This window comes from Streptomyces sp. NPDC006643, from assembly GCF_042870175.1.
Lineage (GTDB): Bacteria > Actinomycetota > Actinomycetes > Streptomycetales > Streptomycetaceae > Streptomyces.
Map to the genome: position 1 here is coordinate 115,344 of NZ_JBIAHA010000013.1, position 57,671 is coordinate 173,014.

Consider the following 57,671-nt stretch of genomic DNA (forward strand, 5'->3'; position numbering starts at 1 on the left):
CCAGCAACTCGGCGCCAAGTACGAGAACTTCGGCATGGGACCGATCCCCGGCGCCAAGGCGACCCTCTTCGGCGGCAACAACTACATGATCAAGAAGGGCAGTTCGCCCGACAAGATCAAGGCCGCCATCGCCTGGCAGAACTTCAAGTTCCTCACCCCGGGCAAGGGCCAGTTCGAGTGGGAGCGCAGCAAGGCGGACAAGCTCCCCGTCGGACTGCCGCAGCCGAACTTCTGGCTCGGTGAGTCCAAGGCCACCGACGACGCGCAGCGCAGCGAGCACGCCACGATGCCGGTCGAGAACTTCAAGCCCTTCATGGACAACCCCGTCAAGGGCAAGGCCGAGCCGCCGAAGGCGCAGGAGATCTACAAGATCCTCGACGTCGCGATGTCGGGCGTGCTGACCAACGAGGACGCGGACGTCGACAAGCTGCTCACGACCGCCGAGCAGCAGGTCAACCAAGTCCTGGCGACGCAGTAACGGACGCGCGGGACCGGGTCACGCGGACCCGGTCCCGCCCCGGCCGTGAGTCAACGAGTCTGCGTACCGGCACCGAGGAGAGAGCATGTCGGCCCCCACCCTGTCCAAGAGCGAGGCGAAAGAGCCGAGCCCCGGACGACGCCCCGGCTCCGCCCGGACGGACTCCGCCCGCGAGGAGTTCCTGCGGTCCGTACGCCGCAATCTCTCGGCGCACGGGTTCCTGATCGGAGCCGTGCTCTGCTTCTCGTTCTTCTCCTGGTATCCGATGGTCAGGGAATTCATCCTGGCCTTCCAGAAGAACGAGAACGGAGAGACCACCTGGGCCGGCTGGTCCAACCTCACGTACATCTTCAACGATCCGGCGTTCTGGCAGGCGTGGCGCAACACGCTGCTCTTCACCGCGCTCGCGCTGCTGCTGGGATTCATCGTCCCGTTCGTCATCGCCGTCGTGATCAACGAATTCCGGCACGGCCAGGGATATCTGCGGCTGCTCGTCTATCTCCCCGTCATGCTGCCGCCGGTCGCCTCCGTACTGCTGTTCAAGTACTTCTACGACCCCGGATACGGCCTGTTCAACCGTATCCTGGAAGTCTTCGGGCTCCCGGCCCAACAGTGGCTCCAGGACACCGACACGGCCATGATCTCCGTGGTCATCGCGGCGACCTGGATGAACATGGGCGGCGCGACCCTGATCTATCTCGCCGCGCTCCAGGGTATTCCCGGTGAGCTGTACGAGGCGGCCGAACTCGACGGCGCGGGAATATTCCGCAAGATCTGGCACGTCACCATCCCGCAGACCAAACTCATTCTCTCGCTGATGCTGCTCATGCAGATCATCGCGACGATGCAGGTATTCACCGAACCGTTCCTGCTCACCAACGGGGCCGGTCCCGAGGGGTCGACGACGACGGTCGTCTATCTCATCTACCAGTACGCGTTCAACTTCAACAACTACGGCAGCGCGGCGGCACTCGGACTCGTTCTGCTCGTACTCCTCGCGGGCTTCTCCGCGGTGTACGTGCGCCTCAGCCGCAGCAGCGAAGACTAGGAGGGGAGAGAAGGCATGACAGCGAACACGCTCATACCGCGGCGCAAGCGGGCCGCCACCGTCGAAGTCGCCCGCCCGCGGACCCTGATCTCACCGGCCCAGCTGGGCAGATCCCGCGGCAGGACGCTCTACTGGGTCGTCTTCGCCCTGGTGGTCCTTCTCTTCACCCTGGTCTTCCTCGGGCCGCTCTACTGGATGGTCACCGGCGGTCTCAAGACCACCCAGGAAGTGGTGCAGAGCCCCCCGACGGCCTTCCCCACCTCCCTGCATCCGGAGAACTACGAGCAGGCCTGGAAGGTGATGGACCTGGCCAAGCTGCTCTTCAACACCCTGTACTACGCGTTCGGCGCGCTCGCCTTCCAGCTGATCTTCGACGTGGCCGCCGCCTACTCGCTCTCCAAGCTGCGGCCGATCTTCGGCAAGGCCATCCTCGGCCTGATGCTGATGACGCTGATGATCCCGGCGACCGTCCTCGTCGTGCCCCAGTACCTGACGGTGCTCGACGTACCGATCGTCGAACGGAATCTGCTCAACTCGCCCTGGGCGATCTGGCTGCCGTCCGTGACCAACGCCTTCAACATCTTCCTGCTCAAGAGATTCTTCGACTCGATCCCCCGGGAGCTGCTGGACGCGGCGGCCATCGACGGGGCATCGGCGACGCGCACCCTGAGATCCGTGGTGCTGCCGATCTCCCGGCCGATTCTGGGAGTCGTGTCGATCTTCGCGGTCGTGGGCGTCTGGAAGGACTTCCTCTGGCCGATGCTGACCCTGCCCGATCCGAGCAAACAGACGCTGAACGTGGGCATCTACTCGCTCGCCAGCGGTGTGCCGGAGAACGTCCTGATCGCCGCGCTCACCATCGCGTCCGTCCCGACGCTGCTCATCTTCCTGCTCTTCCAGCGCAACATCATGAGCGGTCTGACCGCGGGCGGCCTGAAGGGCTGATCGTCCTCTCCGCCCCCGTCCGGCCCACTCCCCAAGCGCTCCGCCGCCGGCTCACCCATCCAGCGCCCCGTCGACCGGGGGCCGGCGGCGGAGTCCCCACCTGCCCGAAAGGACCGTCACGTGGCAGCCAACCAGCCGGCCGAGGCCACCGTCGAATGGTGGCGCGACGCCGCCATCTACCAGGTCTATGTACGCAGCTTCGCCGACGGCGACGGCGACGGCACCGGCGATCTCGCCGGCGTGCGGTCCAGGCTGCCGTATCTCGTGGAACTGGGCGTGGACGCACTGTGGTTCACCCCCTGGTATCTCTCGCCGCTCGCCGACGGCGGATACGACGTGGCCGACTACCGGACCATCGACCCGGCCTTCGGCACCCTCGCCGAGGCCGAGAAACTGATCGCCGAGGCCCGTGAACTGGGTCTTCGTACGATCGTCGACGTCGTGCCCAACCATGTCTCCGACCAGCACGTCTGGTTCAAGGCGGCTCTCGCGGCCGGACCGGGCAGCCCCGAGCGGGAGCTGTTCCACTTCCGCCGGGGGCGCGGGCCGGACGGCGAACTCCCCCCGAACAACTGGGTGTCCGAGTTCGGCGGCGTCCCCTGGACCCGGCTGGAGGATGGCGACTGGTATCTGCATCTGTTCGCCACCGGGCAGCCCGACCTCAACTGGGCCCACCCGGCGGTCCGCCGCGAGCACGAGGACGTGCTGCGTTTCTGGTTCGACCGGGGCGTGTCGGGCGTACGGATCGACTCGGCCGTCCTGCCTGCGAAGGACCCGGCCCTGCCCGACTTCACACCGGGCACCGACCCCCACCCCTTCGTGGACCGCGACGAACTCCACGACATCTACCGCTCCTGGCGCGCCATCGCCGACGAGTACGGCGGCATCTTCGTCGGCGAGGTCTGGCTTCCCGACGCCGAGCGCTTCGCCCGCTATCTGCGCCCCGACGAACTGCACACCGCCTTCAACCTCAGCTTCATGTCCTGCCCCTGGGACGCGGACCTGCTGCGGACCGCCATCGACGACACGCTCGCCGAGCACGCGCCGGTCGGCGCCCCCGCCACCTGGGTGCTCGCCAACCACGACGTCACCCGCACCGTGACCCGTTACGGGCGCGAGGACACCGGCTTCGACTTCGCGGCCAAGGCGTTCGGCACCCCGACCGATCTGGAGCTGGGCACCGGACGGGCCCGCGCCGCCGCGCTGCTCTCGCTGGCGCTGCCCGGCGCCGTGTACGTCTACCAGGGCGAGGAACTGGGCCTGCCCGAGGCCGACATCCCGCGTGAGCGCATCGAGGACCCGATGCACTTCCGGTCCGGCGGTACGGATCCGGGCCGGGACGGGTGCCGCGTACCGCTGCCCTGGACGGCCGACGCGCCGTACGCCGGCTTCGGGGGAGACACCGAGCCGTGGCTGCCGCAGCCGGAGTCCTGGGCGAAGTACGCCGCGGACCTCCAGACCGGCGACCCGGGGTCGATGCTCACCCTGTACCGGGAGGCGCTGCGGCTGCGCCGTACGGAGCCCGGATTCGCCGTCGTCCGGGCGCCTGGGGACGCGGCCGAGGCGCCGCTGACCTGGCTGCCGTCCGGTCCCGGCGTGCTGTCCTTCACCCGTACCGACGGCCTGATCTGCGTCGTCAACCTCGCCGGGCCCCCCACGGAACTGCCCGGCCACACAAGCGTTCTGCTGACCAGCGGCCCCCTGGACGACGAGGGGAGGCTGCCGCAGGACACCGCGGCCTGGCTGCGGAGCTGACCTCCGCGGCCGAACCGCCCGCCCCGGCACGGGGCGGGCGGAAGGCGTAGGCCCACCTGCCATCCCTCCGCCCCACAGGAAGGTGCAGGACCCGCACATGAAACTGCATGTCAGGAACATGACCACCGGGCGCGCGATGCTGTCGATCGCCACCGCCGTGTCCGTCGCGGCCACCGGACTCGCCCTCGTCGCCCCCACGGCGACGGCCGGGCCCACGGAGACGGCCGACGCCCCCAGGGCGGCCGGCGCGGCCCTCCCGTTCACCTCCGTCGAGGCGGAGAGCGCCACCACGAACGGATCGGCCGTCGGCCCCGACCACACCCAGGGCACGCTCGCCTCGGAGTCCTCCGGCCGGCGCGCCGTCCAACTGGCGGCCGGCCAGAGCGTGGAGTTCACGCTCCCTGTGGCCGCGAACGCCGTCAACCTCGCGTACAGCGTCCCCGACGGCCAGTCCGGCACCCTCGCCGTCTACATCGACGGGGTGAAGACCGACACGACGCTCGCCGTCACGTCGAAGTACTCGTACGTCGACACCCCCTGGATCGCCGGTTCCAAGACGCACCATCTCCTCGGCAACACCCGCGCGCTGCTCGGGCGGGATCTGCCCGCCGGCGCGAAGGTGAAGTTCGAGGCGAGCGTCCCGACCGCGATCGACGTCGCCGACTTCGAGCAGGTCGCCGGGCCCGCCGGAGCCCCGTCCGGCGCGGTCTCCGTCGTCGACAAGGGCGCCGACCCCAGCGGCCAGGGGGATTCGACGCAGGCGTTCCGCGAGGCCGTCGCCGCCGCGAAGGGCGGCGTCGTCTGGATCCCGCCGGGCGAGTACAAGCTCACCCAGTCGCTCAGCGGCGTGGACGACGTTGAGCTGCGGGGCGCGGGCAACTGGCACTCCGTGGTGCGCAGTTCGCGGTTCATCGACCAGTCGAACGCCCCGACCGGCAACGTGGGGCTGCACGACTTCGCCGTCATCGGCGAGGTCACCGAGCGCGTCGACAGCAATCCGGACAACTTCGTCAACGGCTCACTCGGCCCGAACTCAAGCGTCTCCGGGATGTGGCTCCAGCACCTCAAGGTCGGTCTCTGGCTGACCGGCAACAACGACAACCTCGTCGTGGAGAAGAACCGCATCCTCGACATGACGGCCGACGGGCTCAACCTGAACGGCACGGCCAACGGCGTACAGGTGCGGGAGAACTTCCTGCGCAACACCGGCGACGACTCGCTCGCCATGTGGTCGCTGAACACCACCAACAGTTCAAGCACCTTCGCCAACAACACCATCTCGCAGCCCAACCTGGCCAACGGCATCGCGATCTACGGTGGCCGCGACATCACCGTCAAGGACAATCTGGTTCTCGACACCAACGCCCTCGGCAGCGGTATCGCGATCTCCAACCAGAAGTTCATGGACCCGTTCTTCCCGCTGGCCGGCACGATCACGGTCTCGGGGAACACCCTCGTACGCACCGGCGCGATGAACCCCAACTGGCAGCACCCGATGGGCGCCCTGCGGGTCGACTCGTACGACAGCGCCATCGAGGCGAACGTCAACATCACCGGCACCACCGTCACCGACAGCCCCTACAGCGTCTTCGAGTTCGTCTCCGGCGGCGGCACGGGCAAGGCCGTCCGCAATGTGACCGTCGACGGCGCCACGGTCGACGGCGTCGGGACGGTCGTGGTCCAGGCCGAGACACCCGGAGCGGTCACCTTCAAGGGCGTCACGGCGACGGATGTGGGTGTCGCCGGTACGTACAACTGCCCGTACCCGGCGGGCAGTGGCACCTTCGAGATCACCGACGGCGGGGGCAACTCCGGCTGGGACACCACCTGGGACGACTGCGCGACCTGGCCCGAGCCGGTCCGGTAGGCGCGACCGGCCCTCGGATCGCCGGACAGGCTCGATGCTCTGTCCTCGATCGCCGGACGGCTCGTCGAGCCGTCCGGCGATCGAGGCGACCCGGCCTCCAAACCTCGGCCCCGCACGGCCAATTACGATGGGCCCATGGGTGTCAACATCATGCTCGTCATCGGGGTGGAAGAGCTGGCGGACGAGGCGGAGGCCGTGTCCGTCGCGAACGCGCTCACCGATCTGGTCCGTGAGGAGGGCTTCGAGGAGCATGAGCTCGGCGTGCGGTGGGGCGTCGAGGACGGCAAGCACTGGGTCGCCGGTCAGACCGACCATCCCGTCGGCATGACTCGCTTCTACGCGTGGCGTCCGCGCTTCGAAGTCACCCTCCAGGAGCGGGTCCACGCGGTCGCGCCCTCGGCCAAGGCGGGATTCTCCTGGTGGAATCGGGACGAACTGGCCGCCCGAAGAGAGCGTTCGAGCTGACACGGGGGATCGGAACGTGGCCGACAGGCAGATCCCGGTGGTCGTCCTCGCGGGCTTCCTCGGCTCGGGCAAGACGACCCTGCTCAACCATCTCCTGCGCCGAAGGGCCGGCAACCGTGTCGCGGTCGTCGTCAACGACTTCGGGGCCGTCGAGATCGACGCCATGACCGTCGCGGGCCAGGTCGGCTCCACGGTCTCCCTCGGCAACGGCTGTCTGTGCTGCGCCGTCGACGCGAGCGAGCTCGACGGCTATCTGGAGCGGCTCAGCCGCCCCGCCGCGCGGATCGACCTCATCGTCATCGAGGCGAGCGGCCTCGCCGAGCCGCAGGAAATCGTCCGGATGATCCTCGCCGGCGACAGTCCGCGCACCGTGTACGGAGGGCTCGTCGAGGTCGTGGACGCGGCCGAGTTCGACGCCACCCGCGAACGGCACCCCGAGACCGACCGGCATCTCGCCGTCGCCGACCTCGTCGTTCTGAACAAGACCGACCGGGTGACTCCCGCCGAGCACGAACGCGTCCGCACGGTGATCGGGACGCTCGCCCCAGGAGCGGCGGTGGTCTCCGCGTCGTACGGGAGGATCGACCCGGGGCTGCTCTTCGACCCGGCCACCCGCCCCGCCGAGGACGAGAAGATCCGCCAGCTCTCCTTCGAGGACCTGCGCGACGACGAGGCCGACGACGGGGTTGGGGACGGGGACGGGGACGGGGACCAGGAGCACGCGCACCATCCGCACACCGCGTACGAGAGCCTGTCGTACGACGAACCGGCCGCCATGCACCCGCGCCGGCTCATGACCTTCCTCGACTCACGGCCGGAAGGGCTCTACCGCGTCAAGGGATTCGTGGACTTCGGCGCGGCCGACCCCGGCAACCGCTACGCCGTACACGCCGTCGGCCGCTTCCTGCGGTTCTACCCCGAGCCCTGGCCACGCGGCGCCGAGCGCCGTACACAGCTCGTACTCATCGGCTCCGGCATCGACCGCGACGCCCTGGAGAAGGAGCTGACGCTCTGCGCCGTCACCGAGGCCGACGTGGGGACCGCTGCCGACAGTGGTGACGGCTCCGCCATGTGGGGCGTCCTGCGCTACGTACGGTCCGAGCCGGCGGCCGAGGAGGCCGCCGACCCGATCTGAGCGCCCGCGCCGTACGTCAGCTGGCCGGACCGGCCAGTACGGCGACGACCGACGGCGGCGGCGTGCCCGAGCCGTCCCTGCGCGGATCCGGCTCCGGCAGCTTCGCCGGTGACCCGTTCTTCAGCGCGGCCCGCGCCGGGGCCGCACCCGCCCAGGCGAGGATCAGCAGGTCCTCGCCCTTCAGGAACCGCTGGCAGCGCACCCCGCCGGTGGCCCGCCCCTTGCGCGGATACTGGTCGAACGGCGTCAGCTTCGCCGTCGTCTCCGAGTCGTCCAGCGTGCCGTGGGAGCCCGCGACCGTGTAGACCACCCCGTCGCCCGCCGGGTCGACCGCCGTGAAGGAGATCACCGAGGCGCCCTCGGTCAGCTTGATGCCGGCCATGCCTCCGGCGGGCCGGCCCTGCGGCCTGACCTGCGAGGCCTGGTAGCGCAACAGTTGGGCGTCGGAGGTGATGAACACCAGATCCTCCTCGCCCGTGCGCAGCTCGGCCGCGCCCACCACCCGGTCACCCTCCTTGAGGCTGATGACCTCCAACTCGTCCTTGTTGGACGGATAGTCGGGGACGACCCGCTTCACGACACCCTGGAGCGTGCCCAGCGCCAGGCCCGGCGACGACTCGTCCAGCGTCGTCAGACACACCAGCTCCTCGTCCGGCTCCAGCGTCAGGAACTCCGCGAGCGGCGCGCCGCCCGACAGATTCGGCGCCGACGCCGTGTCGGGCAGTTGCGGCAGGTCGATGACGGAGATCCGCAGCAGCCGTCCGGTCGAGGTGACCGCCCCGACCTCGCCGCGCGCCGTCGCCGGCACGGCCGAGACGATCACGTCGTGCTTCACCCGCTTGCCGTCGCCGCTGCCCAGCGGCCCGCCGTTGGCCGTACGCGCCAGCAGCCCGGTGGAGGACATCAGCACCCGGCACGGGTCGTCCGCCACCTCCAGCGGCACAGCAGCGACCGGCGAACTGCCCGACTCCAGCAGCACCGTGCGCCGGTCCGTGCCGAACTTCTTCGCCACTGTGGCCAGTTCGCCGGAGACGAGCTTGCGCAGCTCGGCGTCCGACTCCAGGATCCCGGTCAGCTCGTCGATCTCGCCGTTGAGCCGGTCGCGCTCGCTCTCCAGCTCGATCCGGTCGAACCGGGTGAGCCGGCGCAGCGGCGTGTCCAGGATGTACTGCGTCTGGATGTCGCTCAGCGAGAAGCGCTCGATCAGCCGCTCCTTGGCCTGCGCCGAGTTGTCGCTCGACCGGATGAGGCGGATGACCTCGTCGATGTCGATGAGCGCGACGAGCAGCCCCTCGACCAGATGCAGCCGGTCGCGCCGCTTGGTCCTGCGGAACTCGCTGCGCCGGCGCACGACGTTGAAGCGGTGGTCGAGATAGACCTCCAGCAGCTCCTTGAGCCCCAGCGTCAGCGGCTGACCGTCCACCAGCGCCACGTTGTTGATGCCGAAGGTCTCCTCCATCGGCGTCAGCTTGTACAGCTGCTCCAGCACCGCCTCGGGGACGAAGCCGTTCTTGATCTCGATGACCAGACGCAGCCCGTGCGCGCGGTCCGTGAGGTCCTTGACGTCGGCGATGCCCATCAGCTTCTTCGCCGAGACCAGGTCCTTGATCTTGGCGATCACCTTCTCCGGGCCGACGGTGAAGGGCAGTTCGGTGACGACGAGGCCCTTGCGGCGCGCGGTGACGTCCTCCACGGTGACCGTGGCGCGGATCTTGAACGTCCCGCGCCCGTTCGCGTACGCGTCCTTGATGCCTTGCAGGCCCACGATCCGGCCACCGGTGGGCAGATCGGGCCCCGGCACGTACCGCATCAGGGTGTCCAGGTCGGCGCCTGGGTGCTTGATCAGATGCCGGGCGGCGGCGATGACTTCACCCAGATTGTGCGGCGCCATGTTCGTCGCCATGCCGACAGCGATTCCGGAGGCGCCGTTGACCAGCAGATTCGGATACGCGGCGGGCAGCGTGACCGGTTCTTGCTCCTGGCCGTCGTAATTCGACTGGAAATCGACGGTGTCCTCGTCGATCGACTCCGTCATGAGTGACGTGGCGTCGGCCATCCGGCACTCCGTGTACCGCATGGCGGCAGGCGGGTCGTCGTTGCCGAGAGAACCGAAGTTGCCGTGCCCGTCGACCAGCGGCAGCCGCATCGAGAAGGGCTGCGCCATCCGGACGAGGGCGTCGTAGATCGACGCGTCCCCGTGCGGGTGCAACTTGCCCATCACCTCGCCGACGACGCGGGCGCACTTCACATAGCCGCGGTCGGGGCGCAGGCCCATCTCGTTCATCTGGTAAACGATGCGGCGGTGCACCGGCTTCATGCCGTCCCTGGCGTCGGGCAGGGCACGGGAGTAGATCACCGAGTACGCGTACTCAAGGAAGGAGCCCTGCATTTCATCGACCACGTCGATGTCGAGGATCTTCTCCTCGAAGTCCTCCGGCGGCGGGGTCTTCGTGCTGCGGCGGGCCATCGCTGCTGCGGCTCCTTCACAGGTCTGTGCGGTTCTGGACGGACAACGTGCGGACAACTTGAGTAACTGACGCGGACCATTGTGGACCGCCGCACCGACAACGCCGACCTCGACCCGTCGTTGAACGGCCCGAGGCGCCGTTTCCGGAGCCGGGGAGGAACCGATGGCGAGTCCTCGCCGCCTCGTCCGGCACGGGAACTTCGCCAGGCGTCGGCACGCTTGCATACAGTGGCAGGACTTCTCCATATCGCGATCGAAGGGACGTACATGCCCATGGGTCACACGGCCACAGCGCAGGCCGGTTCCGGCGGCCTGACAGCGACCGAGCACCGGCTCGCCAACGGACTGCGCGTGGTGCTCTCCGAGGACCACCTGACCCCGGTCGCCGCGGTCTGCCTCTGGTACGACGTCGGCTCACGCCACGAGGTCAAGGGCCGTACGGGCCTCGCACACCTCTTCGAGCACCTGATGTTCCAGGGCTCGAAGCAGGTCAAGGGCAACGGTCACTTCGAACTGGTGCAGGGCGCCGGCGGCTCGCTCAACGGCACCACCAGCTTCGAGCGCACCAACTACTTCGAGACCATGCCCACCCACCAGCTGGAGCTCGCCCTCTGGCTGGAGGCCGACCGGATGGGCTCGCTGCTCTCCTCCCTGGACGACGAGGGGATGGAGAATCAGCGCGACGTCGTGAAGAACGAACGCCGCCAGCGTTATGACAACGTGCCCTACGGCACCGCCTTCGAGCGGCTGACCGCGCTCTCCTACCCCGAGGGCCACCCCTACCACCACACCCCGATCGGCTCGATGGCCGACCTGGACGCGGCGACCCTCGACGACGCGCGCCAGTTCTTCCGTACGTACTACGCGCCGAACAACGCGGTGCTCTCGGTCGTCGGCGACATCGACCCCGAGCAGACCCTCGCCTGGGTCGAGAAGTACTTCGGCTCGATCCCCGGCCACGACGGCAAGCAGCCGCCGCGCGACGGCTCGCTGCCCGACACCATCGGCGGGCAGCTCCGCGAGGAGATCCACGAGGACGTCCCGGCGCGCGCGCTGATGGCCGCCTACCGGCTGCCGCAGGACGGCACCCGCGAGGCCGACGCCGCCGACCTGGCGCTCACCGTCCTCGGCGGCGGCGAGTCCTCGCGGCTCCACAACCGCCTGGTGCGCCGTGACCGTACGGCCGTCGCCGCCGGATTCGGACTGCTGCGCCTGGCCGGCGCCCCCTCGCTCGGCTGGCTGGACGTCAAGACGTCCGGCGGCGTCGAGGTGCCGCAGATCGAGGCCGCGGTCGACGAGGAACTGGCCCGGTTCGCGGCCGAGGGCCCCACGGCCGAGGAAATGGAGCGCGCCCAGGCCCAGTTGGAGCGCGAATGGCTCGACCGGCTCGGCACGGTCGCGGGCCGCGCGGACGAACTGTGCCGGTACGCGGTGCTGTTCGGCGACCCGCAGCTGGCGCTGACCGCCGTCCAGCGGGTGCTGGACGTCACGGCCGACGAGGTGCGCGAGGTGGCCGCGGCCCGACTGCGCCCGGACAACAGGGCGGTGCTGGTCTACGAGCCGACGACCGCCGACGACGAGGACGCCGCCTCCGACGAGATCACCGACGAGCACGAGGGGGCGGACCAGTGAGCGACGCTGCCGTGACCATGGAGTTCCACCCGCAGCCCACGGCCGGCGAGGCCAGGCCCTGGGCGTTCCCCGCGCCCGAGCGCGGCGCGCTGCCCAACGGCCTGACGGTGCTGCGCTGCCACCGCCCCGGCCAGCAGGTGGTGGCCGTCGAGATCTCCCTCGCCGCACCGCTGGAGGCCGAGCCCGAGGGCTTGGACGGTGTCGCGACGATCATGGCCCGCGCGCTGTCCGAGGGCACCGACAAGCACACCGCCGAGGAGTTCGCCGCCGAGCTGGAGCGCTGCGGCGCCACGCTCGACGCGCACGCCGACCACCCCGGCGTCCGGGTCTCCCTGGAGGTCCCGGTCTCCCGGCTGCCCAAGGCGCTCGGCCTGCTCGCCGACGCCCTGCGCGCGCCGCTGTTCTCGGACAGCGAGGTCGGCAGGCTCGTCACGAACCGGCTGGACGAGATCCCGCACGAGCAGGCCAACCCGGCCCGCCGCGCGGCCAAGCAGCTGTCCAAGGAGCTGTTCCCGGTCACCTCGCGCATGTCGCGCCCGCGCCAGGGCACCGAGGAGACCGTCGGACGGATCGACGCCAAGGGTGTCCGCGCGTTCTACGACGCGCATGTCCGCCCCGCCACCGCCACCGCGGTGATCGTCGGCGACCTCACCGGCGTCGACGTCGACGCCCTGCTCGCCGAGACCCTCGGCGACTGGACGGGCGACACCTCCGAGCCGCGCCCCGTGCCGCCGGTCACCGCGGACGACACCGGCCGTGTGGTGATCGTCGACCGGCCCGGAGCCGTACAGACCCAGCTCCTGATCGGCCGCGTCGGCCCCGACCGGCACGACCGGGTCTGGCCGGCCCAGGTGCTCGGCACGTACTGCCTGGGCGGCACGCTCACCTCCCGGCTCGACCGGGTGCTGCGCGAGGAGAAGGGCTACACGTACGGCGTGCGGGCCTTCGCGCAGGTGCTGCGCTCCGACCCGCAGGGCACGGGTGCCTCCATGCTCGCCATCAGCGGCTCCGTCGACACCGAGTCGACCGGGCCCGCGCTGGACGACCTGTGGAAGGTGCTGCGTACGCTCGCGGCCGAAGGGCTGACGGACGCCGAGCGTGAGACGGCCGTGCAGAATCTGGTCGGCGTCGCGCCGCTGAAGTACGAGACGGCCGCGTCCGTCGCTGACACCCTCGCCGACCAGGTCGAGCAGCACCTCCCGGACGACTTCCAGGCCCGGCTGTACGAGCGGCTGGCCGAGACCGGCACGGTCGAGTCGACGGCCGCCGTCGTCAGCGCGTTCCCCGTCGACCGGCTGGTCACGGTGCTCGTCGGGGACGCGTCGGTGATCCGGGAGCCCATCGAGGCCCTGAACATCGGCGAGGTGAAGGTCGTCACCGGCTGAGGCCGACGGCGCCTGTACGGCAGCTCCGCGCGGCGGACAAAGGGAACCCCGGTGATGAAACTGTCACCGGGGTTCCCCGCTATGTCCGCATTCATCAGGAGGTTGCCCGAATGCTCTGTGGCGTGCGCTACAAAACGGCCTGTCCGTTTGGTGATTGAAAGATGACCCCTTTAGCGTCGGTCCGGCTGTTCGCCAGAGCCCGCCGCGACCGCGGCACCGAACAGCCATCGCCGAGTCCCCGTCAGGCGCGAGCCTGGGGAGCCGGGGACCCACTCTCGTGTCCCTGGGGTGAATCGGGGGCCTTCGCGCACACCGCGGAGGAGCCCGTAGGAGACCTTCCTGCTCCGAACCCGTCAGCTAACCCGGTAGGCGAGAAGGAAGGAAAGGACCAGCCACTTCATGGCGTTCACCCGTGCCACCGGGAAGCACCGTGCCCCGAGCCGACTGACGCGCCGCGGCGCGAACCTCGCCGGAGTCGCGACTCTCACAGCGGCCGGTGTCATCGGCACCCTCGGATCCCCGGCGCTCGCCGCCGACACGGAGGCGGCCGTCGCACCGGACACCGCCCCCGCCGCCCCGGCCCCCGCCATCGTCATCGACGACTCGCTCGCCGCGACGATCGACGCCCAGGCCGACGCGCAGCACCTGGCCGCCCGGAAGGCCGCGGCGGCGAAGGCACAGGCGAAGGCGGAGGCCAAGGCCGCCGCCCGCGCCAAGGCCGAGGCGAAGCGCAAGGCGGAGGCCCGCGCCAAGGAGGCACGCGAGGCCGAGGAGCGCGCGGCACGGGCCGCGGAGCGCGAGCGCCTCGGCTCCTTCCAGCTCCCGGTCGCGGGCTCACCGGTCACCACCGGTTACCGGACGGGCGGCTCGCTCTGGTCCTCCGGCAGCCACTCCGGCGTCGACTTCCGCGCGGCGTCCGGCACTTCGGTCGTGGCTGTCGGCGCGGGCACCGTCGTCGAGGCCGGCTGGGGCGGCGCGTACGGCAACAACGTCGTGATCCGTATGAACGACGGCACGTACACCCAGTACGGCCACCTCTCCTCGATCGGCGTCTCCGTCGGCCAGGGCGTCACGCCGGGCGCACCGATCGGCCTCTCGGGCTCGACCGGCAACTCGACCGGCCCGCACCTGCACTTCGAGGCGCGCACGAGCGAGGAGTACGGCTCCGACATCGACCCGGTCGCGTATCTGCGCGGGCACGGGGTGGCTGTCTAGGGCGGGTCCGGGAAGTAGCGTCGTCCGCCCGCAGGGCGGGGCGCGCGGCGGCTGGTGCGGTGCGTCGCAAGGCGGAGGATCGGCCTCGTACCGGGCGTACTCGGCCGACTCCGACAACGCCGCGAGGCGCCGTGCCAGGCGCCGCGGGCCAGGCGGGACTTTGCGGACCCGCCCTAGGGCGGGTCCGGCGGGTGTCCGCGTACGACGAAGGCCCCGGCGGCGGTCCCGCCGGGGCCTTCGTCGTGCGTACGCGGTGCCTCAGACGGTCTCGGGAAGCTCGTCCAGGCCCTCCGCGACCAGCTTCGCCAGCCGGTCAAGCGCGACCTCGGCGCCGTCCGCGTCGGAGAACAGGACGACCTCGTCGCCGCCCTGCGCGCCCAGTCCCAGCACGGCGAGCATCGACGCCGCGTTGACCGGGCTGCCGTCCGCCTTGGCGATCGTCACCGGAACGCCGGAGGCCGTGGCGGCGCGGACGAAGATGGAGGCGGGACGGGCGTGCAGGCCCTCGGCCCAGCCGACGTTGACGCGGCGCTCAGCCATGGTGTTGCCCTTCAATGTCACAGTTGTTGTCTAGACCAGTGTCTCATGTGCCCCGTAACGGACCGGTGCGGCACCCCCCAGCCTGCCCCGGCCGGGCAGCCGACGCTACCGGTGTGCGCGCCGTAGGCTCTCCCCATGACGCCGCCGTCGCAGCACGCGTACCCCGCTCACTGGGAAGCAGACGTGGTCCTGCGCGACGGGGGCACCGCGCGCGTGCGGCCCATCACCACCGATGACGCCGAGCGGCTGGTCAGCTTCTACGAACAGGTCTCGGACGAGTCGAAGTACTACCGCTTCTTCGCGCCCTACCCCCGGCTCTCCGACAAGGACGTCTACCGGTTCACCCACCACGACTACGTGGACCGGGTGGGCCTCGCGGTGACCGTCGGCGGCGAGTTCGTCGCCACCGTCCGCTACGACCGCATCGACAGCCGGGGCATGCCCGCGTCGGCGCCGGCCGACGAGGCGGAGGTCGCGTTCCTCGTCCAGGACGCGCACCAGGGGCGCGGGATCGCCTCCGCGCTCCTCGAACACATCGCCGCGGTGGCCCGCGAGCGCGGGATCAGGCGCTTCGCGGCGGAGGTGCTGCCCGCCAACAACAAGATGATCAAGGTGTTCCGGGACGCCGGGTTCACCCAGAAACGCAACTTCGAGGACGGCTCGGTCCGTCTCGTCCTCGACCTCGAACCGACCGCCGAGTCGCTCGCCGTCCAGCGGGGCCGCGAACAGCGCGCCGAGGCGCGCTCCGTGCAGCGGCTCCTCGGTCCGTCGTCCGTGGCCGTCGTCGGCGCCGGCCGCACGGCGGGCGGCGTGGGCCGCGCCGTCCTGCGCAACCTTCTGGACGGCGGCTTCACGGGCCGTACGTACGCGGTGAACCTGGCCCTGCCCCCGGAACTCGCCGAGATCGACGGCGTCCCGGCCGTCCGCTCCCTCGCGGAGATCGAGGAGCCCGTCGACCTCGCGGTCGTCGCCGTCCCCGCCGAGCGGGTGCCCGACGTCGTCGCCGACTGCGGCGAACACGGCGTCCAGGGCCTGGTGGTGCTGTCCGCCGGATACGCCGAGAGCGGGCCCGCCGGGCGGGAGCGGCAGCGCGAACTGGTGCGGCAGGCCCGGTCGTACGGGATGCGGGTCATCGGCCCCAACGCGTTCGGCGTCATCAACACCGCGCCACCGGTCCGGCTCAACGCCTCCCTCGCGCCCGAGCCGCCCGACCGGGGACGGATCGGCCTCTTCACCCAGTCGGGCGCGATCGGCATCGCGCTGCTCGCGGGACTGGTACGGCGCGGCGCGGGACTGTCCACGTTCATCTCGGCGGGCAACCGCGCGGACGTCTCCGGCAACGACTTCCTCCAGTACTGGCACGACGACCCGGACACCGACGTCGTGCTGCTGTACCTCGAATCGATCGGCAACCCGCGGAAGTTCACGCGTCTGGCGCGGCGTACGGGGGCGGTCAAGCCGGTCGTCGTCGCGAAAGGCGCGCGGCACAGCGGCAGCGCGCCGCCGGGGCACGCGGTGCCGGTCACCCGCATCCCGGACGCGACGGTCTCCGCGCTGCTCAGCCAGGCCGGGGTGATCCGCGTGGACACCGTCACGGAACTGGTGGACGCCGGTCTCCTGCTCTCGACCCAGCCCCTCCCGGCGGGCCCGCACGTGGCGATCCTCGGCAACTCCGAGTCGCTCGGCCTCCTCACGTACGACGCCTGCCTGACGGAGGGCCTGCGCCCGCTGCCCCCGCTCGACCTCACGACGGCGGCCCGCCCGGAGGACTTCCGTACGGCGCTGGCGACGGCGCTGGCGGACCCCGGCTGCGACGCGGTCGTGGTCACGGCGATCCCCTGGGTGAACGAGAACGGCACGAGGGAATCGGGCGACGGCGAGGTCCTGGCGACGGCGCTGCGCGAGGCGGCCTCGGCGTCCCCGGCCAAACCGGTGGCGGTGGTCCACGTCGAGATCGGCGGCCTGGCGAAGGCACTCTCGGCGGCGACGACGACGGCCCCGCCCCGGGACGAGCCACCGGGCCCGCCCGGCCCCGTCCCCGCTGCTCCGCACCGTACGACGCCGCCCGCGCCGCCCGCGCCGAGCGACTCCGGGGGCCCGAACTCGTCGCCGCAGCCTGCCGCCCCCGCGCCTGCCGCCCCCGCGCCTGACGGCCCGGCTGCCGGTGCCGGCGCCGAGGGTCCGGGCGCGGGTGGTGACACCGAGGTCTCGGCCGATCGGCCCGCGCCCGTGCCGGCATCCGGCGCCACCCCCGACCTCGCCCGCGGTGCCGGCGAGCGCGGCCCGGTGTCCGGGGTTGCCACCCCCGCCCCCGGCGGTCCGCACACATCGCCCAGCGTCGGCCCCGGCCCCGCATCGGCCGCCACCCCCACCCCCGGCCGGATCCCCGCCTACCCCGCCGCCGAGCGTGCCGTGCGGGCGCTTGGGCAGGCCGTTACCTATGCGCAGTGGCGGCGGCAGGCCGCCGAGCCCGGGAAGGTGCCCGAGTACGACGACATCGACGAGAGCGGAGCCGCCGCCCTCATCGACCGGCTGCTCGGCGACGCGCCGGCCGACCCGCGCGGCGCGGCCCTCGGGGACGACGACACCCGCGAGCTGCTCGGGCGGTACGGGATCGCCGTACGGCCCACCCTGCCCGCGCCCGGACCCGACGGCGCCGTCGAGGCCGCCGCGCGGCTCGGCTACCCCGTCGCGCTCAAGACCACCGCGCCGCATCTGCGCCACCGGGCCGACCTCGGCGGCGTACGGCTCGATCTCGCCGACGAGGCGCAGCTGCGGTCGGCGTACCGCGAGCTGACCGACCTCCTCGGTGAGCCCGCCGAGCTGCGGCCCGTCGTCCAGGCGATGGCACCGCGCGGGGTGGACACCGTCGTGCGCGCCGTCATCGACCCGGCCGCCGGCGCCGTGCTGTCGTTCGGGCTGGCGGGCGTGGCCTCCGAACTGCTGGGCGATCTGGCGCACCGGCTCGTCCCCGTCACCGACCGCGAGGCCGCCGAACTGCTCCGGTCCATCCGCACCGCGCCCCTCCTCTTCGGCTGGCGCGGCTCCGCGCCCGTCGACACCGCCGCCCTCGAAGAGCTGCTGCTCCGGGTGTCCCGGCTCGTCGACGACCACCCGGAGATCGTCTCCGTGGCGCTCGAACCGGTGGTGGTCGCCGCGCGGGGTCTCTCCGTGCTCGGCGCGAGCGTCCGGCTCGCCCCGCCGCCGTCCCGCGACGACCTCGGCCCCCGCCGCCTGCCCAGCTACTGACGGGGTCCGTACGGTCCTGGCCATACATCCCGCCACCGTAGGATGGGGTCCATGGCGAAGACCGGTACGACGACCCAGGGGCTGCGCACGGCTATCGAGCGCAGTGGCTACTACCCGGCTCTCGTGGCCGAAGCGGTGGAGGCCGCTGTCGGTGGCGAGCCGATCGCCTCGTATCTGGTCCATCAGGAGACGACGTTCGACTCCAACGAGGTCCGCCGGCATGTCACCGTCCTCGTCCTCACCGCCCGCCGCTTCATCGTCAGCCACACCGACGAGCAGGCCGCCGACACCAGTTCGCCGACGCCGTACGCCACCACCTCCACCGAGTCCGTCAAGCTGGACCGGATCTCGTCCGTCGTGGTCAGCCGTGTCGTCGCGAATCCCGAGTCGTACACCCCCGGCACGCTGCCCCGCGAAGTCGTCCTGACCATCGGCTGGGGCGCGGTCGCCCGTATCGATCTGGAGCCCGCCGCCTGCGGCGACCCCAACTGCGAGGCCGACCACGGCTACACCGGCAACTCCACCGCCGACGACCTCAGCCTGCGCGTCAGCGAGGCGGGTGACGGGCCCGACACCGTACGGCAGACGCTCGTCTTCGCCCAGTCGCTCTCGGAAGCCACCACGGCCGCCGCGTCGTCGACCGGCCGTTGATGGCCGCCGGCCGCGCCGCCCAGCCCGCCGCCTGGCAGGACCCGGTCCCGCTCGCGCTGGACACCGCGCCCGTCCCCGAGTACGGCGGCGGCTCGCTCGCCGATCTGCTGCCCACGCTCGTCACCGGCCAGGGTGTCACCGTCCCGGGCGGCGTCATCCCCGAACTCACCCCCGCCGACCGCAACTGCGTCTTCCTGATCGACGGCCTCGGCTGGCAGCAGATCAAGGACCACCCCGACGAGGCCCCGTATCTGACGTCGCTGCTGGCCACGTCGCGCGGCGGCACCGGCCGGCCGATCACCGTCGGTTTCCCGGCCACCACCGCGACCTCCCTCGCCTCGTTCGGTACGGGCCTGCCGCCGTGCGCCCACGGCCTGCCCGGCTACACCGTGCGCGACCCCGCGACCGGCGCGCTGATGAACCAGCTCCGCTGGCGCCCCTGGACCGACCCGCACGTGTGGCAGCCGCATCCCACCTGCTTCCAACTCGCCGACGCCGCCGGGATCCACACCGCGCAGGTCTCGTCCCCGGTCTTCGAACGCACACCGCTCACCGACATCGCGCTGAGCGGCGGCACCTTCCACGGCCGTCTCTCCGGCGAGGAGCGCATGGACCTCGCCGCCGCCCAACTGGCCGCGGGGGACCGGTCGCTGGTCTACACGTACTACAGCGAGGTCGACGGCAAGGGCCACAAGTTCGGCATGGACTCCGACGCCTGGCGCGGCCAGCTCATGTATGTGGACCGGCTCGCCCAGCGCCTCGCCGAGCAACTGCCGCCGCGCTCCGCCCTGTACATCACCGCCGACCACGGCATGATCGACATCCCCTTCGACGAGGAGTCGCGCATCGACTTCGACGAGGACTGGGAGCTGCGCGCCGGTGTCGCCCTCCTCGGCGGCGAGGGCCGCGCCCGCCACGTGTACGCCGTACCGGGCGCCGAGGCGGACGTACTCACCGTCTGGCGCGAGGTGCTGGGGGACCGGTTCTGGGTCGCGAGCCGCGACGAGGCCGTCGCGGCGGGCTGGTTCGGTCCGCCGGACGGTGTGGAGGAGCGGGTGTACGGCCGGATCGGCGATGTCGTCGCCGCCGCCCACGACGACGTGGTCATCACCGCCTCCGTCCTGGAGCCGCGCGAGTCCGCGATGGTCGGGATGCACGGTTCGATGACCCCCGTCGAGCAGTTGGTACCGCTCCTCGAAGTACGCTCGTAGCCGCCCCGCCCCGGTCCCGCCCGGCGCACCCGTTCTCCCGCCGTATCCGAAAGGCCTTCACTTCCTCATGCCCGAGCTGGTGTTCTTCTCCGGAACGATGGACTGCGGAAAGAGCACCCTGGCTCTTCAGATCGAGCACAACCGCTCGGCCCGGGGTCTCCTCGGCATGATCTTCACGCGCGACGACCGCGCCGGCGAGGGCAAACTCTCCTCCCGGCTCGGCCTGGTGACCGACGCCGTCGAGGCGGCCGAGGGCTTCGACTTCTACGCGTACATCGTCGACCGCCTCTCCCAGGGCGGCCGTTGCGACTACGTCATCGCCGACGAGGCGCAGTTCCTCGCCCCCGAACAGATAGACCAGCTCGCCCGGATCGTGGACGATCTCGACCTGGACGTCTTCGCCTTCGGCATCACCACCGACTTCCGCACCAGGCTCTTCCCGGGCTCGCGGCGGCTGGTGGAACTCGCCGACCGCGTCGAGGTCCTCCAGGTCGAGGCGCTGTGCTGGTGCGGCGCGCGGGCCACGCACAACGCCCGTTCGGTGGGCGGGGTGATGGTGGTCGAGGGCGCCCAGGTCGTCGTCGGCGACGTGCACCACTCGCAGGACGAGGTCGGCTACGAGGTGCTGTGCCGGCGCCACCACAGGCGCAGGATGACGGCGGCCACCGCCAGGGCCGCCGCGCTGTCACCGGACGTGCTGCCCGTCGAGATGGGCGACGGCCCCGCCGTACACCGCGACACCGCACCCGCGCCCGGCCACTGAGGCCCAGGCTACGTACCCCCCGCCGCGACCGACCCCTGGGTCACCGACCCCGGCGCGACCGGCCCCGCTCAGCGGGCCGCCGACCGCACCACACTGAAGACCGCGCCCTCCGGATCCGCCAGGGTCGCCACCCGCCCCGCCGCCGTCTCCCACGGCGGATCGATCACATGCCCGCCCAACTCGACGCCGCGCCGCGCCGCGTCGTCCGTGTCGGCCACCTCGAAATACGTCATCCAGTGCGACGCCCGGATCGGGCCCAGCCCCTCGCCCACCCCGTGCAGCGTCGCCACCGCGCGCCCGTCGAGGCGCAGCGTCACCACGTCGTCGCCGTCCTTGTCGACGGCCTCCAGGTCGTATCCGAAAACCGACCGGTAGAACGTACTCACCCACGAAGCCTCGCGGGTCACCAACTCGTTCCAGACAGGCGTCCCGTGCGGCCCGGCCACCGCGGTCCCGGTGTGCGCCCGCGCCTGCCAGATCCCGAAGACCGCGCCGGCCGGATCCGACGCCATCGCCAGCCGCCCCTCGTTCCCCGCGTCCAGCGGCCCCACCCCGACGGTGCCGCCGCAGCCCCTGATCGACTCGGCCGTCGCGTCGGCGTCGTCCGTGGCGAGATACGTCGTCCACGCCAGCGGCAACCGTCTCCCCGGCGCCAGTTCACCGATCCCGGCGACCTCCTTGCCGTCGAGGACGGCACGCACGTACGGGCCGAACTGCTGGGCTCCCGGCACCCGGACGAAGGTCCAGCCGAACATCGCTCCGTAGAACTCCTGGGTCGTGCCGAGGCCGCGCACCATCAGACTCACCCAGCATGGAGTGCCGGGTCTGCGCCGGACCGGTGCCTCAGTCATCGTCTCTCTCTCCTCGAACCGTTCGCGGACGGCCGTGATCGGGATGGACATGCGGAAGACAGGCCAGACGCCTCGAAACGGCGCGGCCGGGTGCCCGAGCAGATGGTTCCACTCCTCGCCGCGCCCCGCGCCCCGGCCGCGCCGCTTTTGGCGTGATCCAGCAACAGGATGACCGTTTTGACAAGGACGTAACGTCGCCGTGTCATCACGCACGGGTCCGAGCCGAAATCCCTTGCCGGTACGCGAGGATGGCACGCATGACAGTCATCATCTCCGCGTCCGAACTCGCCGACCGGACGGCCGGGCCCCGGCCGCCCGTCCTGCTCGACGTCCGCTACGCCCCCGGTGCCCCGCCCGGCCGCCCGGAGTACGAGGCCGGCCATCTGCCGGGCGCCGTCTTCGTCGACCTCGACGCGGAACTCGCCGCCCCGCCCGGCGCCGGTGGCCGTCATCCGCTGCCCGACGTCGCGGCGTTCGGCGCGGCGATGCGCCGCGCGGGCGTCTCGGCCGGCACCCCCGTCGTCGTCTACGACGCCGGACTGGGCTGGGCCGCGGCCCGCGCCTGGTGGCTGCTGCGCTGGACCGGGCACCGGGACGTACGGGTGCTGGACGGCGGACTCGCGGGCTGGGACGGCCCGTTGACCACCGAGATCCCCACGCCGGAGGAGGGCGACTTCACCCCCGTACCGGATTCGCTGCCGCTGCTCGACGCCGACGGCGCCGCCGCCCTGGCGCGCGACGGGCTGCTGCTCGACGCGCGGGCGGCCGAGCGTTACCGGGGTGACGTCGAGCCGCTGGACCGCGTCGGCGGCCACATCCCCGGCGCGGTCTCCGCGCCCACCTCCGAGAACGTCGGCGCCGACGGCCGCTTCCTCCCGGCCCAGACGCTCGCCGCCCGGTTCAAGGCCGTGGGCGCGACGGCCGACGGCACCGGCCCCGCGGTCGGTGTCTACTGCGGCTCCGGGGTGTCGGCGGCGCACCAACTGGTGGCGCTGGAGATCGCGGGCATCCCGGCGGCGCTGTACGCCGGTTCCTGGTCGGAGTGGACGGCGGACCCCGAGCGCCCGGTGGCGACGGGCCCCGACCCCCAGTAGCGGCGGGCGCGCGACGTCATGGGCCGGGGCCGTACGCGCTGTCGCGTACGGCCCCGGCCCCATGCACTCAGTTCTGTCAGTCCTGCTTCTTACGACGCGTGCCGAAGACGATCTCGTCCCAGCTCGGCACGGCGGCCCGGCGGCCCGGCCGTACGCCGTCGGCCTCCGCCTGACGGTCCGTCGTACCGGTCAGCCGATCGCGATGGCCCGCCACCGAACGCGGCATCAGCACATCCGCGTACGCGGACCCCGCGCCCGCCGAGGCGGCCGGTGCCACCGGCTCCTCCTCCTCGGGCGCCTGACCGGGCTCGATGGCCGGCGGCTCGGGCGGCGAAGGCCGCTCCGGGACCACCATGTCGCCACGGAAGCTCGGCACCGCCTCCAGCAGGCTGGTCAGGGTGTCGCGTTCGCTGGTGTCCTCGTCCGGATCCGGCGCCGGCCGATCCATCTGCCGCTCCAGCGCGCGGTCGAGGGGGCGTTCGCGATCCCTCGGCAGCCGCGCGATGCGCGGGACGAAGGGAAAGCTCGGCTCCTTCGTGCCGACGGCGAGCGAGTCGTCCGTCTCGCCGATCAGCGAGCGCGCCTCGTCGTCGACGGCCTGCACGAGCCGCCGGGGCGGGTCGTACGTCCAGCTCGCCGAGTGCGGTTCGCCCGCGACCCGGTAGACGAGCAGGACTTCCCAGGTGCCGTCGTCGCGGCGCCACGAGTCCCACTGCGCGGTCTCCTTCTCGGCGCCGCGCATGAGCAGCCGCTCGTTCACCGCCTCGCCCAGCTGGGGACCGGTGTTCTCGCCGGGGCGGCGTACCGCCGTCTTCCTGGCGCGCTCGGCCATGAAGGCACGCTCCGCCAGCACGGGACCCTCGAAGCGGCGCACCCGGTCGACCGGGATCCCGGCCATCTGGGCGACCTCTTCGGCGGACGCTCCTGAACGTATCCGCGCCTGGATGTCACGGGGCCTGAGGTGGCTCTCCACCTCGATCTCGATCTGGCCGAGGCGGGCACGGTCGTTGCGCACGGCCGCGCGCAGCCGCTCGTCGATGGGGAGCGTGTACTCCGTGCTGTCGGCAGCCTTGAGCACCAGTCGTGTGCCGTCGTTGGAGACGGCCACGACACGCAGTTCGGGCATGGGGACCTCCCGGGTGGTGCCTGCCGACGTCACGTGCGTCGCTGCTTCCGCTAGTCGAGTGTGACCTGCCCGGGTGCAGCCTGCCACAACCTTGCCGAGTTGCCCGGCGTGTCGGGCATGGGCCCTGGAACGCCGTCATGACACGGTTGCCTGTTTGCGACGCAGAGTGACAGACCTGGTCACGTTACGTAACAGACGCCCGTGCGGTGCCATCGCGCCGCCGGATCGAGTGCCACTTCGGCCCCCTCCCGTAGACCCGGACACCTGTGAGGGAGTCCGGCCCCAGGGCTCGCCACAGTACTCCATTCGGGCCATCGGGGTGGACTGCCACGCCACCGAAGTTCTCCGCGGGTACGGCAGTTGAGGGGGTGTCCGTATCCCGTACGGGTGTCCCAATTCACACAATCTCCAGAAGCGGAACTATCCGATTCGCTCACATGTCCCTTCTTGGTGCACGGTGGGGCAGATGGGCAAGCAGAGGTCGGAGATGGATCAGAGGCAGAATCCGGGCATACGGACCGGTGCGGAGAGCGCGGCACAGGCCGGGACGCAGGGCGGGACGCAGCGGCTCGAACTGAGCGTGCCGCAGGTGGCCGGCAGCGCGCTCGCGGCCGTCGCGGCGGCGGTGTTCGCCTCCAAGCTCGGGGTGTACGGCACGATCATCGGCGCCGGCGTGGTGAGCGTGATCGCCACCTGCGGCGGCACGGTCTTCCAGCATCTGTTCCGGCGCACCGGCGACCAGATACGCGAGGTCTCGGTCCAGGTGAAGCCGAGGGCGCGCCAGGTGTACGACTCCGAACCGGCCCCGTCCGCCCCACCCCTCCGGCAGCCGTCCCCTCAGCGGCCCTCCGCCGAGGACGAGTTCGGGGGAGCCACCACGTACGGCACACGGGTACGCGGCTGGAAGCGGTCCGTCGTCGCGGCCGTGGTCGTCTTCGCCGTGGCGATGCTCGGCATCACCGCCTACGAACTCGCCGCCGGCCAGGACCTGAGCGGCGGCAAGGGGACGACCTTCAGCTCTGTCGTACGCGGCGGGGACACCGACCGCGACCCCTCGCCCGACAAGCCGGCCGAGCCCGGGGGCGGCGGACCGTCCCCCTCCGACGACGGCACGGGCGGTGGCGACGGCACCGACAAGGGCACCACCCCGGACCCCGGCGCCTCCACCGGAGGCACCCCCGACCCGTCCGCACCGGGCGACGGGCAGAGCCCCAACACCCCGGAGACCGGCGGCCCTTCGACCGCCCCGTCCCCCGAGACCTCGCAACCGGGCGGTGACTCCGGCGGATCGGCCGATCCCGGCGGCCGGCCCGCCGTACCCCCGCCGTCCACGGCCCCGACGCCCGCGCCCTCCGGCGAATGACGGCAGACGGCGCTACCCGCCGATGACCCGCCGCAGATACGGATTGCCGAACAGCCGCTCCGGGTCGAGCCGGTCCCGTACCGCCGTGAACTCCTCGAAGCGCGGATAGACCCCGGCCAGATACGCCGCGTCCCGCGTGTGCACCTTGCCCCAGTGCGGCCGGCCGCCGTGCGCGGTCATGATCCGCTCCACCGCCGTGAAGTACGAGCGGTAGGGCGTGCCACGGTAGAGATGGACCGCGATGTACGCCGTCTCCCGCCCCGACGCCGTCGACAGCGGGATGTCGTCGGCGGGCGCCGTCCGCACCTCCACGGGGAAACTCACCCGCAGTGGTGAACGCTCGATCATGGCCTTGACCTCGCGCAGCGCACCGACCGCCGCCTCGCGCGGCAGGGCGTACTCCATCTCCACGAAGCGCACCCGGCGCGGGCTGGTGAAGACTTTGTAAGGAATGTCCGTGTACATCCGGGCGGAGAGGGCACGGCTGGAGATCCGGGCCATCGCGGGGATGGTCCTGGGCACCGCCCGGCCGACCGAACAGACCACCTGGAACAGCTTGTTGGAGAGAAGTTCGTCCTCGATCCAGCCGCTGACCGCGCCGGCGGGGGCCGCCGGGCCCGCGCTGCGGTTGTTGCGCTTGGTGTTGCAGTTGCCGGTGTGCGGAAACCAGTAGAACTCGAAGTGCTCGTTCTCGGTGACGAGCGCGTCGAACTCGGCCGTCACCCGGTCGAACGGCATCGGCACCTCGTGCGCCGTCAGCAGGAAGACCGGCTCCACTGCGAAGGTGATCGCCGTCACGACCCCGAGCGCGCCGAGCCCGATCCGGGCGCTCGCGAAGATGTCCGGATTCTCGGTCGGTGAGCACGTCAGTACGGAGCCGTCCGCCGTGACCAGCTCCAGCGCCCGGATCTGCGCGGCGATCGACGCGGAATCGCGGCCGGTGCCGTGCGTGCCCGTGGACGTCGCGCCGGCGACGGTCTGATCCGTGATGTCGCCCATGTTGGTGAGCGACAGACCCTCCCTGGCCAGGGCCTCGTTCAGCCGCCTCAGCGGGGTGCCCGCCGCCACGGTCACGGTGCCGGCCGTCCGGTCGATCTCCCGGATGCCGGTGAGCAGTTCGGGCCGTATGAGCAGTCCGTCGGTGGTGGCCGCGGACGTGAACGAGTGCCCCGTACCGACCGCCTTCACCCGCAGCCCGTCGGCGGCGGCCGTACGGACCGCCTCGGCGATTTCTTCCACGGAGGCGGGGGACAGGACCCGGCTGGGACGCGCGCTCACGTTCCCCGCCCAGTTACGCCAGATGCCTGTCGCGTTCCTCTTCGTCGCCGCGCCCGTACCGGTGTTGGTCATCAGCCCCACGCCCCTCCCGATCCGTTGGCCGCTCCCGCAGCCGGCGGTGGCCCAGCAGCGCCACCAGGGCCGCGGCCACCCCCGCCACGACGGGCACAGCGAACCCCGCGCGCGCCCCGGAGGCGTCCACCACCCAACCTCCGGCGGAGGCGCCCAGCGCCACTCCGACGGCGAGTCCGGTACTGGTCCACGTCATGCCCTCGGTGAGCTTGGTACGAGGTACGTGCGCCTCGACGAGAGCCATCGTCGTCACCATCGTGGGGGCGACCGACAGGCCGGCGACGAAGAGCGCCACGGCCAGAAGCGGCAGACTCCCGGCCAGTTGGAGGGGGATCATACTCACGGCCATCACACAGACACCCACCAGCCACCTGCTGGACGCGCTGCCCCGCGGATTCAGCAGCCCGAAGACGGCCCCGGCGAGGCATGAGCCGAGCGCGTACACCGCGAGGACGAGGCTCGCCGCCGTCTTGTTGCCCCGCTCCTCCGCGAACGCCACCGTCACCACGTCGACGGCCCCGAAGATCGCGCCGGTCGCCACGAACGTCACCACGAGCACCCGCAGACCGGGGGAGCGCAGCGCGGTGCCCCCGGTGTGGTGCTCACGCGCCTGCGGCACCGGCTCGGTGGCCCGCTGCGCCGTCAGCCAGAAGACCCCCGTCACCAGGAACACCGCCGCCAGCAGCGGCCCCGCCTCCGGGAACCAGGCCGTGGACAGACCGATCGCGATGATCGGGCCGAAGATGAAGCAGAGTTCGTCGACGATCGACTCCCACGAGTACGCGGCGTGCAGCTCACGCGGCGACCCCCGGTACAGCTCCGCCCAGCGCGCCCGCACCATCGACCCGACGCTCGGCACACAGCCGGCGCCCGCCGCGAAGACGAAGAGGGTCCACTCCGGGGCCGACTGCTGGGCGCAGAGCAGGAGTCCGGCGACGGCGGTCACGGCGGTCAGCGCGGCGGGCCGCAGCACCCGCCGCTGGCCGTGCCGGTCCACCAGCCGGGAGATCAGCGGACCCATTCCGGCGGCGGACATCGCGAGCGTCGCCGCCAGCGCCCCCGCCAGGCCGTAACGCCCGGTGAGCTGGGAGATCATCGTCACGACGCCGATGCCCATCATGGACAGCGGCATCCGGCCGACGAGACCGGCCGCGCTGAAACTCCGGGTGCCGGGCGCGGCGAAGATCGCGCGGTAGGGACTGGCCACGTGTCGCTCCGGTGGGCGCTGTCGTGAGTGACGGCGTGTACTGCCGTGAGGGGATGTCCTGAGCACTGCCGGTAAGGAATGAACAGGCGCAGACAGCTTACGGTCCCATCGCCCCCGGGCGCGCCTCGGTTTACCGGCCCCCAACCGCGGATGGCAGGATCGGGGCATGTCCGATCAGCTAGCGACTTCCCCCTACGACGCCTTGCTCCTGCTGTCCTTCGGTGGCCCGGAAGGCCCGGACGACGTGGTTCCGTTCCTGGCGAACGTGACCCGTGGCCGGGGCATCCCCGAGGAGCGGCTGAAGGAGGTCGGGCAGCACTACTTCCTGTTCGGCGGGGTCAGCCCCATCAACGAACAGAACCGCGTCCTGCTCCAGGCACTGCGCGCGGACTTCGCCGAGAACGGCCTGGAACTGCCGGTCTACTGGGGCAACCGCAACTGGGCCCCCTATCTGACCGACACCCTGCGGGAGATGACCAAGGACGGCAGACGCCGGGTCGCCGTCCTCGCCACCAGCGCCTACGCCTCGTACTCCGGCTGCCGCCAGTACCGCGAGAACCTGGCGGACGCCCTCGCCACGCTGGTGGAGGAGGGCCTGGAGCCGCCCCGCGTCGACAAGCTGCGGCACTACTTCAACCACCCCGGCTTCGTACGGCCCATGACCGAGAGCGTGCTCGCGTCCCTCGCCGATCTCCCCGAGGACGTACGCGCGGGGGCGCACCTCGCCTTCACCACCCACTCCGTCCCGCTGGCCGCCGCCGACACCTCGGGCCCCGTGGAGGACCACGGCGACGGCGGCGCGTACGTCGCCCAGCACCTCGACGTGGCGCGGGTGATCGCCGACACGGTGCGCGAGGAGACCGGCGTCGAGCACCCCTGGCAGCTCGTCTACCAGTCGCGCAGCGGGGCGCCGCACATCCCGTGGCTGGAGCCGGACATCTGCGACCACCTGGAGGGCGTGCACGGCGCGGGGGCACCGGCGGTCGTGATGGTGCCCATCGGGTTCGTCTCGGACCATATGGAGGTGCTGTACGACCTGGACACCGAGGCCACCGCGAAGGCCGCCGAACTCGGCCTGCCGGTACGGCGTTCGGCCACGGTCGGCGCCGACGAACGGTTCGTCGCGGCCGTACGCGACCTGCTCCTGGAGCGCGCGGCGACGGAGCGGGGGCGCGCGGCCGAGCGGTGCGCGCTCGGGTCGCTCGGGCCGAGTCACGACCTCTGCCCGGTCGGCTGCTGCCCCGCGCGCACGCCGCGCCCCGCCGCCGCGGGCGCCGACAGCCCGTACGCCTGACACCGCCCCGTACCCCCTTCGCACGCCCGACACCGCCTCGTACGCCCGACGCCCTTCGCATCGCCCGGTGCCCTCCCGAGGAGTGACCTGCCCGTGACCGACCCCCTCACCACCGAACTGCTGGCCCTCGCCCTGGAGGCCGCGCGCCGGGCCGGGGAGCTGCTGCGCGACGGCCGCCCCGCCGACCTGGGCGTGGCCGCGACGAAGTCCAGCCCCATCGACGTCGTCACGGAGATGGACATCGCCGCCGAGAAACTGATCACGGGCTTTCTGGCGGAGAACCGCCCCGACGACGGCTTCCTCGGTGAGGAGGGCGCCAGTTCGGCGGGCAGCAGCGGTGTCCGCTGGGTGATCGACCCGCTGGACGGCACGGTCAACTATCTGTACGGGCTGCCGACCTGGGCCGTCTCCATCGCCGCCGAACGCGACGGGGTCACCCTCGTCGGCGTCGTCGAGGCGCCGATGCGCCGCGAGACGTTCCGGGCCGTGCGCGGCGGCGGCGCCCACCTGAACGACCGGCCGGTGAGCTGCCGCCCCGCCCCGCCGCTGGACCAGGCGCTGGTCTCGACCGGCTTCAACTACGTCACCACCGTCCGCACCCACCAGGCGGACATCGCGGCGCGGCTGATCCCCCAGCTGCGGGACATCCGGCGCGGCGGCTCCGCGGCCGTCGACCTCTGCGACGTCGCCGCCGGCCGGCTCGACGGCTACTACGAGCGCGGGCTGCACCCATGGGACCTCGCCGCCGGCGAGCTGATCGCGCGCGAGGCGGGCGCGCTCACCGGCGGCCGTCCCGGCGCCCCGGCCGACGGCGACCTCGCGGTGGCGGCGACACCCGGCGTCTTCGAACCGCTCCAGGCGCTGCTGGAGGAGTACGGCGCCTGGCACGACTGATCGGTCCGGACGGCGAGCGGATCACCCCGGACAGGAAAGGACCCCGGCGCCGTCCCATGGCGCCGGGGTCCTTCCCGTACGGGTCACACGTTGGCGGTGCCGAACTGCACGCCGTGCTCGGCGGCGAGGCGGTGCAGGTCGTCCAGCTCCTCCTGCTCGACCTCCGCGAGGAAGTCGTCGCCCGTCTCACGAGCCCGTGTGAGATCGGATTCGGTGGTCCTTATGCGCTGCAGAAGACCTGCGGTGAATGCGTCCATTGCGCCCCCTCGGCGTGGGTCGATGGCACGGGGGTGTGCCGACGTCGTGGTCAAGTGGCACCTGGAAGTGCCGACGGCGGTCGATCACGCACCACTCCCTCTGGGGGACAGAGCGGGTAGTGGCATGCCACGTAAGGGGCGTGATCTCGGGTGTGCACTCGTCATCCCCAGGGCGTGTGCGGCAGAAACCTCCCGACATTCAGGAATCTTGCGTATTCCTTCCGTATGCCCGGCGGTCGGCATTGTCTTACCGCCGGTTTATGCGCGTTGCGGGCAGGATGGGCCCGCACAGCCAGTGCTACGACCTGCCCGGTTCCCCGGATCTCCGGCAATGGGCTCAGAGGAAGGACAGCGACGTGCGCGTACTCGTCGTCGAGGACGAGCAGCTGCTCGCCGATGCGGTGGCCACCGGGCTGCGCCGGGAGGCCATGGCCGTCGACGTCGTGTACGACGGCGCCGCCGCCCTGGAGCGGATCGGGGTCAACGACTACGACGTCGTCGTACTCGACCGCGACCTCCCGCTCATCCACGGTGACGACGTCTGCCGGAAGATCGTCGAGCTGGGCATGCCGACCCGGGTGCTGATGCTCACGGCGTCGGGCGACGTCAGCGACCGGGTCGAGGGCCTGGAGCTGGGCGCCGACGACTATCTGCCGAAGCCGTTCGCCTTCACCGAGCTGACCGCCCGGGTGCGGGCGCTCGGCCGTCGTACGACCGTCCCGCTGCCGCCCGTCCTGGAACGGTCCGGCATCAAGCTCGACCCGAACCGCCGCGAGGTCTTCCGCGACGGCAAGGAGATCCAGCTCGCGCCCAAGGAGTTCGCGGTCCTCGAAGTACTGATGCGCAGCGAGGGCGCCGTGGTCTCCGCCGAGCAGCTGCTGGAGAAGGCCTGGGACGAGAACACCGACCCCTTCACCAATGTCGTGCGCGTCACGGTCATGACGCTGCGCCGCAAGCTCGGCGAGCCGCCCGTGATCGTCACCGTGCCCGGCTCCGGTTACCGGATCTGATGCCCGTGGCAACCACCCCGGCGCCCCCCACGGCGCCCCCGAAACCGACCTGGGACCCCAGACGGCCCGACCAGGCGCTGCCCTGGGTCCGTCCGACGATCCGGATACGACTGACGCTGCTGTACGGCGGCATGTTCCTGATCGCCGGCATCCTGCTGCTCTCGATCATCTATCTGCTGGCGGCGCAGGCCATCAACGAGGGCAGCGAACTGGCCCTGAAGGTGACCGGCGTCAACGTGCAGCTGACGAGCCCCACCTGCCCCGGACTCAACGAGGCCGTCAACAACGACCAGCTGAACTCGTCACTCAAGGCGTGTATGGCCGCCCAGCGCCAGCAGGCGCTCGACGACCTGCTCACCCGCTCGCTGTTCGCCCTCACCGGCCTGTCCATCATCGCTTTCGCGTTCGGTTACGCGATGGCCGGCCGGGTCCTCTCACCGCTGGGCCGGATCACCCGCACCGCGCGCCGCGTGGTCGGTTCCGACCTGGCCCGCAGGATCGAGCTGGACGGCCCCGACGACGAACTGAAAGAGCTGGCCGACACCTTCGACGAGATGCTGGAGCGGCTGGAGCGGGCCTTCACGGCGCAGCAGCGCTTCGTCGCGAACGCCTCCCACGAGCTGCGTACGCCCCTGGCGATCAACCGCACGCTGCTGGAGGTCCAGCTCTCCGATCCGGCGGCTCCTGTGGAGCTCCAGCAGCTCGGCAGGACGCTCCTGGCCACCAACGAACGCAGCGAACAGCTGGTGGAGGGCCTGCTGCTGCTCGCGCGCAGCGACAACCAGCTCGTCGAGCGCAAACCCGTCGACCTCGCCGAGGTCGCCACCCGCGCCGTCGACCAGACGCGCGGCGAGGCCGAGGCGAAGGGCGTGGAGCTGCGCGGCGAGTGTGTGCCGGCGGTCGTTCAGGGCAACGGTGTCCTGCTGGAGCGGATCGCGCTCAACCTCGTACAGAACGCCGTCCGCTACAACGTGAAGGAGGACGGCTGGGTCGAGGTCACGACCGCCGTCGAGCACGGTGAGGCGGTGCTGCTGGTGTCGAACACGGGGCCGGTCGTTCCCGCGTACGAGATCGACAACATCTTCGAACCGTTCCGCCGCCTCCGTACGGAGCGGACCGGCAGCGACAAGGGCGTGGGCCTCGGCCTGTCGATCGCCCGCTCGGTCGCGCGGGCCCACGGGGGCCGTATCATCGCGGAGCCCCGCGAGGGAGGCGGGCTCGTGATGCGTGTCACTCTGCCGGTCTGAGTTTTCGCTCCTGATCGGAGCGAAGTTCGCTTTGCGCGGAATTTTCGGGACCCGTTCCCGGTTGGGCCGTGTGTGATCGATCACAGGGGCGAATTCAAGCCTCGCACTCTCTGTGATCAAGCCCCTTGCGGAAAGCCGGGAAAATCCGGGTTTCCGGGGGTCGGGATCACGGGAAGTACACGGGGTGGCGCCCGTGAAGTACGACATTCGGACCGTGTACGGTCCGGTTCGCCACCCAATGCCGATCACTCCGGAAGAGTCCGGTTGGGTGTCGATTGAGTAACAGACCTTGATGTGAGGCAAAATCTCCGCCTCAGGTCGGGCACAAGTCCGGCCTCTCACGCGTTACGCGCTGAGACACCGATGACACCCAGAGGGGGAGAAGCGACATGGCAACGGATTACGACACCCCACGCAAGACCGATGACGACGTCGATTCCGACAGCCTTGAGGAACTGAAGGCCCGTCGGAACGACAAGTCGACATCCGCGGTCGACGTGGACGAGTTCGAGCAGGCCGAGGGACTTGAGCTGCCCGGGGCGGACCTCTCCAACGAGGAGCTGTCGGTTCGCGTACTGCCCAGGCAGGCCGACGAGTTCACCTGCATGAGCTGCTTCCTCGTGCACCACCGCAGCCAGCTGTCCCGGGAGAAGAACGGTCAGCCGATCTGCCGCGACTGCGACTGAGGAGCGGTCGGCCGTGGCAGGTGACACACCGTCCAGGAAACGGCGTTTCCGGCGCAAGAACGCGCCGGAGGCGCCCCAGAGCGGCCCGGGCCCGGCAGAAGGCGTCACGCCCGCTGCCGAGCACTCCGCTCTCCTGCCCCACCCCGGCACATCCGACGACGACGGGCGGGGCCTTCCGGCCTCGCTCGCAGCGGCCCAGGGCGACCACGACGGGCCCGTGACCGGGGCCCGGCGCCTGGGCAAGGTCAAACGGGGCATACAGAAGGGCGGCGCGAGCGCCAGGGCCGGGCTCACGCATCTCGCGGACCGGATCATCGACAACGCCCCGCGCGTCCCCGTCCGTGATCTGGCCACGCTCCGCAGGCAGTTCCCCGGGCTCGGGCCCGAAGAGCTCGCCGACAAACTCGTCGCGGGCGCGGCGAACAGCAGCTCCACGGTGGGCGCCGGGATCGGCGCCGTCGCGATGATGCCCGTACCGCCCGCGATGCCGGCCGAACTGGCCGCGGAGATCACGGCCGTCGCCGCGATCGAACTGAAACTCATCGCCGAGCTGCACGAGGTCTACGGCCTGCGTCCGCCCGGCAATCTCAAGCAGCGCAGCACCGCGTATCTGACCTCGTGGACCGAGGAGCGCGGTGTCGACATCACCAAGCCGGCGACCCTCAACTCGGCGCTCTCCGGCCGGATGAAGCGCGAACTGCGCCAGCAGATCATGAAGCGCACGGTCCGCAGCCTGCCGAACCTGGTGCCGTTCATGATCGGGGCGGCCGTCGGCGCGATGATGAACCGCCGCGACACCCAGAAGGTCGCCGAACGCATCCGTAAGGACCTGCGCGCCCGTCAGATCTCCTGGAACACCCTGCCCGCCCTGCCGCCGCTGGAGCAGCCCAAGATGCTGCCTCCCGAGTTCCCCAAGGAGCTGGGTCGTTAGGGCGCGTCCTCCGCCTTCACCAGCGCCTCCCGCGCCGCCTCCAGCGCCTTCGCGAGCGCCTTCGGGCGCCGGGTCGACACATAGACGTAGGGAGTCGGGTCCGCCGGGTCGGTGATCTCCACCCGCAGCGCCGTCGGGATGTAGCTGCGCAGCAGCATGAAGGCGCGGGGATCGGCCTTGTGCATGCGCCAGGCGCGCGCCTCGTCGGCGCCCAGCACGTGCGCGTCGCCGAGCGCCGCCACCGGGATCCGGGCATGGCCCGCGACCAGCGAGCCGGCCACCACGCGGATCCGCGCGGAGCCGTACGAACTGACCGCCAGCGCCGCCGCCAGCCCCGTCACCACCACCGCCCCCAGCATGGGCACCGTGCCCAGCGGCAGCAGGATCAGACCCCCTGAGAGCGCGACGAGAACGGTGATCACCCACCAGGAACCCGGTGCGGTGAGACGTTCGTCGTAAGGCGCCGCTGATTGCTCCATGGAGCCAAGCTTGGCACGGTGCGACCGGCGGGTAGCCGCGCGGGTAAGGTCTGCGCCTGTGAGTACTGTGCCCTCCGGGGGGAAGACCCCCCGTTCCGCCGTCCGGTCCCCGGCTCTGACGCCGCCGGCCGACGCCATAGCGCCGGTACGGCACCCACAGGCCCCCGCCCCGGGGGAGCCGATCGGTTCGCACTACGCGCACTGCTTCGGCTGCGGCGACGAGCAGCCGCACGGCCTCCTCCTCCAGAGCCGGGCCGGCGAAGGCGTCTCGATCACCGCGGAGTTCACGGTACGGCCCGCCCATCAGGGCGCCCCCGGCCTCGCGCACGGCGGAGTGCTCGCCACCGCGCTCGACGAGTCGCTCGGCGCGCTCCAGTGGCTGCTGCGCGTGATCGCCGTGACCGGCAAGCTGGAGACGGACTTCGTCCGCCCCGTACCGGTCGGCACCGTCCTCTTCCTGACCGCCGAGGCCACCGCCGTGAGCGGCCGGAAGATCTTCTGCTCCGCCACCGGCCGGCTCGGCGGGCCCGACGGCCCCGTCGCCGTCCGCGCCGGCGCCCTCTTCGTCGAGGTGAAGGTCGACCACTTCGTCGACAACGGCCGCCAGGAGGAGATCCAGGTGGCCATGGCCGACCCCGACCAGGTCAGGCGCGTCCGCGCCTTCGAGGTGAACCCATGAGCCCCAGTCCCCGCACCCCCGTCGACGTGCTGATCCGCCGGACCGACCCCGAGGTGCCGCTGCCCTCGTACGGGCACCCGGGCGACGCCGGCGCCGATCTCGTGACCACCGAGGCCGCCGATCTCGCTCCGGGCGAACGCGCCGTGCTGCCCACCGGGGTTTCCCTCGCGCTGCCCGACGGGTACGCCGCCTTCGTACATCCGCGATCCGGGCTGGCCGCGCGCTGTGGAGTGGCCTTGGTGAATGCCCCGGGGACGGTGGATGCCGGGTACCGTGGGGAGATCAAGGTGATCGTGGTCAATCTCGATCCGCGCGAGACGGTGCGGTTCGAGCGGTTCGACCGGATTGCCCAACTGGTCGTCCAGCAGGTCGAGAAGGTGCGCTTCCACGAGGTGGCGGAGCTTCCCGGCTCGGCGCGGGCCGAGGGGGGCTTCGGGTCCACCGGCGGTCATGCCGCGGTGGACGGTTCACAGGGCGGGAATCGATACGCATCGGTCGTATCCGACCGGGAAGGACAGTGACGTGTTCGGACGTCGCAAGAAGAGCGGTGCCGCCGATGACACGGCGGGCGAGGCCGAGCAGGTCGTCGACGACAACGACGCCGATGACACGCAGGACGGGGCCGAGGAGCCCCGCCGGGTGAATCTTCCCCCGGCCCCCCGGCCCGACGGGCCGTGGGACATCTCCGAGGTCTCCAAGCCCGACGAGGGCCGCGTCGACCTGGGCGGCATCTTCGTCCCCGGAGTCGACGGAATGGAGCTTCGTGTAGAGGTGGCGGGTGACGCGATCGTCGCGGCGACCGTCGTCGTACGCGACAGCGCCGTACAGCTCCAGGCCTTCGCCGCTCCCAAGAAGGAGGGCATCTGGAGCGAGGTGCGCGAGGAGATCGCCTCGGGCATCACGCAGCAGGGCGGCATCATCGACGAGGTCGAGGGCCCGCTCGGCTGGGAGCTGCGGGCCCAGGTGCCCGTACAGCTCCCGGACGGCACCGGCGGCGTACAGCTCGTGCGCTTCATCGGGGTCGACGGGCCGCGCTGGTTCCTGCGCGGAGTGATCTCCGGACAGGGCGCGGTGCAGCCCGAGGCCGCCGGACTGCTGGAGCAGATCTTCAAGGACACGGTCGTCGTGCGCGGCGAGGGCCCCATGGCGCCCCGCGACCCGATCGTCCTGAAGCTCCCCGACGACGCGCAGATGGTCGCCGAGGGTGTCCAGCAGGCCGAGGAGCAGGAAGGTTCCCGCTTCGCCGGCGGCATGGGGCAGCTCCAGCGCGGCCCCGAGATCACCGAGGTGCGCTGACCCGGGGGTTCGCCCTCTTCGCCGTACGCGCGGGTGGGCCGCGCTCCCATGACGGGGGCGCGGCCCACCGCCGTTTCCGGCCGCCGTCACCATTGCCCGGCCGCGTGCGCCCCGCACATACTGACGCCGGGGAATCCGCACCGTACGGGGGAAATGAGTCATGACCGAGAGCAGCAGCACCGCCACGACCGTCGCCGCCCCGCCGGCCGAGCCCATGGTGCGGGTGACCGGCCTCCACCGCTCGTACGGCACCGGCGCCGCCGCCGTCCACGCGCTGCGCGGGGTGTCCTTCACCGTGCCGCGCGGGGAGCTGATCGCGCTCAAGGGGCGGTCGGGATCGGGCAAGACGACCCTGCTCAACCTCGTCGGCGGCCTCGACACCCCGGACGCCGGACAGATCACCGTCGACGGCACGGACCTCGCCACCCTCGGCGAGAACGGCCTGCTCGCCCTGCGCCGCGACCGCGTCGGCTTCATCTTCCAGTCCTTCGGCCTGCTCCCCATCCTCACCGCCGCCGAGAACGTCGGCGTACCCCTTCGGCTGCGCAAGGCCGACCCGCGCGAGCGCGAGGAACGGGTGGCGCTGCTGCTCGCCCTGGTCGGCCTCGGCGACCACGCCGCGCAGCGGCCCGGCGAGCTGTCCGGCGGCCAGAAGCAGCGCGTCGCCATCGCCCGCGCCCTGGCCAACCGGCCCGCCCTGCTGATCGCCGACGAACCCACCGGGCAGCTCGACGCGGAGACCGGGCTCGCCGTGATGGAGCTGCTGCGCGCCGTCGTACGCAGCGAGGGCGTCACCGCGCTCGTGGCCACCCATGACGCGCAGCTCCTCGGCCTCGCCGACCGGGTCCTGGAACTCGCCGACGGACATCTCGTGGAGCATGAGCGCGCCCCGCGCCCGTAACCCCCCGGCCGGTCCCCGAGGGGTGTCCCGCCCATCAGAATCGTGTCAAGACGGACCCCGCACCCTGCGGAATGTCCGTTTCGGGGGTCTGTCTGGCTGTACCTTCGGGCGGGAAGCCGCGAGGGGACGCAGCGGCTCGGTGGGAAGACAATGGGGCCATGGGACGCGGCAAGCTACGGATCTACCTGGGCGCGGCACCGGGCGTCGGCAAGACGTACGCGATGCTGTCCGAGGCACACCGGCGCGTGGAGCGCGGCACCGACTGCGTCGTGGCGTTCGTCGAGCACCACAACCGGCCCCGTACCGAGGTGATGCTCAAGGGCCTCGAACAGATCCACCGCCGTGAGCTGCCGCACCGGGGCACCGTCTTCACCGAGATGGACGTGGACGCGGTCATCGAGCGCCGCCCCGCCGTCGCCCTCGTGGACGAACTCGCGCACACCAATGTCCCGGGCTCCCGGAACTCCAAACGCTGGCAGGACGTCGAGGAACTGCTCCAGGCGGGCATCGATGTCGTCTCGACCGTCAACATCCAGCACCTGGAATCACTCGGCGATGTCGTCGAGTCGATAACAGGGGTACGGCAGCGCGAGACCGTCCCCGACGAAATGGTCAGACGGGCCGACCAGATCGAACTTGTCGACATGTCGCCCCAGGCCCTGCGGCGCCGTATGGCGCACGGCAACATCTACCAGCCCGACAAGGTCAACGCCGCGCTCTCCCACTACTTCCGCCCCGGCAACCTCACCGCGCTGCGCGAACTCGCCCTCCTGTGGACCGCGGACCGGGTGGACGAATACCTCCAGCAGTACCGGGGCGAGCACAACATCCGCTCCACCTGGCAGGCCCGCGAGCGCATCGCCGTCGGCCTCACCGGCGGACCCGAGGGCCGTACGCTCATCCGCCGCGCCGCCCGCATGGCCGCCAAGGGCTCCGGCAGCGAGATCCTCGCCGTCTACATCGCCCGCAGCGACGGCCTCACCTCCGCCTCGCCCAAGGAACTGACCCTCCAGCGCACCCTGGTCGAAGACCTCGGCGGCACCTTCCACCACGTCATCGGCGACGACGTGCCCTCGGCGCTGCTGGAATTCGCGCGCGGCGTCAACGCCACCCAGATCGTGCTCGGCTCCAGCCGGCGCAAAGCCTGGCAGTACATCTTCGGGCCCGGCGTCGGCGCCACCGTCGCCCGTGAGTCGGGACCCGACCTGGACGTCCACATCGTCACCCACGAGGAGGTCGCCAAGGGCCGCGGCCTGCCCGTCGCGCGCGGCGCCCGCCTCGGCCGCTCCCGGATCCTCTCCGGCTGGCTGGCCGGCGTCGTCGCGCCCGTCCTGCTGACGCTGCTCCTCACCGCGCTGAACGACACCCTGGGCCTGGCCAACGACGTCCTGCTCTTCCTCTTCCTGACCGTCCTCGCCGCCCTGCTCGGCGGACTGCGCCCGGCCCTCGCGTCGGCGGCCGTGGGCTCGGTGCTGCTGAATTTCTACTTCACCCCGCCCACCCACAACCTCACCATCCAGGACCCCAGGAACATCGTCGCCATCGTGATCTTCTTCGCGGTCGCGGTCTCGGTGGCGTCCGTGGTCGACATCGCGGCCCGGCGCACCCATCAGGCGGCGAGACTCCGTGCCGAGTCCGAGATCCTGTCCTTCCTGGCGGGCAGTGTGCTGCGCGGCGAGACCACCCTGGACGCCCTGCTGGAACGCGTACGCGAGACCTTCGCCATGGAGTCCGTCGCCCTGCTGGAGCGCACCAGCGACGTCGACCCGTGGACCCGCGCGGGCAGCGTCGGGCCCAAGCCCGTCGACCGCCCCGAGGACGCGGACGTCGACATGCCCGTCGGCGACCACATGGCACTGGCCCTGTCCGGCCGGGTGCTGCCCGCCGAGGACCGCCGGGTGCTCTCCGCGTTCGCCGCCCAGGCCGCCGTCGTCCTCGACCGCCAGCGCCTGGTCGGCGAGGCCGAGGGCGCCCGCAGGCTCGCGGAGGGCAACCGCATACGTACGGCCCTGCTCGCCGCCGTCAGCCACGACCTGCGCACCCCACTGGCCGCCATCAAGGCCGCCGTCACCTCGCTCCGCTCCGACGACGTCGAATGGTCCGACGAGGACCACGCCGAACTCCTCGAAGGCATCGAGAACGGCGCCGACCGGCTCGACCACCTCGTGGGCAACCTCCTCGACATGTCCCGCCTCCAGACCGGCACCGTCACCCCGCTGATCCGCGAGATCGACCTGGACGAGGTCGTCCCCATGGCACTCGGCGGCGTGCCCGAGGCCAGCGTCGTCCTGGACATCCCGGAATCCCTGCCGATGGTCGCCGTCGACCCCGGCCTGCTGGAGCGCGCCGTGGCCAACATCGTCGAGAACGCCGTCAAGTACAGCCCCGACGGCACCCGCGTCAATGTCTCCGCCAGCTCGCTCGGCGCCCGCGTCCAGGTACGCGTGGTGGACCGCGGCCCCGGCGTCCCCGACGAGGCCAAGGAACGTATCTTCGAGCCCTTCCAGCGCCACGGGGACGCCCCGCGCGGGGCGGGCGTGGGCCTCGGCCTCGCCGTCGCCCGCGGCTTCGTGGACGCCATGGACGGCACCCTCACCGCCGAGGACACCCCTGGCGGCGGACTCACCATGGTCCTGGATCTCACGGCCGTACCAGGGCTCGCCCCGACCGGCCCCGAACTACCCGCCCAGGTCGGCTCATGACCGGCGGCACAGCAGAAAGGCAGGCCACCATGGCGCCTCCCGCCGGGGGAGACTCCCGAGGGCCCGTGAGGGTGCTCGTGGTCGACGACGAGCCGCAGATCGTGCGCGCCCTCGTGATCAACCTCAAGGCCCGCAAGTACGAGGTCGACGCCGCCGCCGACGGGGCGACCGCCCTGGAGCTCGCCGCCGCCCGCCACCCGGACGTCGTCGTGCTCGACCTCGGCCTGCCCGACATGGACGGCGTCGAGGTCATCAAGGGGCTGCGCGGCTGGACCCGGGTACCGATCCTGGTGCTCTCCGCCCGCCAGACCTCCGACGAGAAGGTCGAGGCGCTGGACGCCGGCGCCGACGACTACGTCACCAAACCGTTCGGCATGGACGAACTCCTCGCCCGCCTCCGCGCCGCCGTCCGCCGCGCCGAGCCCGTCGGCTCCGGCGACGACGACAGCGTCGCGATGGTCGAGACGGAGGGGTTCACCGTCGACCTCGTCGCCAAGAAGGTGCACCGGGAGGGCCGCGACGTACGGCTGACCCCGACCGAGTGGCACCTGCTGGAGGTCCTCGTACGCAACACCGGCCGGCTCGTCAGCCAGAAACAGCTCCTCCAGGAGGTCTGGGGGCCCTCCTACGGCACGGAGACCAACTATCTGCGCGTCTACATGGCCCAGCTCCGCCGCAAGCTGGAGGCGGACCCCTCGCACCCCAGGCACTTCGTCACCGAGCCCGGCATGGGCTACCGGTTCGACCGATGATCCGGGACCCGCGGACCCCGGTACGCTTCTGTCATGAGTGCTGAGAAGCCGACCGGCCGCTTCCGCCGGATGCTCGACCGGCTCTCCAGCTCCCAGGAGGACCTGGAGTCCGAGGAGCTGCGTGAGGACGCGCAAGCGTCGGGCTGCACACGCATCGGCGACTGCCGCGACCGCCAGACAGTGAAGGTGACTGGTACGTTGCGGACGGTCACTTTGCGTCCGCGGGCCGGCGTGCCCGCGCTGGAGGCGGAGCTGTTCGACGGCACCGCGCCGCTGGACGTGGTGTGGCTGGGACGGCGCTCCATCGCGGGCATAGAACCGGGCCGCAAGCTCATCGCATCCGGCCGGATCTCCATGAGCCACGGCCGTAGGGTGCTGTTCAACCCCAAATACGAACTCCGACCGCTCGGACAGGAGTAGCCGGTGACGTCAATCGACAAGCCAGCCACGACAGACCCCCACGCGCCCGAGGGTGCCGACCCGCAGACCGACGCCGACGCCAAGGCGGTGACCGAGGCCGCGCTCTTCGAGGCGTTCGGCGGCGTACGCGGAATGGTGGAGACGGTCGTCCCCGGACTGCTCTTCGTCACGATCTTCACGATCAACAAGGACCTGCACGTCTCGGCGATCGCCGCGCTCGCGGTCTCGCTGCTGCTGGTCGCCGTCCGGCTGATCCGCCGCGACACCGTGAAGCACGCCTTCAGCGGCGTCTTCGGGGTCGCCTTCGGTGTGGTCTTCGCGATGATGACGGGCAACGCGAAGGACTTCTATCTGCCGGGCATGCTCTACACGCTGGGGCTGGCGGTGGCGTACATCGGTACCAGCGTCGCGGGAGTGCCGCTGATCGGGCTGATCCTGGGGCCGGTCTTCAAGGAGAACCTGTCCTGGCGTACGCGGAACCCGGGGCGCAAGTCGGCGTACACGAAGGCGAGTTACGCGTGGGGGTTCATCCTCCTCGCGAAGTGCGCGATCCTCTTCCCGCTGTACTGGTGGGCGGACACGGCGCAGCTGGGCTGGGTGCTGGTGTCCCTGAAGATCCCGCCGTTCCTGCTGGCGGTGTACCTGACGTGGCTGTTCCTGGCGAAGGCGCCGGCCCCGATCGACGTGTTCGCCGAGATGGAGGCCGCGGAGGAGGCGGAGCGCGCGTCGAAGGAGCAGCGGGAGTCTCAGTAGCCGGGGCGCGGGTTCGCCTCCGGCGCGGTTGCGGGTTCGTTGCCGGGGCCTGGGTTGCGGTTGTCGGCTGACGGTCGGGGTGCGGGGTCTTCGGAGGGGGGTGTCCGGACGGCGTGACTTACGCCGCGTGCAACGCTCGTTGGACCCGGGGGAACCGGCATTTTCACGCGACACAAGTCAGCCTGAGTGTCCGAACACCCCCCTCCTGCGACCCCGCCCCCCTCACACCGCCACGACGTCCGCACAAACCCCGGGGCGGGTGGGGTGGGGTGGGCCCGGACCGTACGGCCACACCCGTCTTGCCGGGTGGCCCGGCCTGCCGGGCGGCGTGTTCCGGGTCCCCGCCCCCCGCCCGCGGGTTGGGAGGGGGACGCGCAGGGGGCGTGGTCGGACACTCAGGCTGACTTGTGCCGCGTGAACAAGTTGAGTCTTCGGGTCCAACGAGCCTTGCACGCGGCGTAAGTCACGCCGTCCGGCCATGACCCCGGAGCGGCACCCGGACACCGACCGCAACCCACCCAGCCCGTCCGGCGCTTGAGGACGAACCCGGCCCGCAGGCGCGGACCCCGGCACCCGGCGGACCCGGCAACGCGGCACCCCGCAACCCCGCAACCCCGCAACGGCACAGCGTCAAGCGTCCTCGCGGCGGACCGAGAGCAGGTCCTCCAGTTGTTCCTCCCGTGCCTGCGCCGCCACGAACAGCAGTTCGTCCCCCGCCTCCAGCGTCTCCTCCGCGTGCGGCGTCAGCACCCGGGAGCCCCGGATGATCGTCACCAGCGACGTGTCCTGCGGCCAGGTCACGTCCCCTACCTGCGTACCCGTCACCGCCGACTCCGGCGGCAGCGTCAGCTCCACCAGGTTCGCGTCGCCGTGGCTGAAGCGCAGCAGCCGTACGAGGTCGCCGACGCTCACCGCTTCCTCGACCAGCGCCGACATCAGACGCGGGGTCGACACCGCGACGTCGACGCCCCACGACTCGTTGAACAGCCACTCGTTCTTCGGGTTGTTGACGCGGGCGACCACCCTCGGGACGCCGTACTCCGTCTTGGCCAGCAGTGAGACGACCAGGTTGACCTTGTCGTCGCCGGTGGCCGCGATCACGACGTTGCACCTCTGCAGCGCCGCCTCGTCGAGCGAGGTGATCTCGCACGCGTCGGCCAGCAGCCATTCCGCCATCGGGACCCGCTCGACCGAGATCGCGGTGGGCGCCTTGTCGATCAGCAGGACCTCGTGCCCGTTCTCCAGCAGCTCGCCCGCGATGGAACGACCCACCGCGCCTGCTCCGGCAATCGCGACGCGCATCAGTGACCGCCCTCCTCGGGGCCCTCGGCGAAGGCCGCCTCGACCTTCTGGATCTCGTCCGTACGCATCATCACGTGGACGAGGTCGCCCTCCTGGAGCACCGTCTGCGACGTGGGCAGCGTGGCCTCGCCGAGCCGGGTGAGGAACGCGACGCGGACGCCCGTCTCCTCCTGGAGAGTGCTGATCTTGTGACCGATCCACGCGGCCGACGTGTGGACCTCGGCGAGCTGGACGCCGCCGCTCGGGTCGCGCCACAGCGGCTCCGCGCCGGACGGCAGCAGCCGCCGGAGCATCTGGTCGGCGGTCCAGCGGACGGTCGCCACGGTGGGGATGCCGAGGCGTTGGTAGACCTCCGCGCGCCGGGGGTCGTAGATGCGCGCGGCGACGTTCTCGATGCCGAACATCTCGCGGGCCACCCGGGCGGCGATGATGTTCGAGTTGTCCCCGCTGCTGACCGCGGCGAACGCGCCCGCGTCCTCGATGCCCGCGTCGCGCAGGGTGTCCTGGTCGAATCCGACGCCGTTGACGCGCCGTCCGCCGAAGCCGGAGCCGAGCCGGCGGAACGCCGTGGGGTCCTGGTCGATGACCGCGACCGTGTGCCCCTGCCGCTCCAGGCTGGTCGCGAGCGCGGCTCCCACCCGGCCGCAGCCCATGATGACGATGTGCACGTCCTCTTTACCCCGCAGTCCTGTTCGCCGAGCTGACCTGCGTAAACACCTGGTTCACTCTTTCTTCTCCGTGCGTCGCGCCTCGGACGGGACAACCGTACGAGGCGCCGCACGGGACTGAGCTTATGCGTCCGCGCCCGCCGTGCCGTCACCCGTGTCGGGGAGACCGGGGCAGCCGTCGGGGGATACCCCGAGACGACCCCGAGTTCCCCTCAGCCGACCCTGATATGTGTCAGCTTTCTTTGACAGGTGCGGACGGCTACTGTCAGCCTTCTCTGACAGGTGCTGATGAAAGGGGCTGCGATGGCTGAGGTCCCCACCGGCGACGAGCTGTTGAAAGTGCTCGGCGCACTCGGCAATCCGCACCGGATGCGGATCGTCGGCGCGCTCCTGGAGGGCCGGAACTACGTCAGCGCTCTCGCCCGCGAACTCGGCATCGGCCGCCCGCTGCTGCACATGCATCTCCAGCGGCTGGAGGCGGCCGGGCTGGTCGTCGGGACGCTGGAGCTGTCCGAGAGCGGCAAGTCGATGAAGTACTTCGAGCTGACGCCGTTCTGTGTCGCCCTGACCCCGCAGTCCGTCGCGACGGCGGCGCTGACGCTCACCGAGGAAGAGAGAACAACGATGAAGGAGTCCGCGAAATGAATGATTCGGGCTGGACGGACCTGGCCGGAGCCATCGGCGCCGGCGGTGTCTTCCTGTTCCTCATCGTGGTCGTCTGGCAGGTCGCGGCGACCTGGCGCGCCCGCATGCTGGCGGCGCGCGAGGAGCAGTACAAGAAGCTCGCCATGAAGTACGCGCAGTTGTTGGAGGACAACGTCGAGCTGCACCGCCGCACGCTCGACGAGCTGACGCAGGCCCGGGGCTCCATCGTGTCGATGGAGAAGATGATGCGCGAGATCGAGTAGCAGCGCCGCCAAGTGAAGTCGTACGGCCGGGAGTTGCAGCCCCCGGCCGTACTCATGGAGAACCGTCGCTCAGGGCACCGCCCCGCGCGCCGCGGCAGGTCGCCAAACCATCACGCCGCGGCGCGGCAGGGGTGTGCCCTCCACTCCATACGGAGGAGATTACTCATGACCACGTTGCCGAAGCGGCTCGCCGGCGCACCCGGCGGCAGCCGCGGGAAGTGGTTCGTCCTGCTCGCCTGGCTGATTCTCGCCGTCGCGCTCGGTCCGCTCGCGGGCAAGCTCGGCGAGGTCGAGGAGAGCGGGCCGAACGCGTTCCTGCCCCGTGGCGCGGAATCCGCGAAGGTCAACACCGAGCTGGAGGAGTTCCGCACCGACACGCTGATGCCGGCCGTCGTCGTCTACACCGGGGAGGGGGCCGCCGCGAAGGCGGGCGCGGACCGCCCGCGCCTCGCGCCGTACGTCGCCGAGGGCGAGCAACTGCCGCCCGCCGTACGGTCGGACGACGGCGAGGCCCTGATGGCCGTCGTACCCCTGTCGTACGAGGACCAGCTCATCGACAAGGTCGGCGAACTCCGCGACATCGCCGGCGCCAACGCGCCACCGGGCGTCGCGGCCGAGGTCGGCGGCCCCGCCGCGTCCCTGGCCGACTCCGTCGCCGTCTTCGACACCCTCGACTCGACCCTGATGATCGCGACCGGCCTCGTCGTCGCCGTCCTTCTGCTGATCACCTACCGCAGCCCCCTGCTGTGGCTGTTCCCGCTGCTGTCCGTCGGCTTCGCCGCCGTACTGACCCAGGTCGGCACCTATCTGCTCGCCAAGTACGGCAACCTGCCCGTCGATCCGCAGAGCGCCGGCATCCTGATGGTGCTCGTCTTCGGCGTCGGTACGGACTACGCGCTGCTGCTCGTCGCCCGCTACCGCGAGGAGCTACACCGCCAGGAGGACCGCCACGAGGCCATGCGGACCGCGCTGCGCCGCTCCGGCCCGGCGATCCTCGCCTCGGCGGGCACCGTCGCCGTCGGACTGGCCTGGCTGGCCTTCGCCGACATCAACTCCTCGCGCTCCATGGGCCTGGTCGGCGCCGTCGGAGTCGTCTGCGCCTTCCTCGCGATGGTCACGGTCCTGCCCGCGCTGCTGGTGATCGCCGGCCGCTGGGTCTTCTGGCCGTTCGTGCCGCGCTTCGGCGCCCCCGCCCGCGCGGAGTCCACCGTCTGGTCCCGGATCGGCGCCCTGGTCGCCCGGCGCCCGCGCTGGTCCTGGCTGATGTCGGTCGGCGTCACCGGCGTACTCGCGCTCAGCGCCTTCGGCATCGACATGGGGCTGCGGCAGTCGGAGATGTTCCAGGAGAAACCCGAATCCGTCGTGGCACAGGAGTTGATCTCCGCGCACTACCCGTCGGGCGCCTCCGACCCGGCGAAGATCGTCACCCGCGCCGACCGGGCCGCCGACGTCGAGTCGGCCGTACGGGACGTCAAGGGCGTCGCGCGCGTCGAGGACGGCGACCGTACGCCCGACGGCCGCCTCGCCACGCTGTCGGTGGTGCTGAGCGACACCCCGGACAGTACGGCGGCCAAGGACACCGTGGACCGGCTCCGGGACGCCGTAGGCACGGTCGACGGCGCCGGCGCGCTCGTCGGCGGGGCCACCGCGCAGACCCTGGACACCCAGCGGGCCGCCGACCGGGATCTGCGCACCGTCATTCCCGTGGTGCTGGTGGTGGTGCTGGTCGTCCTGATCCTGCTGCTGCGCGCCCTGGTCGCGCCGCTGCTGCTGCTCGCGACGGTCGTGCTGTCGTACTTCGCCGCGCTCGGCGCCTCCAACCTGCTGTTCGAGTCCGTCTTCGGCTTCGCCGGCGTCGACTGGTCGATGCCGCTGATGGGCTTCGTGTTCCTGGTCGCCCTGGGCATCGACTACAACATCTTCCTGATGCACCGCGTCCGTGAGGAGGCACTGCGGATCGGCCACACACGCGGCGTTCTCGAGGGGCTGACCAGCACCGGGGGCGTCATCACCTCGGCGGGCGTGGTGCTCGCCGCGACGTTCGCCGTCTTCGCGGCGCTGCCACTGGTGACGATGGCGCAGATGGGCGTGATCGTCGGCATCGGTGTCCTGCTGGACACCTTCCTGGTCCGTACGGTGCTGGTGCCCGCGCTCGCGCTGGACCTGGGGCGCCGGTTCTGGTGGCCGGGGCGGCTCTCCGTAGGAGGCGGTGATCGTCGGACCCGGCCGGTGGACGGGAGCGCCGAGGAGCGCGCGCCGGAGCGCGTCTGACGCCGGTACGGAGTCCCGGCGTCGCCGACCGTGACACGGCACCGTGGCACGGGTCGGGCGCCGGGCCCCCGGCCCGTCCCTGGCGGGGTGGTGCTTGGTACGCCGCATGTCGGACGGCTTACGATCCTCATCGTGCCGAAACTGACCGACGTGCCCAAACGGATCCTGATCGGCAGGGCGCTGCGTAGCGACAAGCTGGGAGAAACGCTCCTTCCCAAACGCATCGCCCTGCCTGTCTTCGCATCCGACCCGCTTTCCTCGGTGGCCTACGCGCCGGGGGAGGTCCTTCTGGTGCTCTCCATCGCGGGCGCGTCGGCGTACCACTTCAGCCCGTGGATCGCACTGGCCGTCGTGGTCCTGATGTTCACCGTCGTCGCCTCCTACCGGCAGAACGTGCACGCCTACCCGAGCGGCGGCGGCGACTACGAGGTGGCCAACACCAACCTCGGCCGCAAGGCCGGGCTGACCGTCGCGAGCGCGCTGCTCGTCGACTACGTCCTCACCGTGGCCGTGTCGATCTCCTCCGGCGTGGAGAATCTCGGCTCGGCGATCCCCTTCGTCATCGAGAACAAGGTCCTGTGCGCGATCGGGATAATCGTCATCCTGACGCTGATGAATCTGCGCGGCGTACGGGAGTCGGGCAAGCTCTTCGCCATCCCGACGTACATCTTCGTCACCGGCGTCTTCGTCATGATCGCGTGGGGCGCCTACCGCGGCTTCGTGCTCAACGACACCATGGACGCGCCCACGGCCCACTTCGAACTCAAGGCGGAGGAAGGCGGACTGGCCGGCTTCGCCCTGGTCTTCCTGCTGCTGCGCGCGTTCTCCTCCGGCTGCGCGGCCCTCACCGGCGTCGAGGCCATCAGCAACGGCGTACCCGCCTTCCGCAAACCCAAGAGCAAGAACGCGGCGACGACCCTCGCGCTGATGGGCACCCTGGCCGTCACCATGTTCTGCGGCATCATCGGGCTGGCGATGGCCACCGATGTGAAGATGGCCGAGTTCCCGGCCAGGGACCTGCTCCGCGACGGGGTGCCGGTCGGCGAGGGCTACGTCCAGAACCCGGTCATCAGCCAGGTCGCCTCCGCCGTCTTCGGCCCCGACACCTTCTTCTTCGTCCTGCTCGCCGCGGCCACCGCCCTCGTCCTGTTCCTGGCCGCCAACACCGCGTACAACGGCTTCCCGCTGCTCGGCTCGATCCTCGCCCAGGACCGCTACCTGCCGCGCCAGTTGCACACCCGCGGCGACCGCCTCGCCTTCTCCAACGGCATCGTGCTGTTGGCCGGCGCAGCCGCCCTGCTGGTGTGGGTGTACGGGGCGGACTCGACCAAGCTGATCCAGCTCTACATCGTCGGCGTCTTCGTCTCCTTCACCCTCAGCCAGACGGGCATGGTCCGGCACTGGAACCGCCATCTGCGCACCGAGCGCGACAAGGCCAAGCGCCGCCACATGATCCGCTCACGCGCGATCAACACCTTCGGCGCCTTCTTCACCGGGCTCGTCCTGATCGTCGTACTCGCCACCAAGTTCACGCACGGTGCGTGGGTCGCCCTGCTCGGCATGGTGATCTTCTACGGGACGATGTCCGCGATCCGCCGCCACTACGACCATGTGGCCGAGGAAATCTCCGCTTCCGAGGCCCCCGGCCCCGACAGCGTCCGGCCCTCCCGCGTGCACACCATCGTGCTGGTCTCCAAGGTCCACAAACCGACCCTGCGCGCCCTCGCGTTCGCGAAGCTGACCCGTTCGGACCGGCTGGAGGCGCTGAGCATCAACGTCGACCCCGCCGAGACGAAGCAGCTCAGGGAGGAGTGGGAGCGGCGCGGCATCAATGTGCCGCTGAAGATCCTCGACTCGCCGTACCGGGAGATCACCCGGCCGGTCATAGAGTACGTACGGAGTCTGCGCACCGAGAATCCGCGCGACGTGATCAGCATCTTCATCCCCGAGTACGTGGTCGGCCACTGGTTCGAGCAGGTGCTCCACAACCAGAGCGCGCTCCGGCTCAAGGGCCGGCTGCTCTTCACCCCGGGCGTGATGGTCACCTCGGTGCCGTACCAGCTGGAGTCCTCCGAGGTCGCGAAGAAGCGCGCGAGGCGGCGGGCGGACTGGACCGCGCCGGGCTCGGTGCGGCGGGGGCCGGTCGACACCCGGCCGAAGAAGGAGCCGACGGAGAAGCCCTGAGGAGTGTCCGTTGGCGGTGCGCGCCGCACGTAGACTGAATGGCTGCCGTCCCGCCCCGCCCATCGTCTTGGAGCACCGCCCCTCATGCAGAACGAAACGCAGCCTTCAGCGCAGCCTTCGCTGGTCGGGGAGGAGTACGAGGTCGAGGTCGGCCCCGTCGCGCACGGTGGCCACTGCGTCGCCCGCACCGACGAGGGCCGGGTGCTCTTCGTACGCCACGCGCTGCCCGGCGAGAAGGTCGTCGCGCGTGTGACGGACGGCGACGAGGGCTCGCGCTATCTGCGCGCCGACGCGGTCACGATCCTGGACGCCTCCAAAGACCGCGTCGAGGCCCCGTGCCCGTACGCCGGCCCCGGCATGTGCGGCGGCTGCGACTGGCAGCACGCCAAACCGGGCGCGCAGCGGCGCCTCAAGGGCGAGGTCATCACCGAACAGCTCCAGCGGCTGGCCGGGCTCACCCCGGAGGAGGCGGGCTGGGACGGCACGGTCATGCCCGCGCCGGGCGACAAACTGCCCGCCGGTGAGGTGCCCCAGTGGCGTACGCGCGTGCAGTACGCCGTCGACGCCGACGGCCGGGCCGGGCTGCGCAAGCACCGCTCGCACGAGGTACAGCCCGTCGACCACTGCATGATCGCCTCCGCCGGCGTCAGCGAACTCGGCGTCGAGAAGCGCGAATGGCCCCAGATGGCCTCGGTCGAGGCCATCGCCGCCTCCGGCTCCGGCGACCGCCAGGTCATCCTCGCCCCCCTCAAGGGCGGCCGGCTGCCCCTGGTGGAACTGGACAAGCCGGTGTCCGTACTGCGGATCGAGGAGCACGACGGGGGAGTCCACCGGGTCCACGGCCGCGCCTTCGTCCGCGAACGCGCCGACGACCGCACCTGGCGCATCGGCATGGGCGGCTTCTGGCAGGTCCACCCGAAGGCCCCCGAGGTCCTGGTGGAGGCCGTGATGCAGGGCCTGATGCCGCGCAAGGGCGAAACGGCGCTCGACCTCTACTGCGGCGTCGGCCTGTTCGCGGGAGCCATCGCCCAACGCGTCGGCGAGACGGGCGCGGTGCTCGGCATCGAATCCGGCCGCCGCGCCGCGGAGGACGCCCAGTTCAACCTCCAGGACCTGCCCCGGGTCCGCGTCGAACACGGCAAGGTCGACACGGTCCTGCCCCGCACCCAGATCACCGAGACGGACCTGATCGTCCTGGACCCCCCACGCGCGGGCGCGGGCAAACAGGTAGTCACCCACCTCGCGACCCTGGGCGCCCGCCGCATCGCCTACGTAGCCTGCGACCCGGCGGCACTGGCCCGCGACCTGGCGTACTTCCGCGAGGCGGGCTACAAACCGCGGACACTGCGGGCGTTCGACCTGTTCCCGATGACGCACCACGTGGAGTGTGTGGCGATTCTGGAGCCCGTCGCGAAGGGCGCCTGACCGGCAGGTTTGGGTGATGTGCATTATGTGCGCTGTGAGCGTTACGGGCGATATCTTGACGCTGAAATGACGCTCGTTGTGATGGTGTGTCGCGGAAGGGGCCAGTTAGTACGGTGACCTGTCACGATGAGGGGTCTTTGGCCGCTGACCTGCCTAGATGGTCTTCCCGTTGTTTCCTGCTCGTGCCGGTTGATGAAGCCGGAAGTCCCAGAAATGTCCCAGAGAGTTCCCACGGCTGAAGGACGCCCTTTCGGTTCCACTCGTGGGGCAGCGCGGCGGGGCCAGGGCTCTGCGCTGAAGACGGTCCTGTTCCTCCGCGGCAACGGGCGATGCTCTCCGCTCGCGCGGATGGCAGCCCCCTGGGTAGGTGGACGACTCACCCCGCGCGGGCGCGGGGACCACGTCACCAGACCGCCCAGTGAAGGACCGTAGCCCGGTTCACCCCCGCCTGCGCGGGGACTCCGCGTCCGACTGTGCGGCAGGTGGCAGCTGCGTTGCGAGTGGTGTGGATGGTGTCGTTGCGGTCGCGATGTCTCGGAGTGGGCTTTTGTCTTCCTTGGCCCGGCGCGGAGCCTCGCGCTGTGCCAAGTCCCCTTGGTTTGAGGGGGCTTCGATTGGCAACGACCTTCTCGGAGCTGTGTGTCCAGATCATGTAACCGTGCGTCACGGCGCGTTCATGTTTGCAATCACCATGTATGTGTGACGTCGATCACTGTTGACGGGTTCTGATCATCACTACATAGTGAGGCGACTTGTGTGCGAACTGTGAACGGGTGAGGCGGGGTTGTGACCGGTGGGGTGGGTCGGCGTGTGCGCCGAAGAGTGGGCGTGACGACTCTCGTCGCGTTGATCGCCGGTCTGCTGCCTCAGGTCGCCGCAGCAGGGGAAACCCGGCCGAGCGCCGAGCTGTCGGCGTCGGAGAGGGCCGCTCGTTCCGGGGAGGCGGTCGAGGTCGTCTCGGAGCGGACGGAGTATTCCTCGACGGCGGCCAACCCTGACGGGACGTTCACGCTGACCCGGTCGACGGCTCCGCAGCGGGTCAGGAAGGCTGACGGTTCATGGGGGAGCGTCGACGCGACACTTGAGCGTCGGTCGGACGGCTCTGTCGGCCCCAAGGGTGCGGTGGTTGATCTGGCCTTTTCCGGAGGCGGAGGCAGTAGAGACCTGATACGCCTCGGGGACGAACGGGGGTCTCTTTCCCTGGGCTGGGCAAAATCGCTCCCCGCGCCGACACTTCAAGGTCCGACGGCCACGTACGCGGAAGTGTTCCCAGGCGTCGATCTGCAACTGACGGCCACGGCCGAGGGCTTCCGTGAGGTGCTCGTCGTTAAATCCGCCCAGGCTGCGGCGAGTGCCGAGCTGGAGCAGATCGAACTCACCACCTCCGGGGAGGGATTGACCGTCCGTCCGGGTGCGGGTGGTGGCCTCCAGGCCCATGACGAGGACGGCAACGTAGTCTTCAGCGGTCCCGCCGGACAGATGTGGGACTCCGCCGGGAAAGACACTGGGGACCTGCCGGAGCAGCGCCTCACCGGAGTTCGGAAAGCGCTGGGTCCGGTGGCCGCTGAGGATGAAACCGCCCATCCGGGCAAGGGCGACGCCAGTGCGATCTTGCCCGTGCGGGTGGATGAGAGTGCCGTCGCGGTCGAGCCGGATCTGGAGCTGCTGCGCGGCGAGAACACGGTCTATCCCGTCTACATCGACCCACCGATCGGGCTGGGGGACTCGGAGCGGTCGGTGATCTCTTCCGACGGGGACCGGTTCTGGCAGTTCGACGGCGAGTACGGAGTGGGCCGCTGCGCCACCGCGGCGCCGTACTACTGCACGCTCGGGGCGTCTTACACCAATCGGATGCTGTTCGAGTTCTCGCCGGCGAACCTGGCGGGCAAGAGGGTGCTGGACGCCACGTTCCGGGCACGCGAGACGTGGTCGTTCGACTGCAACCCGCACTGGGTGGACCTTGAGCGCACCAACAACATGTCGTCGGCGACGCGTTGGCCGGGACCCAAGCAACTGGATCAGATGGGCGACCGGAACGTGTCCGCCGGGCGGGGCGCAGCGTGCGATCCGGACCAGCCTGATGCGTGGATCGAGTTCAACGACAACAGCTCCGAGTCGGACGAGAACCTGACGTCGACGGTGCGCGCGTTCGCCGACGGGAAGTTCCCACGCCTGACGTTGATGCTGCGCGCGAAGGACGAGGGTGACGCGAGCGCGTGGAAGCGCTTCGACGACAACGCCGAACTCCAGGTCATCTACGTTCCCAAGCCGGGGGTGCCGACGAGCACGGGGCTCATTCCGGGCAACGGCACGGTTTCGTACTGCGCCACCTCCGCGGCGAGCCCGACGGTCGCCACCCGCGCCGACCCGATTGTCCAGGCCAGGACGCAGACGCTTGTCCAGCCCAAGGGCTCCGACTTCACCGGCGCCTTGCGGACAACGTTCCTGATCGAGCGGCAGCAGACAGACAACACGTGGGTGGGCAACTGGAGCACCGTGACGCCGTCCACGGGATTCCGTCCGGATGACCACTTGGAGAAGGTGCGCCTGCCCGCACGTTCGGACGGCACGCTGTACCGGATGAAGGCGCGGACCGAGTCGTTCTGGACGACGGGCGGTGTGACATCGAGTGTTTCCTCGCCCTATGCGCGCTACTGCTACTTCCGGATCGACTCGAAGGCGCCGAGCGCACCGCAGATCACGGCCCAGGGACCGTATATGGGATGCGTCGAGTGCGTGGGTGAAGGGACGCCTGGCAAGCCGGGTAGGTTCACGTTCAAGCCGGACCCGTCCGACACGGACATCAAGAACTACCAGTGGCGTCTGCTGACCATGCCGGCGGGCGAGACACGCCAGGTAACTGGTGCTACGGCGGTGGTCAAGGACGTCACTCCCACGCTGGCCGGTGAGCAGGTGCTCAGTGTGCGGGCCAGTGACCTGGACGCAGATGGGCGGGTGCGGTTCGGTCCGTGGGCGGAGTTCGCGTTCAAGGTCGCCGCTCCCGAGGGGCCGGTCGGTCTCTGGCACTTCGACGATGCCCTACCGGGTTCGACGGTCGTCACGGCGAAGGACAGCGCCACGGCCGGAGTCCGTCACCACGCGACGCTCCGCCCCCCGAATACGGCGGGAAAGGGTGCGTTCTGGTCGGTGAAGGGCCGACGGGGGACAGGTGACTACTCTCTCGGCCTCAACGACGACTCCGGTGAGGCTCAGGAGACCGCCTACGCCTCGACAGCGGGCCCGGCGGTGAACACGAAGGACTCGTTCACGCTGTCCGCATGGGCCCTGCTGACGGACACGCAGAAGAGCGGCACGGTGGCCTCAGCTCCGGGCACCTTCGGGTCCGCGTTCCAGTTGTACTACTCGGGCACCACGAAGAAGTGGGTGTTCGCACGCGTGGCGGCCGATGTGGCCAGCCCGGTCATGGTGCAGTCGTCGGCCGTGGCGTCGAACCCGCCCGGGGAGGTCTGGACGCATCTGACCGGTGTGTTCGACACGCACGACGACACGGAGAAGACGAACGACACCATCCAGCTGTTCGTCAACGGGCGCCCGCAGGGCTCTCCGGTGAGACTCTCCGCGGCCAATCCTGCGTACACACCGGTCACTTCCACCAAGGACATGCTGATCGGACGCTCCCCGGCGGGGGAGTACTTCTCCGGCCGGCTGGACGAACTCGCCCTCTGGCAGAGCGCGCTCACCCCGGACATGGTCCGTCAGGACAGCGCCGCGCTCTCTCCGGAGGGGGTGCCGGCCACTGAACTCGTCGGTTACTGGGACACGGCATCGGCGGCCGGCGGACGGGTGGAGGAATGGACGGACTACACATCCCCGGCCATGACCATCTCGGCGACCGGGGCGGTGCCACGCCCTGAGGAGAACGAGCTCGATCTCGACGGCGTGGTCGGCTACTTGACCACCGACGGTCCTGCGGTGGACGAGACCGGCTCCTTCACCGTCACGGCGGATGTGCAGGTCGACAAGGCCCTGATGGAGGCCAAACCCATCGGCTACCGAGGCCAGGTCTTCAGCCAGGCCACCTCGAAGGGCAGCGAATCGTCGTGGGCGCTGTGGGTCGAGAAGATCGACCCGGACGGTGACGGCATCGCTTCGTACTACTGGAAGTTCGGGCGCACCGGTACCGACGGGAACGGTGCGGTGACCGGGCAGGCACAGGTGGTTTCCGAGTTCGAGGCGGAACTCGACACCTGGGTGCAGGTGACCGGGGTCTACGACGCCAACGAGGCCGTGGACACCGGATTCGGCACCACCCGTCTGTATGTGAGCCAGTCCGAGCAGCCAGCGGCCGACGATGCCTCGTTCGTCACGCCGGTGCAGGGAGCGGGCGCGCTGTCCTGGGGGCGCGGCTCGTCCGGTGGGAAGACCGATAACTACCTGCCGGGAGTTCTGGATGAAGTGCGCGTCTGGGCCGGGGCGATGACGGAAGAGCAGATCGGGTCCAAAGTCATGGGCGACCCGGGCGCCGAATAGGCCGTCGTGCCGAGGCGACAGCCTTTCTCCTGTCGCCTCGGCAAGGTCGTACAGCGGCTCACCGAAGTCTTCTGCAGCATCACCAGACGCCCCGGGCACGGACGGTGGCGGTCCGGAACATGTGCCGTCTTGATGAAGTCGGCTGGAATGGGGAGCGGATCCGATGAGGGGCAAGTACGGTACGGCTGGCGGCGGCGGACCGCGCGTCAGGATATGGCTGCGACGCGTCGCCGTGGTGACCGGATTCGCCCTGATGCCGGGACTACTCAGCCCGGTGGTGTTCGCGGACGATCCCGCATCGCTGGGCGCGCCGAAACTGGCGGCCCCGAAGGCGGCGGAGGTTATCCCGTTCACCGCGAAGGTGAACAAGAAGCAGGCCGCCGTGATGAAGAAGGCCGCCGACACCCACCGCAGGGACACTGCCCGCGCGAAGAGCGACCGAGCAAGGACCGTGACCTGGCCGCAAGCCGGACGTACGACGCTGACTCCGTCGGCCACCGGCACCGCGCAGAGTTCAGCGGGTGGGCTTCCCCTCAGCCTGATCGCCGCCTCCTCCTTGGCGAAGAAGCAGAAGCCGGTCAACGGAGCGGTGGAAGTCACCGTCCTGGACCAAAAGCAGGCCGCGCAGCTCGGGATCAAGGGCGTCGTCCTGACCGTCACCGGACCCGCCACCGGCGGCACCGCCCAACTCAGTCTCAACTACAAGAAGTTCGCCTCCGCCTACGGCGGTGACTGGGCCGGACGCCTCCAGATCCAGCGCCTGCCCAACTGCGCACTGACCGACCCGGCCGCATCGAAGTGCCGCACCCGCACACCGCTGGACTTCACCAACGACCGCGCCCACAGCACTGTTACGGCACCAGTCGCTTTCACGTCGGCTGCGTCCTCCGGAAGGACCGTGGTCCTCGCCCTCGCGGCCGGCAGTGAATCCGGTGCAGGTGACTACAAGGCCACCCCGCTCTCCGCGTCGTCGACCTGGGAAGCCGGTGGTTCTTCGGGCACCTTCACCTGGTCCTACCCGCTACGGACCCCACCCGCTGCGGCCGGCCCCGCGCCGGATCTGTCGATCTCCTACGACTCGGGCAGTGTCGACGGCCGTACGGGCTCGACGAACAACCAGGGCACCGCCATCGGTGAGGGCTTCGACATCACCTCGTCCTACATCGAACGCAAATACGGCTCGTGTGACGACGACGGTCAGGACGACAAGTTCGACCAGTGCTGGAAGTACGACAACGCCTCCGTCGTCCTGAACGGCAAGGCCAGTGAACTCGTCAAGCAGGACGGCAAGGGTGGCGCACCCGGCGAGGCCGATGAGCCCGGTGTCTGGCGGCTCAAGAACGATGACGCTTCGACCGTCACCCACTCCACCGGCGCCGACAACGGCGACGACAACGGTGAGTACTGGACCATCATCACGGGCGAGGGCACCAAGTACGTCTTCGGCCTCAGCAAGCTCGACGGCGCACCGGCGGACGAGCGCACCGACTCGGTGTGGACCGTGCCGGTCTTCGGAGACGACTCCGGCGAGCCCGGATACAAGGACGGGACCAGCTTCTCCGGCCGGGACAAGAAGCAAGCATGGCGGTGGAACCTCGACTACGTCGAAGACACCCGTGCCAACGCCATGTCCTACTGGTACGACTCCGAGATCAACTACTACGACAAGCTCGGCGACGACAACACCGGCACCGCCTACACCCGCGGTGGGTGGCTGAAGGAGATCCGCTACGGCCAGCGCGCCAAAGCCCTCTTCAGCGGCAGCCCCGCAGCGTCGAACAAGGTCGTCTTCTCCTACAAGGAGCGCTGCGTCGCCACCGGCACGGGCTGCGACTCGCTGACCGAGGACGCCCGGGACAACTGGCCCGACGTGCCCTTCGACTCGGTGTGCAAGGAGGGCGACAAGTGCACCGGAAACGTCGGCCCCAGCTTCTTCACCCGCAAGCGGATGACCGCCATCTCCACCTACGCGTGGAACGCAGCTGCCGCGATCCCCGATTTCGCCCCGGTGGACACCTGGGCGCTCAAGCAGCAGTACCTCGACCCGGGCGACACTGGTGATTCCTCCGACCAGTCACTGTGGCTGGACGAGATCCGGCACACCGGCCGGCACGGCACCGAAATAGCCCTGCCCCCGGTCACCTTCACCCACGAGTTCCTCGCCAACCGCGTCGACGGCAACAGCGACGACATCCTGCCCCTGCACAAGCCGCGCCTGTACACGATCACTTCGGAGACCGGCGCGCAGTCGGTGGTCAACTACCTGCCGGCCGACTGCACCGCCGGACAGGCCAAACCGGCCGTCGACACCAACACCAAGCGCT

At 70.6% G+C, this 57,671-nt stretch carries 47 protein-coding genes and 1 riboswitch (2 of these 48 cut by a window edge); of the genes, 37 read left to right on the forward strand and 10 right to left on the reverse strand.

The window, feature by feature from the left end:
- From ACFYNU_RS19090 to ACFYNU_RS19120, 7 genes are all read left to right on the forward strand, one after another.
- Window positions 1-478: the final stretch of an extracellular solute-binding protein gene (locus tag ACFYNU_RS19090; protein ID WP_356591850.1), read on the forward strand. 944 nt of this gene lie to the left of the window's left edge; only the last 478 of its 1,422 coding nucleotides appear in the window; the start codon falls outside the window, past its left edge; the stop codon is at window positions 476-478.
- 85 nt (window positions 479-563) lie between these two features.
- The gene (locus ACFYNU_RS19095; protein ID WP_356591848.1) at window positions 564-1,526 is read left to right on the forward strand and encodes a sugar ABC transporter permease; all 963 of its coding nucleotides are present in this window, start codon (window positions 564-566) and stop codon (window positions 1,524-1,526) included.
- Window positions 1,527-1,541: 15 nt separating this feature from the next.
- A complete protein-coding gene (locus ACFYNU_RS19100) occupies window positions 1,542-2,471 on the forward strand; it encodes a carbohydrate ABC transporter permease (RefSeq protein ID WP_356591846.1) in 930 nt (309 codons plus the stop codon).
- A 120-nt stretch (window positions 2,472-2,591) separates the two neighbouring features.
- Window positions 2,592-4,226, forward strand: a complete 1,635-nt coding sequence (locus tag ACFYNU_RS19105) for a glycoside hydrolase family 13 protein (protein ID WP_356591844.1) — start codon at window positions 2,592-2,594, stop codon at window positions 4,224-4,226.
- 97 nt (window positions 4,227-4,323) lie between these two features.
- Window positions 4,324-6,093, forward strand: a complete 1,770-nt coding sequence (locus tag ACFYNU_RS19110) for a glycosyl hydrolase family 28-related protein (protein WP_356591842.1) — start codon at window positions 4,324-4,326, stop codon at window positions 6,091-6,093.
- A 135-nt stretch (window positions 6,094-6,228) separates the two neighbouring features.
- Complete coding sequence (locus ACFYNU_RS19115) at window positions 6,229-6,558, forward strand: hypothetical protein (protein ID WP_356591840.1); 330 nt, start codon at window positions 6,229-6,231, stop codon at window positions 6,556-6,558.
- A gap of 16 nt (window positions 6,559-6,574) precedes the next feature.
- On the forward strand, window positions 6,575-7,693 hold the full coding sequence (locus ACFYNU_RS19120) for a GTP-binding protein (RefSeq protein ID WP_356591838.1): 1,119 nt from the start codon (window positions 6,575-6,577) through the stop codon (window positions 7,691-7,693).
- A 16-nt stretch (window positions 7,694-7,709) separates the two neighbouring features.
- On the opposite strand, the gene ACFYNU_RS19125 is transcribed toward ACFYNU_RS19120, so the two are convergent.
- On the reverse strand, window positions 7,710-10,160 hold the full coding sequence (locus tag ACFYNU_RS19125) for a DNA topoisomerase IV subunit A (protein WP_356591836.1): 2,451 nt from the start codon (window positions 10,158-10,160) through the stop codon (window positions 7,710-7,712).
- Window positions 10,161-10,427: 267 nt separating this feature from the next.
- On the opposite strand from ACFYNU_RS19125, the gene ACFYNU_RS19130 reads away from it, so the two are divergent.
- The 3 genes from ACFYNU_RS19130 to ACFYNU_RS19140 all read left to right on the forward strand — a co-directional run bounded on the left by ACFYNU_RS19130 (window position 10,428) and on the right by ACFYNU_RS19140 (window position 14,392).
- Window positions 10,428-11,792 (forward strand): pitrilysin family protein, encoded by a 1,365-nt coding sequence (locus ACFYNU_RS19130; RefSeq protein ID WP_356592010.1) that lies wholly within the window; start codon window positions 10,428-10,430, stop codon window positions 11,790-11,792.
- Window positions 11,793-11,809: 17 nt separating this feature from the next.
- Window positions 11,810-13,177 carry a pitrilysin family protein gene (locus tag ACFYNU_RS19135; protein WP_356592008.1) on the forward strand — a complete coding sequence of 456 codons (1,368 nt, stop codon included), beginning with the start codon at window positions 11,810-11,812 and terminating at the stop codon, window positions 13,175-13,177.
- Between the two features lie 218 nt (window positions 13,178-13,395).
- A riboswitch (cyclic di-AMP (ydaO/yuaA leader) is annotated at window positions 13,396-13,564 on the forward strand.
- 12 nt (window positions 13,565-13,576) lie between these two features.
- Complete coding sequence (locus tag ACFYNU_RS19140; protein ID WP_356591834.1) at window positions 13,577-14,392, forward strand: M23 family metallopeptidase; 816 nt, start codon at window positions 13,577-13,579, stop codon at window positions 14,390-14,392.
- A gap of 258 nt (window positions 14,393-14,650) precedes the next feature.
- On the opposite strand, the gene ACFYNU_RS19145 is transcribed toward ACFYNU_RS19140, so the two are convergent.
- Entirely contained in the window at window positions 14,651-14,932 is a 282-nt protein-coding gene (locus tag ACFYNU_RS19145; protein WP_356591832.1) for an HPr family phosphocarrier protein, read from the reverse strand.
- A 135-nt stretch (window positions 14,933-15,067) separates the two neighbouring features.
- Here ACFYNU_RS19145 and ACFYNU_RS19150 point away from each other — a divergent pair, with 135 nt between their 5' ends.
- The 4 genes from ACFYNU_RS19150 to ACFYNU_RS19165 all read left to right on the forward strand — a co-directional run bounded on the left by ACFYNU_RS19150 (window position 15,068) and on the right by ACFYNU_RS19165 (window position 20,806).
- Window positions 15,068-18,181 carry a GNAT family N-acetyltransferase gene (locus ACFYNU_RS19150; protein ID WP_356591830.1) on the forward strand — a complete coding sequence of 1,038 codons (3,114 nt, stop codon included), beginning with the start codon at window positions 15,068-15,070 and terminating at the stop codon, window positions 18,179-18,181.
- Between the two features lie 51 nt (window positions 18,182-18,232).
- Window positions 18,233-18,832, forward strand: coding sequence for a DUF5998 family protein (locus ACFYNU_RS19155; RefSeq protein WP_356591828.1), 600 nt, complete (start codon window positions 18,233-18,235; stop codon window positions 18,830-18,832).
- A complete protein-coding gene (locus ACFYNU_RS19160) occupies window positions 18,832-20,043 on the forward strand; it encodes a nucleotide pyrophosphatase/phosphodiesterase family protein (protein ID WP_356591826.1) in 1,212 nt (403 codons plus the stop codon). Before ACFYNU_RS19155 ends, ACFYNU_RS19160 begins: the two co-directional genes overlap by 1 nt.
- Window positions 20,044-20,110: 67 nt before the next feature.
- Window positions 20,111-20,806, forward strand: a complete 696-nt coding sequence (locus ACFYNU_RS19165) for a thymidine kinase (RefSeq protein ID WP_356591824.1) — start codon at window positions 20,111-20,113, stop codon at window positions 20,804-20,806.
- A 68-nt stretch (window positions 20,807-20,874) separates the two neighbouring features.
- Here the strand turns inward: ACFYNU_RS19165 and ACFYNU_RS19170 are convergent, their stop codons facing one another.
- Window positions 20,875-21,657, reverse strand: a complete 783-nt coding sequence (locus ACFYNU_RS19170) for a VOC family protein (RefSeq protein WP_356591822.1) — start codon at window positions 21,655-21,657, stop codon at window positions 20,875-20,877.
- Between the two features lie 257 nt (window positions 21,658-21,914).
- Here ACFYNU_RS19170 and ACFYNU_RS19175 point away from each other — a divergent pair, with 257 nt between their 5' ends.
- Window positions 21,915-22,751 carry a sulfurtransferase gene (locus tag ACFYNU_RS19175; protein WP_356591820.1) on the forward strand — a complete coding sequence of 279 codons (837 nt, stop codon included), beginning with the start codon at window positions 21,915-21,917 and terminating at the stop codon, window positions 22,749-22,751.
- 76 nt (window positions 22,752-22,827) lie between these two features.
- Here ACFYNU_RS19175 and sepH read toward each other — a convergent pair whose 3' ends face one another.
- A complete protein-coding gene (gene sepH / locus ACFYNU_RS19180; RefSeq protein ID WP_356591818.1) occupies window positions 22,828-23,877 on the reverse strand; it encodes a septation protein SepH in 1,050 nt (349 codons plus the stop codon).
- A gap of 487 nt (window positions 23,878-24,364) precedes the next feature.
- On the opposite strand from sepH, the gene ACFYNU_RS19185 reads away from it, so the two are divergent.
- A complete protein-coding gene (locus ACFYNU_RS19185; RefSeq protein WP_356591816.1) occupies window positions 24,365-25,240 on the forward strand; it encodes a hypothetical protein in 876 nt (291 codons plus the stop codon).
- 12 nt (window positions 25,241-25,252) lie between these two features.
- Here ACFYNU_RS19185 and ACFYNU_RS19190 read toward each other — a convergent pair whose 3' ends face one another.
- Window positions 25,253-26,590: a D-arabinono-1,4-lactone oxidase gene (locus ACFYNU_RS19190; protein ID WP_356591814.1), complete on the reverse strand. Its 1,338-nt coding sequence runs from the start codon at window positions 26,588-26,590 to the stop codon at window positions 25,253-25,255.
- The gene (locus ACFYNU_RS19195) at window positions 26,532-27,797 is read right to left on the reverse strand and encodes an MFS transporter (RefSeq protein WP_356591812.1); all 1,266 of its coding nucleotides are present in this window, start codon (window positions 27,795-27,797) and stop codon (window positions 26,532-26,534) included. Before ACFYNU_RS19195 ends, ACFYNU_RS19190 begins: the two co-directional genes overlap by 59 nt.
- A 166-nt stretch (window positions 27,798-27,963) precedes the next feature.
- Here ACFYNU_RS19195 and ACFYNU_RS19200 point away from each other — a divergent pair, with 166 nt between their 5' ends.
- On the forward strand, window positions 27,964-29,091 hold the full coding sequence (locus ACFYNU_RS19200; RefSeq protein WP_356591810.1) for a ferrochelatase: 1,128 nt from the start codon (window positions 27,964-27,966) through the stop codon (window positions 29,089-29,091).
- Between the two features lie 93 nt (window positions 29,092-29,184).
- The gene (locus tag ACFYNU_RS19205; RefSeq protein WP_356591808.1) at window positions 29,185-29,985 is read left to right on the forward strand and encodes an inositol monophosphatase family protein; all 801 of its coding nucleotides are present in this window, start codon (window positions 29,185-29,187) and stop codon (window positions 29,983-29,985) included.
- An 83-nt stretch (window positions 29,986-30,068) separates the two neighbouring features.
- Here ACFYNU_RS19205 and ACFYNU_RS19210 read toward each other — a convergent pair whose 3' ends face one another.
- Window positions 30,069-30,242, reverse strand: coding sequence for a hypothetical protein (locus ACFYNU_RS19210; RefSeq protein ID WP_023538151.1), 174 nt, complete (start codon window positions 30,240-30,242; stop codon window positions 30,069-30,071).
- Window positions 30,243-30,598: 356 nt separating this feature from the next.
- Here ACFYNU_RS19210 and ACFYNU_RS19215 point away from each other — a divergent pair, with 356 nt between their 5' ends.
- The 4 genes from ACFYNU_RS19215 (at window position 30,599) to ACFYNU_RS19230 (ending at window position 34,116) form a co-directional block, all read left to right on the forward strand.
- Window positions 30,599-31,252, forward strand: coding sequence for a response regulator transcription factor (locus tag ACFYNU_RS19215; RefSeq protein ID WP_023538150.1), 654 nt, complete (start codon window positions 30,599-30,601; stop codon window positions 31,250-31,252).
- A gap of 5 nt (window positions 31,253-31,257) precedes the next feature.
- Entirely contained in the window at window positions 31,258-32,499 is a 1,242-nt protein-coding gene (locus tag ACFYNU_RS19220) for a HAMP domain-containing sensor histidine kinase (RefSeq protein ID WP_356591806.1), read from the forward strand.
- Between the two features lie 389 nt (window positions 32,500-32,888).
- Window positions 32,889-33,185 carry a DUF4193 domain-containing protein gene (locus tag ACFYNU_RS19225; protein ID WP_023538148.1) on the forward strand — a complete coding sequence of 99 codons (297 nt, stop codon included), beginning with the start codon at window positions 32,889-32,891 and terminating at the stop codon, window positions 33,183-33,185.
- 13 nt (window positions 33,186-33,198) lie between these two features.
- Window positions 33,199-34,116 (forward strand): hypothetical protein, encoded by a 918-nt coding sequence (locus ACFYNU_RS19230; protein ID WP_356591804.1) that lies wholly within the window; start codon window positions 33,199-33,201, stop codon window positions 34,114-34,116.
- Here the strand turns inward: ACFYNU_RS19230 and ACFYNU_RS19235 are convergent.
- Window positions 34,113-34,595, reverse strand: coding sequence for a DUF3093 domain-containing protein (locus ACFYNU_RS19235; protein ID WP_356591802.1), 483 nt, complete (start codon window positions 34,593-34,595; stop codon window positions 34,113-34,115). The two genes, ACFYNU_RS19230 and ACFYNU_RS19235, sit on opposite strands and share 4 nt — an antisense overlap.
- 58 nt (window positions 34,596-34,653) lie before the next feature.
- On the opposite strand from ACFYNU_RS19235, the gene ACFYNU_RS19240 reads away from it, so the two are divergent.
- From ACFYNU_RS19240 to ACFYNU_RS19275, 8 genes are all read left to right on the forward strand, one after another.
- Window positions 34,654-35,274 carry a PaaI family thioesterase gene (locus tag ACFYNU_RS19240; protein ID WP_356591800.1) on the forward strand — a complete coding sequence of 207 codons (621 nt, stop codon included), beginning with the start codon at window positions 34,654-34,656 and terminating at the stop codon, window positions 35,272-35,274.
- Entirely contained in the window at window positions 35,271-35,795 is a 525-nt protein-coding gene (gene dut, locus ACFYNU_RS19245; protein WP_356591798.1) for a dUTP diphosphatase, read from the forward strand. Before ACFYNU_RS19240 ends, dut begins: the two co-directional genes overlap by 4 nt.
- A 1-nt stretch (window position 35,796) precedes the next feature.
- Complete coding sequence (locus ACFYNU_RS19250) at window positions 35,797-36,570, forward strand: DUF3710 domain-containing protein (protein ID WP_356591796.1); 774 nt, start codon at window positions 35,797-35,799, stop codon at window positions 36,568-36,570.
- 160 nt (window positions 36,571-36,730) lie between these two features.
- Entirely contained in the window at window positions 36,731-37,471 is a 741-nt protein-coding gene (locus tag ACFYNU_RS19255) for an ABC transporter ATP-binding protein (protein ID WP_356591794.1), read from the forward strand.
- Window positions 37,472-37,629: 158 nt separating this feature from the next.
- Entirely contained in the window at window positions 37,630-40,173 is a 2,544-nt protein-coding gene (locus ACFYNU_RS19260; protein WP_388766774.1) for a DUF4118 domain-containing protein, read from the forward strand.
- Window positions 40,174-40,202: 29 nt separating this feature from the next.
- Window positions 40,203-40,925: a response regulator gene (locus tag ACFYNU_RS19265; protein ID WP_051433625.1), complete on the forward strand. Its 723-nt coding sequence runs from the start codon at window positions 40,203-40,205 to the stop codon at window positions 40,923-40,925.
- 33 nt (window positions 40,926-40,958) lie between these two features.
- The gene (locus tag ACFYNU_RS19270) at window positions 40,959-41,345 is read left to right on the forward strand and encodes an OB-fold nucleic acid binding domain-containing protein (protein ID WP_356590715.1); all 387 of its coding nucleotides are present in this window, start codon (window positions 40,959-40,961) and stop codon (window positions 41,343-41,345) included.
- A gap of 3 nt (window positions 41,346-41,348) precedes the next feature.
- Window positions 41,349-42,098 (forward strand): DUF3159 domain-containing protein, encoded by a 750-nt coding sequence (locus ACFYNU_RS19275; RefSeq protein WP_388766777.1) that lies wholly within the window; start codon window positions 41,349-41,351, stop codon window positions 42,096-42,098.
- A 630-nt stretch (window positions 42,099-42,728) separates the two neighbouring features.
- Here ACFYNU_RS19275 and ACFYNU_RS19280 read toward each other — a convergent pair.
- Together ACFYNU_RS19280 and ACFYNU_RS19285 are read right to left on the reverse strand one after the other, a co-directional pair.
- Window positions 42,729-43,400 (reverse strand): TrkA family potassium uptake protein, encoded by a 672-nt coding sequence (locus ACFYNU_RS19280; RefSeq protein WP_356590717.1) that lies wholly within the window; start codon window positions 43,398-43,400, stop codon window positions 42,729-42,731.
- On the reverse strand, window positions 43,400-44,068 hold the full coding sequence (locus ACFYNU_RS19285; RefSeq protein WP_356590719.1) for a TrkA family potassium uptake protein: 669 nt from the start codon (window positions 44,066-44,068) through the stop codon (window positions 43,400-43,402). Before ACFYNU_RS19285 ends, ACFYNU_RS19280 begins: the two co-directional genes overlap by 1 nt.
- A 303-nt stretch (window positions 44,069-44,371) precedes the next feature.
- On the opposite strand from ACFYNU_RS19285, the gene ACFYNU_RS19290 reads away from it, so the two are divergent.
- The 7 genes from ACFYNU_RS19290 to ACFYNU_RS19320 all read left to right on the forward strand — a co-directional run.
- The gene (locus tag ACFYNU_RS19290; protein ID WP_356590721.1) at window positions 44,372-44,713 is read left to right on the forward strand and encodes a winged helix-turn-helix domain-containing protein; all 342 of its coding nucleotides are present in this window, start codon (window positions 44,372-44,374) and stop codon (window positions 44,711-44,713) included.
- Window positions 44,710-44,976, forward strand: coding sequence for a hypothetical protein (locus ACFYNU_RS19295; protein ID WP_356590723.1), 267 nt, complete (start codon window positions 44,710-44,712; stop codon window positions 44,974-44,976). The genes ACFYNU_RS19290 and ACFYNU_RS19295 overlap by 4 nt, the downstream gene beginning before the upstream one ends.
- 165 nt (window positions 44,977-45,141) lie before the next feature.
- Window positions 45,142-47,247, forward strand: a complete 2,106-nt coding sequence (locus ACFYNU_RS19300; protein WP_356590725.1) for an MMPL family transporter — start codon at window positions 45,142-45,144, stop codon at window positions 47,245-47,247.
- 132 nt (window positions 47,248-47,379) lie between these two features.
- Entirely contained in the window at window positions 47,380-49,431 is a 2,052-nt protein-coding gene (locus ACFYNU_RS19305; RefSeq protein ID WP_356590727.1) for an APC family permease, read from the forward strand.
- 84 nt (window positions 49,432-49,515) lie between these two features.
- Window positions 49,516-50,856, forward strand: a complete 1,341-nt coding sequence (locus ACFYNU_RS19310; RefSeq protein WP_356590729.1) for a TRAM domain-containing protein — start codon at window positions 49,516-49,518, stop codon at window positions 50,854-50,856.
- A gap of 828 nt (window positions 50,857-51,684) precedes the next feature.
- Window positions 51,685-55,347: a LamG domain-containing protein gene (locus tag ACFYNU_RS19315; RefSeq protein ID WP_356590731.1), complete on the forward strand. Its 3,663-nt coding sequence runs from the start codon at window positions 51,685-51,687 to the stop codon at window positions 55,345-55,347.
- 163 nt (window positions 55,348-55,510) lie between these two features.
- Window positions 55,511-57,671, forward strand: the 5' portion of a protein-coding gene (locus ACFYNU_RS19320; protein WP_356590733.1) for a polymorphic toxin-type HINT domain-containing protein. 4,829 nt of this gene lie beyond the right edge of the window; only the first 2,161 of its 6,990 coding nucleotides appear in the window; it begins with the start codon at window positions 55,511-55,513; its stop codon lies beyond the right edge, outside the window.

Coding starts and splice junctions, on each gene's coding strand:
- ACFYNU_RS19095 (WP_356591848.1), top strand. CDS start 564: ATGTCGGCCCCCACCCTGTCCAAGAGCGAGGCGAAAGAGCCGAGCCCC.
- ACFYNU_RS19100 (WP_356591846.1), top strand. CDS start 1,542: ATGACAGCGAACACGCTCATACCGCGGCGCAAGCGGGCCGCCACCGTC.
- ACFYNU_RS19110 (WP_356591842.1), top strand. CDS start 4,324: ATGAAACTGCATGTCAGGAACATGACCACCGGGCGCGCGATGCTGTCG.
- ACFYNU_RS19115 (WP_356591840.1), top strand. CDS start 6,229: ATGGGTGTCAACATCATGCTCGTCATCGGGGTGGAAGAGCTGGCGGAC.
- ACFYNU_RS19125 (WP_356591836.1), bottom strand. CDS start 10,160: ATGGCCCGCCGCAGCACGAAGACCCCGCCGCCGGAGGACTTCGAGGAG.
- ACFYNU_RS19130 (WP_356592010.1), top strand. CDS start 10,428: ATGCCCATGGGTCACACGGCCACAGCGCAGGCCGGTTCCGGCGGCCTG.
- ACFYNU_RS19135 (WP_356592008.1), top strand. CDS start 11,810: ATGGAGTTCCACCCGCAGCCCACGGCCGGCGAGGCCAGGCCCTGGGCG.
- ACFYNU_RS19140 (WP_356591834.1), top strand. CDS start 13,577: ATGGCGTTCACCCGTGCCACCGGGAAGCACCGTGCCCCGAGCCGACTG.
- ACFYNU_RS19145 (WP_356591832.1), bottom strand. CDS start 14,932: ATGGCTGAGCGCCGCGTCAACGTCGGCTGGGCCGAGGGCCTGCACGCC.
- ACFYNU_RS19150 (WP_356591830.1), top strand. CDS start 15,068: ATGACGCCGCCGTCGCAGCACGCGTACCCCGCTCACTGGGAAGCAGAC.
- ACFYNU_RS19155 (WP_356591828.1), top strand. CDS start 18,233: ATGGCGAAGACCGGTACGACGACCCAGGGGCTGCGCACGGCTATCGAG.
- ACFYNU_RS19160 (WP_356591826.1), top strand. CDS start 18,832: ATGGCCGCCGGCCGCGCCGCCCAGCCCGCCGCCTGGCAGGACCCGGTC.
- ACFYNU_RS19165 (WP_356591824.1), top strand. CDS start 20,111: ATGCCCGAGCTGGTGTTCTTCTCCGGAACGATGGACTGCGGAAAGAGC.
- ACFYNU_RS19170 (WP_356591822.1), bottom strand. CDS start 21,657: ATGACTGAGGCACCGGTCCGGCGCAGACCCGGCACTCCATGCTGGGTG.
- ACFYNU_RS19175 (WP_356591820.1), top strand. CDS start 21,915: ATGACAGTCATCATCTCCGCGTCCGAACTCGCCGACCGGACGGCCGGG.
- sepH (WP_356591818.1), bottom strand. CDS start 23,877: ATGCCCGAACTGCGTGTCGTGGCCGTCTCCAACGACGGCACACGACTG.
- ACFYNU_RS19185 (WP_356591816.1), top strand. CDS start 24,365: ATGGATCAGAGGCAGAATCCGGGCATACGGACCGGTGCGGAGAGCGCG.
- ACFYNU_RS19190 (WP_356591814.1), bottom strand. CDS start 26,590: ATGACCAACACCGGTACGGGCGCGGCGACGAAGAGGAACGCGACAGGC.
- ACFYNU_RS19200 (WP_356591810.1), top strand. CDS start 27,964: ATGTCCGATCAGCTAGCGACTTCCCCCTACGACGCCTTGCTCCTGCTG.
- ACFYNU_RS19210 (WP_023538151.1), bottom strand. CDS start 30,242: ATGGACGCATTCACCGCAGGTCTTCTGCAGCGCATAAGGACCACCGAA.
- ACFYNU_RS19225 (WP_023538148.1), top strand. CDS start 32,889: ATGGCAACGGATTACGACACCCCACGCAAGACCGATGACGACGTCGAT.
- ACFYNU_RS19235 (WP_356591802.1), bottom strand. CDS start 34,595: ATGGAGCAATCAGCGGCGCCTTACGACGAACGTCTCACCGCACCGGGT.
- dut (WP_356591798.1), top strand. CDS start 35,271: ATGAGCCCCAGTCCCCGCACCCCCGTCGACGTGCTGATCCGCCGGACC.
- ACFYNU_RS19255 (WP_356591794.1), top strand. CDS start 36,731: ATGACCGAGAGCAGCAGCACCGCCACGACCGTCGCCGCCCCGCCGGCC.
- ACFYNU_RS19260 (WP_388766774.1), top strand. CDS start 37,630: ATGGGACGCGGCAAGCTACGGATCTACCTGGGCGCGGCACCGGGCGTC.
- ACFYNU_RS19265 (WP_051433625.1), top strand. CDS start 40,203: ATGGCGCCTCCCGCCGGGGGAGACTCCCGAGGGCCCGTGAGGGTGCTC.
- ACFYNU_RS19270 (WP_356590715.1), top strand. CDS start 40,959: ATGAGTGCTGAGAAGCCGACCGGCCGCTTCCGCCGGATGCTCGACCGG.
- ACFYNU_RS19280 (WP_356590717.1), bottom strand. CDS start 43,400: ATGCGCGTCGCGATTGCCGGAGCAGGCGCGGTGGGTCGTTCCATCGCG.
- ACFYNU_RS19290 (WP_356590721.1), top strand. CDS start 44,372: ATGGCTGAGGTCCCCACCGGCGACGAGCTGTTGAAAGTGCTCGGCGCA.
- ACFYNU_RS19295 (WP_356590723.1), top strand. CDS start 44,710: ATGAATGATTCGGGCTGGACGGACCTGGCCGGAGCCATCGGCGCCGGC.
- ACFYNU_RS19300 (WP_356590725.1), top strand. CDS start 45,142: ATGACCACGTTGCCGAAGCGGCTCGCCGGCGCACCCGGCGGCAGCCGC.
- ACFYNU_RS19310 (WP_356590729.1), top strand. CDS start 49,516: ATGCAGAACGAAACGCAGCCTTCAGCGCAGCCTTCGCTGGTCGGGGAG.